Here is a 55711-nt window from a genome sequence, read left to right on the forward strand (position 1 = left end):
GGCCCATGTAGTAGCCGATCACCAGCGTCACGAAGGTGCCAAGCTCAGCGCAAACGGCAACCGTGATCGAGGCCCAGGGACGCGCCAAGATGAACGAAATATCCGCCATCGTGCCGATGCCCATGAACAGCATGCAGGCCACAAGCGAGTTCACGAAGGTGAAGTTGTAGATCGGCTGCAGGAAGTCGATCTGCATGATGTTCATCAGCGCGTCAGTGTCAGACACCAGCGGCGAAATGATCAAGGTGCCGATTTGGCCGCCTTCGAGGATCATGACACCGGCGTTGACGGCCATCATGCCCAGCCCCATCGGGACCATGATCAGCGGTTCAAGCGTGCGCTTGAAACCAAGGTAGGCGAGCAGGAAGCCAAGCCCGATAAAGGCAAGCCGCGCAAAAGCGATCAGCGGCTCCTGTACAAAGAGCGTCCCGATCCCCGGGAACACGTTGAAGAGGGTTTCTAGCATTGGGAGATCCTCAGGCGTTGGAGTCGGACAAGAGCTTGGAAATGCCCACGATGACGCCGATCACGGCGAAAGAGATGACCGCGGTGATCAGGTAGCTGGTCGCGGCATAGACGATGATGTTCATCTTGATCCTCAGAGTTGGGGAGCCGCGGCGGGGGAGGCGCCGTGCTCAGAAGTTGCAGGGGGAAGCTGGCCACCAAGCAGCGCATCGACGCCAATGGTCACGGCCAGCAAATCGGCGGAACCGCCGGGCGAAAGATGGCGGGCAATACAGGCGGCGTCGAAGGCATGGATGGCCTCCATCCCCGCCTCGGTCAGCGCCCCGCCAAGGGCACGGATCCGCCGCGCTTCGGCCTGTACGAAAGCCAGAGCCTCCGGGCCACCGCGCCACAAAAGCGTGGTGTCTTCGGTCTCTGTCATTAGCGCGAGCAGCGTATCGAGCAGCACCGCCGAAAGCGGCGCACCGATATCACGGGCCGCCCGCAGCGCCGGCAGGCCGGTGCTGCGGACGGTCGGGAAACCGGCCTCGGCCTCGCCGCGAATGCCCAACACACCGTATTCTTTGTAGAGTTTTTCTCCGGCAGTGCGGGGCGCCCGGTTTCCTAGGCTGCGCAATTCCCGGTCGCAGATCCCACGCACCATATCGGTCGCGGTTGCGAACAGGTCTTGCTCGGTGCAGGTCGGCTGAAGGCGCATCACACTGCCGGCGGCAGCGCTCAAAATCCCAGCCGAGAACAGCAGGCCACGTTGCGTGTTGACTCCCTGCGTCGCGGCGAGCAGTCGCGACTCGTAACGGGCACCGATTTCGCGCACAGGCGCAAGCAGTGTCCAGGCAGGGCCGTTATGGCCCAAACCGAGCTCGGCACATTGGTAAAGGCAGGGTGCAATTACCGCCGAGGAGACCATAAAGGTCTGGATGTTCATGTCTTCATGCGACCCGTTGGAACGGGGCGTCACAAGACCGGGTTTCGGATGTGTGGAGATTTCCAGAAGCGCGCCAGTCAGAAAGGCCGAACCAATCGACCAGGCGTTTGACTGCGGCCACAGCGACATGTCGCTGTACCAGTCAAGTGTCCGCCGCAGGGCGTATTTCATGGGTTTCATCCCGCATAACCGACGGGGAGCGGCGCGCCCACGGGCGTCACAGCTTGCTATCCATGGCCAGATGAAGGGATTACATCCGGTCCGGAGAACCGTCGGGAATGCACCACACGAATGTCACTTGCGCACGCGGTGCTTTGGGCTTGTCAGCTCTACCGCACAGCTGGCGGCAAGGCTCATCACAGTCGTCACGGCCCGGCCTTCAGAGGGCTCGGGCGGCCTCGGTCAACTTTGCGTGAAAGCGTGTCGCCCCGGGGTTGACGTGATCGATACGCCTAGTTTTTCAGCTTGTCCAGTCTTCGTTTTGACCGCCCGATAAATGCGACATCATGTGCATATTGACAGGATAATACCCAAATTATTCATGCGGATAGGAAATTATGCAGGTAAGATTCACTGCAAGAAAAAGCCCAGCCCCAAATTGGGGCCGGGCACTCGACAGGATGTCGCATATGGGTGTTTTTAAGGGGAAAACAAGGCCCCGAAGCGGGGCCATGCAAATTTTGCCACTCAGATATGCATTACGCCGAATCCGATGCGTTCATGGTTGGTAATCGGGTGAAAAGCCGATTCGCCATGCGCCGCAACGGCAACCCAATGCCCATCCGAGACCAGCGCCACCTTCAGTTTCAGGTTCGACTCGGCCACGACCGAAGAACTCACCCCATGCAAGCACTCTAGCCCGGCATGGATCACGCCGTGAATCTCGTCTGGCCGATGCCGCACCACCTGCGCGTTAAGTGCACAAGCGACGATCGATTTGACAAAGCCACGCTCAATTTCGGTGCGCTTACCAGTCACGAAAGTGATCCCTACACGCCAATTCGGATGCGCAGCGATTTGCTCCTTGATCCGTTCTTCTTCCTCGCGGCTGCTGATGGCGGCCATGATGGCGGCCTTACCGATCCTGTCAGCGGTGATTTCCATAACGCGATTCCATTCCGACCCGATTTGCGCTTCCATATCGTCGCAGGGCGGCGCGCTCAACGCATTTGATGCCTCAAACGCATATCAAGCGTGCCCCGCCGCTGCAGAAAGGGTTCGCGGGTCGATCCCCATCGTGCCAAGCGCGCGCGACCATTTGGTGGCATAGGCCGCATCCAAGGCAAGCTCTGGATTTGGTTCGGCAATCAGCCAGCCGTTGTTCAAGATTTCCTGCTCAAGCTGGCCCGGCCCCCAACCGGCATAGCCCAGCATCAGCATGGCCCGCGCCGGCCCACGCCCCGCGCCCCACTCTTCCAAAATATCGCGCGTTGCCGTCATTGCCAGCCCTTCGCCAACGGGCATCGTTGCGGCAAACCAATCCGCCGAATGCAGCACAAAACCGCGCCCGGTTTCGACAGGCCCCCCAAACAAAATCGCGTCTTCACGACGGCCACCTGCGGTCAGCGGAATGCCGATTTGCTCAAAAAGCCCGCCCACATCGGGTTCCGGCACGGGTTTATTGACGATCAACCCCATCGCGCCTTCGGGCGAATGGGCGCACATCACCACCACCGAATGCTCGAATCGCGGGTCTTCCATGCCCGGCATGGCAATCAGCAGTTTTCCGGTGAGATCCATCGCGGCCCCCTTTCGCGCAACAAGCGCCCCCCTTCAAGGTGGCGCGACGCGGCCCTGCAATCAACCCCCGCGCAGCGAAATCCGCCCCGCATCCAACGGTTGGCGCTTTTGTGACTTGGAACGCCCCCCTTGCTACGGCTATCGGAAAGTATGCGGATGATCTTTGCCACCCTGCCCTGTATTCTTGCCCTGGCGGTGCCCGTGGGCGCACAGCCCCCCCTGCCCGAGGGGCTTTTGGGGGCAGAAATTCGCTCTGGCTGGGAGGCCCAAAACGGCACCCGCATCGCGGCACTACATTTGCAATTGGCACCGGGCTGGAAAACCTATTGGCGGGTCCCTGGCGAAGCCGGTGTGCCGCCCGTGCTGCATTTTGCCCGCTCCCGCAATCTCGCGCATATGCAGGTGATTTGGCCGACCCCGAGCGTTTTTGAACAAAATGGAATGCGCACCGTGGGCTACCACGACGAACTGATTTTGCCGCTGGAACTAACACCGCGCGAAGCAGGCGTTCCGATTGATCTGGAAGCTCGGCTCGATTTTGGCATCTGCCACGAGATTTGTGTGCCAGTGCAGCTTGACCTGACCGCTTGGCTCGCTGGCCCCGGCGCCCCCGACCCGGCCATTGCCGCCGCGCTTGAGGCGCAACCGGTGCCCCGGCCCGGTCTTGCGCGGTGCGCGGTGGAACCGATCCGCGACGGGATGCGGGTCGAAGCGCGGATTGATACCCCGCCTGCGCCGGGCGAGGTTGCACTTTTTGAACTGCGCGCGCGCCCGATGTGGGTCTCTGATCCGATGATCGCACGCGAGGGAGGCACACTTCTTGCCAGCGCAGAGTTCGTGCCCGAAACCGGCGCACCCTTCGATCTTGATCAAGATGATCTGCGCATCACGGTGGTGAGTGCGGCAGGCGCCATCGAGATTGATGGCTGCCCACCGAACTAAGCCTATTCCGCGGGCGGCAAGGCGCGCGCGCGGGCAAGCCGCGGCGCGACAAAAGCGGTGGCCACCGTCACAAGGAAGGCGAGCGCGATAAACACCCCCAACGCGCCACCCACCCCTTGGCCAGCCCAAAGTGCGCGCCCCAAGGTGGCAGCAAAGCCAACCACCAGCGCAGCCGTCGCGGCGCCCAAGGCGATCTGCAACCCACGCCCAGCGCCATGCCCACCCCGCAATCCACGCTTAAACGCCCGGATCGCGCGGCCAAAATCTTGCCCCACGGCCAAGGCTGCAGGCACCACAACCAGAACAATCACCATCCCAAAGCCAAGCCCATAGACCAGCGTGATGATCGTGGGCTTGAGGAACAGCGCCGAGGAGGAACGCTCGTAAAGCAGCGGGCCAAGCCCCAGCACGGTGGTGAGTGTCGTCAGCAACACCGGACGCAGACGGTCTGCCACCGCATCCACAATCGCCGGACGCATACCCCGTTTGGCGGCATATTCATCAACAGTTGAAATCAGCACGATGGCGTCGTTGATAATGATCCCCGTCATCCCAATCAGCCCCACGACCGAGAACATGGAAAGCGGCACGCCCCAATGCCAATGGCCCCAAAAGGCACCAATCAGCCCAAAGGGAATGACCGACATCACCACCGCCGGGCGGCTCCAAGACGAGAAAATCCACGCGAGACACAGGTAAATCCCGGTCAGCACCAGAACGAGTCCAAGGATCGCGTCGCCCATAAATTCGCGCTCGCGTTCTGCCGCGCCGCCAAGGCTCCATGTCACGCCCCGTTCCTCGGAAATACGGGGCAAGATCACCTCTGTCATCTGCCGCTCAATCTCATTGGCGCGCTCGGCATTGTCTTCGGAGATATTGCCCGTCACCTCGATAGACCGGATGCCATCTTCGCGCCGGATCGTCGAAAACCCCACCTGCGTGCGCGCCGAGACAATATCGGACAGCGGCACCCAATTGCCCGCAGGCGTGCGCATCTGCATCCGATCCAAGAAATCGGCGGTCAGTTCGCTTTCCGGCATTTCCACCTGAATAGAAGCTTCGCGCGTACCATCGGGGAAGGTCGCGGCCTCAATCCCATTGAGTCGGGCACGCAATTCACGGCTGAGCATATCAATATCAAACCCGAGCGCCGCCCCCTGTGGGGTCAGGTTCAAAATCAGTTCTTGCTTGTCATAAGCAAGGTTATCCTCAAGCGCCGAGACCTCCGGGAAGGTCGCCAAAGCGGTTTTCAGATCTTCTGCAGCTTCTTTCAAAACGCGGCTTTCGGCACCCGCGAATTTGACCGAAATGCCATCAGAGGACGGACCCGCAAAGAAGGACCGGAAGCTGAGTTCCTCAATCAACGGGTGACGCGCGGCAGCCGCCTGAAACCGCTCAAGGAAATCGGCCGAAGAATAGGACCGGTAGTCTTGGTCGATCAGCTCGATGGTGATGGCGCCCAACAGATCAGCGTCTTTGCTATCCGCCGAAGCCAGCGAGCGGCCCACCGCCCCGCCAATTTGCGCCACCACATAGGTCACCGGATTGGTGCCAAATTCCTTTTCATATTGCGCGCCGACCTCATTCGCAGCCTCTTGCAACGCCTTCATCTGCGCCATCGTATCTTCGCGCCGCGCGCCTGCCAGCATCGAATAAGCGGCAGAGACCATTGCGTTTTCGGGCGGGCTAAAGAAGCGCCATTGCACTGCGCCGCCCACCACCAAAGCAACGGAGGCCAGCATCAGCGAGAAAGCCCCCGCAAGCACCGCGTAGCGCGCCGTGAGCACGATCCGCATGAAGGGCCGCATGATGTTCAGCCGGAACCAATCAAGCCCCTCATTCACTTTGCGCGAGGGCCAATCATACCAACGCTCCTTCGCGGTATGGGCAAGCGCATGCGCCATGTGGTTGGGCAGGATCAGGAAGCACTCGAGAAGCGAAGCCGCCAGAACCGCAATCACCGTCCAAGGGATATCAGAGATCATCCGCCCCATCGGCCCGCCCATCATCGTGAGGCCGCCAAAGGCAATGATCGAGGTCATCGAGGAGGCCATCACGGGCGACAGCATCCGCCGCGCGCCCTGCTCCGCCGCCAAAACCGGGTGCTCACCCAAATCGCGCGATCGAAAATCGGCGTGTTCGCCCACCACAATCGCATCATCAACGACGATCCCCAACGTCAAGATGAGCGCAAAGATCGAGATCATGTTGAGCGTCATGCCCGCCATATACATGGCGAACAAAGCCGCCGCGATGGCGGTGGGAATGCCCATCGCGACCCAAAAGGCCGTGCGCGCGTTCAAAAACAGGAACAGCAGCACCACAACCAGCACAAGCCCCTGAATCCCGTTATCTTTCAAAAGATCGAGCCGCGCTTGAATGGCTTCCGAGCGGGAGCGGATCAGGTCAATCGAGGTGCCTTCGGGCACGGTGGGCTGCATTTGCGCCACCACCTCTTGCACCTTGCGCTGCAAAGCGATGGCATCGCCCTCGGCAGAGCGGGACACGTTGATCGAAATGGCCGGGTTGTCGCCCACGTAATAGGCGCGCTCGCGGTTACCACCTTCTACACGAATGGCGGCCACATCCCCCACCCGCAGCAGCGACCCGTCGCTTTCTTCGCGAATGACGATATCAGCGATAGACAGCGCATCACGCCGTTCTTCGCCGGTGCGCACCCGCTGCGCGCCACCCGATACATCGCCAGCGGGCGAGGTCGCGGCCTCTGCCGAGATCACGGTGGCGATTTCAGAAAGCGTCACATTGTGGCGCATCATCTGCACGGTGGGCAGTTCTACCACCGTTTCGGGCGCCAAGAAGCCTTGGATCGTGGTGCGCGTTACGCCCTCGGCATAAAGGCGGGTGACCAATTCATCTGCCAAACGACCGATCTGTTCGGCGGACAGCGGACCGGTAATCACCACATCGGTCACCGTATCCCGCCAAGCGCCGCGCTTGATTTCGGGATCATCGGCCCCTTCGGGCAAAGTGCCCGCCGTCGTCACCGCCTGCTCCACCTCAGAGACCGCGCGGCTCATATCCCAACCATCTTCGAAGGTGAGCGAAATGCGCGCCGCCCCCTCGGTCGAGCGGCTTTCAGACTCGCTCACCCCTTCCACAGCGATCAGCGAAGGTTCCAACACCTGCACGATGGCCCGGTCGACCTCCTCTGCGCCGGCACCATCCCATGTGACGGAAACGGTGACCGATTCCTCGATTGAATCGGGGAAGAATTGCGCGCGCATTTTCGGCAGCGTCACCGCACCTGCGAGCAGCAAAATTACCAAAAGCAGGTTTGCCAGCGTTTTGTGGCGGGTAAAAAGCGCAATAATCCCATGCGCTTTCGGAAGCTCTTCACCCGGGCGGGCAAATTCCCCCTCGGCCATCACAACAGCCGCGGCCGCGGCATTGAGCTGGTCGCGTTCGCTTGGCGTGGTCATGGCTTAGCCCCCCATCCGCGATTCGATCCGCTCCACCAGATCGGCGGGCACTTGGTCTTGCTGCAAAGTGGCGAGCATCCGCGCCTTGGCTTCGGCTGGCATCCGGGTATTGCCCTCGACCGCTGCAATCAGCCGGGCGCGGTGACCGGCATCAAGCGTCACCTGCGCAGGTTTTTGCGGCACGAGGCCCGCACCATCGGCCCCCGGCCGCAATGGGCGCAGTTTTAGCCCCTCGCCCAAAAGCGGCGAACGCTCGGCCACCACCTCGACCCCGCTTTGCAACGCGGCAGCGCGGATCAGCACATCATCGCCTTGGCGGTGCACCACCTCGACCCGCTCCGCGCGCAGACGTTCATCGGCATCAAGCCGCAGCACCGTGCCATCCGGCCCAACAGCGGCGGCAGGCAAAAGCGCGACATTTTCCAATTCGGGCATCGACAGCGTCACCGTTACGAAATCGCCCGCCTTCAGCCCGCGCACAGCTTCAAGACGCGCAAAGAGCAACCGCCCCGCTTGCCCCTCTTCCACCGCCGCCCCGGCACGCTCCAGCGTGGCAGGCACGGCAATATGGTCGGCGCCGAGGTCCAGCGTCACCTTCGCTTGCAGCGGCAAAAGCTGGCCTTTTTCGTCGGTCAGCCGCGCGAATTGCGCTGTAGGCACCCGAAACGAGACTTCCAGCGTCGCCGGGTCAATCAGCGTGCCCAGAATTTCATTGTTGGAAACAAGCCGCCCGGCAACCGTATCAATCCCCGAAAGCTGGCCCGCAAAATCCGCCCGGATCTCGGTTTCCGCCAACTTGCGTTCCGCCTCAGACAGCGCAATCTCGGCGCGGCGCAGCGCATTGCGCGCCTGATCAAGCCCCGCCTCTGCCGACGAAAGCGCCGAGCGTTTCGTCAACACCGCTTGCTCCGCCGATGAAACCGCCAATTCGGCGGTTTCAATATCGACGGTCGCCCCAAAGCCCCGCTCGCCAATCGACCGCGCCCGTTCAAGCGCCTTTTGCCGCAAGGCAACCTGCCGTTCCGCAGCCACCAAATCATCGCGCGCAATCACCAGCGTGCGTTCCGCCAAGGCCAATTGCGTCGCGGCCTCTGCCGTTGAAGCGGCAGCGGAATCCCGTGCCGCCTGCGTTTCTGCCGGATCCAGCCGCGCCAAAAGCTCGCCCGCCACAACCTGCCCACCTTCCACGAAATTCGGAGATAGTTCCAAAAGCGTGCCCGCCGCAGGCGCGCGCAATTCCAATTCCCGCAGGGTGCGCACCTCGCCATAGGCGGTCAGTTCCGGTTGCCGCGCGCCAAATTCCAGGGCGATCACATTGGCCGCAAAGACACGTTCCTGCTGTGCGCGCATCCGCCCCGGCGCTTCTTTACGCGCATCAATCGCCGATTTCATCGTGAAGCCACCAGCAGCCAAAAGCGCGATGGTCAAAGCGGCGAGGAAAAGCCCCGTCAGGGAACGAAAAAGAAAGCGCATATCAGGGTCCTACAGTCGAGGGCCAAGGCCGGTCGTGGATCATCCGAAAGTATGAAGGCGGGCGGGTTTCACAAGGGTTTGCAGCAAGGATACGTGCTTGCCACGTGATCCCGTCGCATATCACGAAGATTTCATGGAACTGTTATCAATCAAATGCGCCTTACGGGGCATTCAGTCGCGCCCGAAGCTCTAACAGGTCTTCCCAGACAAGGCGTTTGTTGGCAGGCGCCCGGAAGAGATTCGCGGGATGCAGCATCGGTAATGCGGGGCGGCCAAAGGCTTCCGTCCAATTGCCCCGCAACCGGGTGATGCCACGCTTGCCCAAGGCGGCAGAACAGGCGGTATTGCCCATCAGCACGATCAGATCGGGGTCGATCAACTCGACATGCCGCGCCAAAAACGGAAGCATCTGCGCAATTTCTGCAGGCTCCGGTTCCCGGTTTGCGGGCGGGCGCCACGGCACCACGTTTGTGATGTAAACGGAGGCCAACGGGTCAGGCGACGCTCGGTCAAGCCCAATGGCGGCCAACATCTTATCCAGCAACTGCCCAGCGCGCCCCACAAAGGGCTTGCCTTGCTGATCTTCATCGCGGCCCGGCGCTTCACCAATCAACATGACCCGTGCCTTGGGGTTGCCATCGGCAAAGACCGTGTTGCGCGCGCCCTGTTTAAGCGCGCAATGCCCGTAGCCCATGATCGCCTCGCGCAGGTCTTCCAGCGTTTTCGCTTTGGTGGCTGCCGCGCGCGCCACGGCCACCACATCCACACTGTCTTCGACCCGCGCCACCGGCACGGGCCGAGCCGGGCGCTCGGGCGCCGCTTCTGGTGCAGGTGCACGCTCTGGCATCGCCAAACGGTCGGGCAATTCATAGGCGTTGATCGGCGCATCGCCCACCGGCGCGGTCACCCCAAGCTCGAACATCCATTCAAGCGCGGCAAGCGCGGCATCATAGCTCAGATCGGCGGGCGGGTGAGTCTGCATGATTTCTCTATGACATGCGCCCCGGGGCGGGTCAAAGCCGCTAGACGCACGCCCCCCCTTTTGCCATAAGCAGGCCCGACAACATCGGAGGAAGTCATGGCTTTCCGCGCCCGCCATCTTCTGGGGATCGAGCACCTCTCCCCCGAGGATATTCGCACCGTCCTCGACCTTGCCGACCGCTATGTCGATTTGAACCGCCGCACGGTCAAACGCACCGATGCCTTGGCGGGGCTTACGCAGATCAACATGTTCTTTGAAAACTCCACCCGCACCCAGTCCAGTTTTGAACTGGCGGGCAAGCGGCTTGGGGCCGATGTGATGAACATGTCGATGCAGACCTCAAGCGTGAAAAAGGGCGAAACGCTGATTGACACGGCGATGACGCTCAACGCGATGCACCCCGACCTGCTGGTGGTGCGGCATGGTTCCTCGGGCGCGGTTGATCTGCTGGCGCAAAAGGTCAATTGCGCGGTGGTGAACGCGGGCGACGGCAAGCACGAACACCCGACGCAGGCGCTATTGGATGCGCTGACGATCCGCCGCGCCAAGGGCCGCATTCAGCGGCTCACCGTGGCGATTTGCGGCGATGTCGCGCATAGCCGGGTGGCCCGCTCCAACCTGCTGCTTCTCGGCAAAATGGAAAACCGCGTGCGCCTGATTGGCCCGCCAACGCTGATGCCCTCTGGCTTCGACAATATCGGGGCAGAGGTCTACCAAGACATGCGCGAAGGGCTGCGCGACGCCGATGTGGTGATGATGCTGCGACTGCAACGCGAGCGGATGGATGGCGGGTTCATTCCGTCTGAGCGCGAATATTTCCACCGCTATGGGCTGGACGCGGAAAAGCTCGCCTATGCGAAAGATGACGCCATCGTCATGCACCCCGGCCCGATGAACCGCGGCGTGGAGATTGATGGCACGATTGCCGATGACATCAACCGCTCTGTGATCCAGGAACAGGTGGAAATGGGCGTCGCCGTGCGGATGGCGGTGATGGACCTTCTGGCGCAAAATCTGCGCGCCGAACGGGGCCGCGCCGCGCTGGAGGCGGGCACCGATGTCTAAAATGCAGCGCGACGAGGTTTTAAACTATCGCCCCGGCAAAGACAGCGAATTGCCGCTGGAGCCGGGCGAGCGTGTCGCGCAGATCTTCTTGGCGGATCAGCGGCGGTATTATTACGACCACCTTGTTCTGGGCGGTATTGGCGCGGTGCTGGTCTCGGCGGTGCTGATATGGCTCGAAAAATACGATCAGGTGCTGGTTGCGGTGATTGCGATCATCGTCGGCATGGCGCTGCGCGCGATCTACTTTCGGTCCGAAGCGTTTGCGCGGCGCTGGCAACTCACCGACCGGCGGTTGATTGGCCCGCAAGGGCGGCAGGTGATGCTTTTGGAAATTGAGACGGTGCGCTCGCTGATGGGCGATGTGCAGATCGTCACCAAAACCGGGGCCAAGCATCTGATCCGCCATTTGGCAGATGCCGCCCCCGTGGTCACCGCGATCGAAGCGGCCAAGACCCGCCGCGCGAAGGTGGTGAAATGAGACCGCCGCGCCCGCTCCCACGCGCTGAGCGCGACAAAGAGCCCGTGGTTTTACACGAGCCCCCGCCGCCGCTTCCGCAAGTGGAGCCTGAAACGCCCTCGAATGCCGTGCCCGAAGGCTGGGAAGGGATCATGCAGCCGGGGGAGCGCATCTTGTGGCGCGGCAAGCCGGTGCGCCGGATCAAATGGATCAAGCTGATCTTCACCTCGCTTTTCGGCACCTTCTTTGCGGGCTTTGCGCTTTTTTGGATGATCATGGCCGCGCAAGATGGCGGCTTTGCTTGGATGTTCGGGCTGATCCATTTCTCGGTGGGCGCGGGTTTCGTCACGGTGGCCATTCTGGATGAGCGGATGCGGCTGCGCGACACGTGGTTCACGCTCTCCGACCGCGCGGCCTATATCGCGCGGCGGCATTGGTGGAAGGGCAAGATCCTCGACACCTATCCGATCACGGCGGATATGCCGATCCGGCTTGGCGGCGGTGACAAGGCGGGCGATGTGATTTTTGCCACGAAACGGGTAAAAACGAAAAACGGCTACTCCACCAAGAATATCGGCTTTCTTGATATCGCACAGGCCCCCGAGGTCTTTGCGCTGATGAAACACGCCCGGGAGGCGCTTCAATGACCCTGTTTTTGCAAAACGCCCGTGTGATCGACCCTGAGGCGCAAACGGAAACCGAGGCCAACCTTGTTATTGATGGTGGGATCATCGCGGCCATCGGCCAGATGCAGGCCCCTGCGGGCGCTGAGGTGATTGACTGCGGTGGCAAATGTCTTGCCCCCGGCATTGTCGATATTGGTGTGAAGATCGGCGAACCGGGCGAACGGCACCGCGAAAGCTTTCGTACCGCAGGCCAAGCAGCGGCGCGAGGCGGTGTGACCACGGTGATCGCCCGGCCCGACACCTCCCCCGCGATTGACACGCCCGAGGTGCTGGAATTCGTCACGCGCCGCGCTGCAGAGGCCCCGGTGCGTATCCGCCATATGGCGGCGCTCACCAAAGGCCGCGAAGGCCGCGAAATGACAGAGATCGGCTTTTTGATGGATGTCGGTGCGGTGGCTTTCACCGATTTTGACCATGTCACCACCGATACAAAGGTGCTGTCGCGCGCCTTTACCTACGCAAAAAGCCTTGGTGCGCTGGTGATTTGCCATCCGCAAGAGCCGGGGCTTTCCAAAGGCGCTGCCGCGACCTCGGGCAAATTCGCCAGCCTGCGCGGCCTACCGGGCGTTTCGGCCATGGCCGAGCGGATGGGCTTTGACCGCGATATGGCCTTGGTCGAGATGACGGGCGTGCGCTACCACGCCGATCAAATCACCACCGCCCGCGCCCTGCCCGCGCTGGCCCGCGCCAAGGCCAATGGGCTGAAGGTGACCGCCGGGGTTTCCGTCCATCACCTGACGCTGAATGAATTCGACGTGGGCGATTACCGCACCTTCTTCAAAATGACCCCGCCTTTGCGGTCTGAAGATGACCGGCTTGCCGTGGTGCAGGCGGTAGCGGAAGGGGTGATTGATATCATCTGCTCCATGCACACGCCCGCCGATGAAGAAAGCAAGCGGCTCCCGTTTGAAGAGGCTGCTGCGGGTGCAGTCGGGCTTGAAACGCTCCTGCCCGCCGCGCTGCGGCTTTATCACGCGGGCAGCCTCAGCCTGCCGCAACTTTTCCGCGCGCTCTCGCTGAACCCGGCCAAGCTGATGGGTCTGCCGCAAGGCCGTATTTGCGAGGGTGCACCGGCCGATTTGGTACTTTTTGATGCGGATGCACCCTTTGTGCTGGACCGCTTCGCCCTTGCCTCGAAATCCAAGAACACCCCGTTTGACGGGGCGCGCCTCAGCGGGAAGGTGCTTGCCACTTTCGTCGGTGGGGTGCAGGTTTTCGGGCAGGTGGAGCAATAAAGACTCATAAGAGACGAGCGAGGGGTGATGGCAGATCTTCATGCGGGGGCGGCGCTGCTGCTGGCAGTGGCAGGCTTGGGCTACCTGCTGGGCTCCGTGCCCTTTGGGGTGGTGATCACCAAGCTGATGGGGCTCGGTGATCTTCGCCAGATCGGCTCGGGCAATATTGGTGCCACCAATGTGCTGCGCACCGGCAACAAAGCTGCCGCGGCCGCAACGCTGGTGCTGGATGGCGCCAAAGGGGCTGTGGCCGTGCTGCTGGCGCGGCTCATCTTGGGCAATGAAACCGCGGCCATCGTGGCGGGCGGCGCGGCCTTTTTGGGCCACCTTTACCCGGTTTGGCTCAAGTTTCGTGGTGGCAAAGGGGTCGCCACCTTCCTTGGCACCTTGATCGCGCTGCATTGGGTTCTCGGCCTTGCGGCTTGCGGCGTTTGGCTGATCACCGCCGCCGTGGGGCGGATTTCGTCGCTATCGGCTTTGGTCGCTGCGGCGGCTTCGGTCCCGCTTGCTTGGGCGATGTCCGATCAGATGTTGATGCCGATTTGCGCGCTGATGGCGGTGCTGATCTTCTGGCGTCACCGCGCCAATATCGCCCGCATCTTCGCAGGCACGGAGCCAAAAATCGGCAAGAAGGGTTGATTTCTACAGCCTACCGGCGCCTGATAAGGGTGTTTTTGCTGGGAGGCCGAAATGAATTTGATCAGTGCCGTCAAAACCTGTCTTCGAAATTACGCCACTTTCAGAGGCCGCGCGCCGCGCTCGGAATTTTGGTGGTTTATCCTGTTCTTCTTCCTTGTTTCTGTGGTGCTGGCCACCATTGAAACCGCTGTTTTTGGGATTGGTGAAGTCAGCCATGTGGATGGCGGATATGAGTGGCAGTCGAACGGCGGCCCGCTAACGGTGCTTTTTAGCTTGGCAATGGTCCTGCCGATGCTCGCCGTCACCGTGCGCCGTTTGCACGATGTCGGCAAATCGGGCTGGTTCATCTTGATTGGGCTGATCCCGCTGATTGGCGGGTTGGTGCTTTTGTTCTTCTACGTTCAGCCCTCGCAACAAGGGCCGAACCAATTTGGCGCCTCGCCCAATGGTGGCCCGCCGCCGCTGCCGTAATCAGAAAAACAAAGGGGGCCCAGCGGCCCCCTTTTTCTTAGTAGCTGTATTCGCCGTAAATCCGGCTCAGATCACCCTGCCAATGGCCGTGGTATTTCTCCAACAGCTTGTCGGCAGGGACCATGCCGGTGTCTATGCTCTCTTCCAGCGCGTTGAGGAAATAGGTCTCATCCGGGATCAGACCACCCGCCCCTGCAATACCGCGCGCGGCCAAGCCCGATTTGGAGATCGCCACCACTTCGCGGGCAAGGTCATGCATCTTGATGCCATTCACCTCACCTTGCAGCGCATCTTTCGCGGCCACACGGCGCAGCCCCTCGCGGGTCTCTTCATCCCAGCCTTTGACCAGATCCCAAGCCGCATCGAGCGCGCTTTGATCATACATCAGCCCCACCCAAAGCGCGGGCAGCGCACAAAGCCGCCGCCACGGGCCGCCATCGGCCCCACGCATTTCGATGTATTTCTTCACCCGCGCTTCGGGGAAAACGGTGGTCAGATGGTCCGCCCAATCCGACAGCGTGGGCTTTTCGCCCGGCAGCGCGGGCAACTCGCCCTTCAAGAAGTCGCGGAAGCTTTGGCCCAGCGCATTGATGTATTTGCCGTCGCGGTAGACGAAATACATCGGCACATCGAGCACGTAATCCACATAGCGTTCATAGCTCATGCCATCTTCAAAGAAGAACGGCAGCATCCCCGTGCGCGCGGCATCCAAGTTTTGCCAGATGTGGCTGCGCCACGATTTCATCCCATTGGGCTTGCCATCAAGGAAGGGCGAGTTCGCAAACAGCGCCGTCGCAACCGGTTGCAGCGCCAAAGCCACGCGCATTTTTTGCACCATGTCAGCCTCGGACGCGAAGTCGAGGTTCACCTGAACCGTGCAGGTCCGATACATCATGGTTTTGCCCATGGTGCCGACGCTGTCCATGTAGCTCGTCATCAACCGATAGCGGCCCTTGGGCATCATCGGCATTTCTTCATGGGACCATTCGGGCGCCGCCCCAAGGCCAATGAACCGCGCGCCAATCCGGTCGGCGATGCGGTGCACCTCGGTCAGGTGTTCATTCACCTCTTGGCAGGTCTGGTGCAGGTTTTCGAGCGGCGCGCCCGAAAGCTCCAACTGCCCGCCCGGCTCAAGGCTGACATTGGCGCCATTGCGCACAAGCCCGATGATATGGCCGTCTTCAAGCACCGGCTCCCAGTCAAAGACCTGCGCCAGCCCTTCAAGCATCGCTCGGATCGAGCGCGGGCCTTCATAGGGCAAGGGCTTCAGCGCATCTTTGCAATAGCCGAATTTCTCGTGCTCGGTGCCGATGCGCCAGTCTTTTTTGGGTTTCTCGCCCGAAGCCAAGTATTCCGCCAGTTGCGCGAAATCCTCGATCGGGCCGCCGCCCTGCTGGGGAATAGACATGGGGAGGCACCTCTTGTTGTGTCGGTGTCACAGGTGGCCTTTGACCTGACCTAAGTCAAGGCAGATCAGACGCGCCGCCGCCACAGGCTTTGTGCGGTGGCGCTCGAAGAAAGCGCCGCAGTGAGCGCGCCCATCTCGATGCCCGGCAGCGTTGCGAAAGCATCATAGAGCTTTTCCGAGCCAGATGCAGCCACCGGCACCAAAAGCGCCTGCCCATCTGCGGCCTTGAGCCGCCAGAATTTTTGCCCGCGCAACGAAAGGAGCCGAATCTCTGCCAAATCCTCAAGCGCGATATAGCCCCCCAGCACCGCACCTCCGGCCCCATAATAGCCAATACGCCCCTCATCGAGATCGACCAGACCGGGTTCAGAGACCGGGCGGGCAAAACGGGTGCGCCGCCACGCGAGCAACATCCAGACCGCGCAGACCACACCAAGGGCGAGGCCGATTGCCGCAAGGAACCAACCGCCGCGCGTTCCCACCCATGCTGACCCCGCCACGCATAGCCCTGCGATATAGGTCTCACGATGATGGGTTAGGTGATCGCGCAGCTCTGGGCGGATCACATCCAATCCCCCAAGGCCGATTGCCACAAGGTGATCGCGGCGCAAGCGGCGGTATCGGCCCGCAAAATACGCGGCCCCAAAGAGACCGGGGTAACATAATCAAGCCCGCGCAATTGCGCCCGCTCTGCCTCAGAAAATCCGCCTTCCGGCCCCACCAAAATCGCCCAAGGGCCGGGGGTCAGCCCCGCCAAAGTTTGCGCCGGGCCAACCAAAGATTCATCGCCCCATAGGATGCGGCGCGCCGGATCCCAACCTTTCAGAAGGGCCTGCAATGCCTGCAAGTCACTGACTTCGGGCACATAAGTCCCCAAGCATTGCTCCGCCGCTTCCAAAGCATGGGCCTGCAAACGGTCTTGCCGGATGCGTGATGCATTGGTGAATTCTGTCTGCACGGGCAAGATTTTCGCACAGCCCAACTCGGCGGCTTTCTCGACAATGAAATCGGTCCGCTCTTTCTTGATCGGCGCAAAGATCAGCCACAGATCAGGTGGGTTCAACTGCGGCGCGGCTTGTCCAAGGCAGCGCAAAGAACCCGCCTTTTTTGCCGCCTCAACCACCTCAGCCGTCCATTCGCCATCGCGGCCATTAAAGAGCGCCACCCGCGCGCCAACAGCAAGCCGCATCACCGAAAACAGGTAATGCGCCTGATCGGCGTTCAGGGGCACGGCTTGCCCCTCCCCCAGCGGGTGCTCTACACAGAGTCGTATCTTGGCACGTTCCATGGGGCGAATTTATGACCGGCAACAGCGAAACGCCAGAGGCGCAGATCACGGGCCAAGTGGCCGATGCCTATCGTGGCAATTGGGTGGACCACACGGCCCCCGCCTTTTCTCGGCCCTATCTGCGGCTGTCGCGCGCCGACCGCCCCATTGGCACATGGCTTCTGCTTCTGCCCTGCTGGTGGAGCATTTCGCTTGCTGCGGCGACCGATGGGCTGCGGCTCTTTGATCTGTGGCTGGCGATTGGTTGCGCGATTGGCGCATTCCTGATGCGTGGCGCAGGCTGCACCTGGAACGATATCACCGACCGCGATTTTGACGGCCAAGTGGCCCGCACTCGTTCTCGCCCGATTCCCTCGGGCCAAGTGACGGTGAAGCAAGCGCTCGGCTGGATGGTGCTGCAAACCGGCGTTGCCGCGCTCATCCTCTTCACCTTCAACTGGGCCGCCATTGGCATGGGCGTGCTCGCCCTCGCCCCGGTGGCGATTTACCCCTTCGCCAAGCGCTTCACATGGTGGCCACAGGTCTTTTTGGGCATTGCCTTCAACTGGGGCGCGCTTTTGGGTTGGGTGGCGCATACCGGCAGCCTGTCTTGGGCGGCGGTGCTGCTTTACCTATCGGGCCTTGTCTGGACGCTCTTTTACGACACGATCTATGCCCACCAAGACAAGGAAGACGATGCACTGATTGGCGTCAAATCCACCGCGCGGCTCTTTGGCACCAATACCCCGCGCTGGCTGGGCCTGTTCCTTGTGCTCACGGTGATTTTGATGACCGGTTCGGTGCTGCTGGCGCTCTTGCCGCTCGGCAACCCGCTGGTGCTGGTGATCGGCCTTGCCGCCCCTTGGGCGATGGGCTGGCACATGCTGGGTCAGTTGCGGCAGCTGGATATCGACAATGCCGATATCTGCCTCGATCTCTTCCGCAAAAGCCGCAACACGGGCCTTTTGGCTGCGCTGTTTCTTGCCGGTTCGGCAATCGTTTGATTGATCCTGCAATCTCATACCCTTAAGACGGTTCCACCCCAAGGGGAGGAGACCAAGGATCCATGCGCGCCCGCACCACAGCCTTGACCGCCACCGCTTTCGTGTCTGCACTGGTGCTTTGCGCATTCATTGCGGGTGGCTCGGCGACGATCATTGAGCAACGCTCGCGTAAAGCGGTGCGCCTTGTGCTGGAGGCCAATGGCCATTCTTGGGCGCAGGTGCATACCGACGGGTTGCAAGTGATCTTGCTCGGCACCGCCCCCTCTGAAGCGGAGCGGTTTCGCACGGTGACGCTCGTCTCGACCGTGGTCGACAGCTCACGCATCGTCGACAACACAGATGCCGTGGTGGCCAAGGCGATCGCGCCGCCCGATTTTTCGTTGCAATTGCTGCGCAATGACGAGGGCATTTCGCTGATCGGCCTCGTGCCCAAAGGGACCGACCGCGAAGCTCTGATGAAGCGGCTCACCGCCTTGGCGGGTGAGGGCAATGTCACCGACATGCTCGAAAGCGCTGAATATCCCGTGCCAAAGGGCTGGAGCCCGGCTTTTGAATTCGGCATTGCCACGCTGGAAAAGCTGCCCCGCGCCAAAGTGTCGATCGACCCCGGCGCTGTGGGCGTAGAGGCCATCACGGACAGCGCCGAGGAAAAGGCCGCGGTTGAGGCGCAATTGAACCGCAGCCGCCCTTCTGGCGTGCGGCTGGATGCGAAGATTTCTGCCCCCCGCCCGGTGATTACCCCGTTCACCCTGCGCTTCTTGATTGATGACGAGGGCGCGCGGTTTGATGCCTGCTCGGCCGATACTGTCCGCAGCCGGGCCACGATCTTGACCGCCGCGCGCAAAGCGGGCGCGATGGGGGATCTCGATTGCACCGTGGGCATGGGCGCGCCTTCGCCGCAATGGGGCGAGGCTGTGGGCATGGCTTTGGGCGCGCTTGGCGAACTTGGCGCCGGAACGGTGACGATTTCCGATGCCGATATCTCGCTCGTTGCCGCCGATACTGTCGCCCAAGCCAGCTACGACAAGATCGTGGGCGAATTGGAATCGAACCTGCCCCCGGTTTTCTCGCTCAAGGCGGAACTGACGAAAAAGGCGGAGGCTGCCGGGTCTGTGCCGGAATTTACCGCGCTTTTGGGCGAAGATGGGCGGGTCGAACTGCGCGGTCGGGTCAGTTCAGAACGCTCGCGCGAGGCGCTTGAGAGTTTCGCCCGCGCCCAGTTCGGGGCCGATGCGATTTATGCAGCAACCTTGGTCGATGCCGATCTGCCGCAAGGCTGGCCGCTGCGCACCATGACCGCGCTGGAAGCGCTTGATATGCTCAACAGCGGCTCGGTCACCGTCACCCCGCAACTGATCCGCCTGAGCGGTCTGACGGGCGACAAGCAAGCCACCGACAAGGCCGCGCGCATCCTTTCCCAACGCTTAGGGGAGGACGCGCGGATTGAGCTGTCGGTAAAATATGACCAACGGCTGGATGAAACGCTCGCGCTGCCCGATGGGCCCGAATGTGTGGCCAAGCTCAACGCGATCCTGACCGCCAGCAAAGTGACCTTTGAGCCCGCCTCCGCAAAGATCCCGGAAGATAACGCACCGCAACTGGATGCGCTGGCCCGGATCATGAAGCAATGCCAAGACTTCCGCATGGAAGTGGCGGGCCATACCGACAGCCAAGGCGGCGAAGAGGGCAATCTGCGGCTGAGCCAAAACCGCGCCGAGGCGGTGCTGGACGCCTTGCGCGCGCGCCGTGTGTTGGTGGGTAATCTGACCGCCAAAGGCTATGGCGAAACCCGGCCCATTGCCGACAATGAGACCGAAGAGGGGCGTGAAGCGAACCGCCGAATCGAATTTGTGCTCCTAGATGCGGAACCTGTGAATGTCCCTGAGCCGGTCATCCTGCCTTTGTCGGAAGGCGCGCTTGATGCCGAAGAACCCACCGAAGACCCGCCCCAAGAGATGCTTGATGAGAGCGCGATTGAGGACGCAGCGCCGATGGAAGACGCGCATGGCGAGCCGATGCCAGAGGCGGACGAAGAGGGTCTTGCCCCTGAAGCTGAGACCTCTATTGCCGATGACAGCGCCCCCGTGACCGAGCAAGCCGCCGAGGCAACCGAAGAGGCCGCACCTGCAGAAGATGCGCAGGTTGTGGAAGAGGTCGCGCCCGCCGAAAGCCCGGAAGACACCGCCCCCGAAGACGTTGTGACCGAGGTGGAAGAGACGACAGAGGCCGCCGAACCGGCCACCGAGACCGCCCCCGCAGAAGCGGCCCCTGAAGAAACCGCCGAACCGGAAATTGAAATTCCCGTCCGTCCCGCGGCCGAGTCGCCCGGGCGCCCGAAACCGCGCCCCGCAGGCCTTGGCCCGGCTGGAAACTGAGGAGAGCCGCGCATGAACAGAACCGAATTCGTCATCGCCACGGCGATCATCCTTTTCCTCTCTTTCTGCCTTGGCTGGTTTGCCTCTTGGCTGATCCATCGCCTGACCCGCGTCACCGCGGCGGACATGGGCGAATTGGAGCAAATGGCCCAAGCGCTGCATGAGGCAGAGGATGTGCGCGATCAGGCAATTGCCTATGTCGAGGCGCGCGAATCTGAGTTGGTGAACCAGATCAACCAGACCGAGGCAGAATTGCGCGCGGCAATGGACGGGCTGCGCGATGCCCGCCATGAGGCCGAAGAACTGCGCGCCTATATCGAGCGGATACAGGGGCGCTAAGGGAACTGTCAGCCCGCCGGGCGAATGTGCGGCGCGGCATCAACAACCAGCGCATCGAGCCCAGCACCGCCCGCCGCAATATGCGCCAGCAGCGCCGCCCGCATCGGCGCGGCCCAATTGTCCGAAATATGCGCGGCCACGCCCTCGGCCCGGTCGGCGGGTTGCACCGCGAAAAAGGCGGCGATCTGGTTGGCCATGCGGATCAGTTTTTCATCGCTCATGCCGGTTCCTCAAAACGTGTAAACAGGGTCGGGCCATCGGGGCCGCGGGCAATAAGGGCAAGCCCCGCCGCTTGCGCCTCGGCCACCGCCAAAGCGGTTGGGGCAGAAGGCGCAATCAGCGCGCCTGCGCCAATCATCGCGGCCTTTTGCACCAAATCAACAGAGAGGCGCGAGGTCATCACGATAGCGCCCTGTGCGGGGTCCATCGCGCCAAACGCCAAAGCGCCCGCAAGCTTATCAAGCGCATTGTGTCGCCCCACATCTTCGCGCGCGCAAATCAACTGACCCTCGGCCCAAAAGCCCGCCGCATGGCTGGCGCGCACCGCATCTTGCAAGGGCTGGGCCGCACGCAAAGCAGCAAGCGCGGCCTCTGCCACTGCAGCAGGGGCTTGCAGCGATAAGCCTGACCGCCCAGCTGGCGCAACCTTCGGCAACGGACGCAGCGCTTCTTCAAGGCTTTCAATCCCGCAAAGCCCGCAGCCCACCGGCCCCGCCATCGCGCGCCGCCGCGCCCGAAAACGCTCTGCCGCCGGGGCCGAAAGCCAGCCCCGCACCTCAAGCCCCCGTGGATGCTCCACAACCTCATGGCGCTGAAGGTCCGCAGCGGCTGTGATCAGCCCCTCAGTCAGCGCAAAGCCCAGCAGAAAATCGTCCAAATCGGCGGGCGTTGCCATCATCACCGCCTGCGTCACGCCCTCGAACACAAGCGCAACCGGCACCTCTTCGGCCAACACAGCCGCCCCGCCCGAGGGCAGAGCAATTTCAACCGCGCCGGGCGGCAGGCTCATTCCGCCGCCTCAATCCGCCGCGCAGCCGTGGCTTGGGCAGTGTAGTCTTCCTGCCATGCCGAGGGCCCGTTGGAGGGCGCCACCTGCACCGCCGTCACCTTATATTCGGGGCAGTTCGTCGCCCAATCCGAATTGTCGGTGGTGACCACATTGGCTTGCGTATCGGGGTGGTGGAAGGTGGTATAAACAACACCGGGGCTCACCCGATCCGTCACCGTCGCGCGCAGGGTCGTTTCCCCGGCGCGGGACGCCACCCGCACCCAATCGCCTTCGCGAATGCCACGGTTTTCGGCATCTGTCGGGTGAATCTCCAACCGATCCTCCGCATGCCACGCCACGTTTTCGGTGCGCCGGGTTTGCGCGCCCACGTTATACTGGCTGAGAATCCGCCCGGTGGTGAGCAAAAGCGGGAAGCGCGGGCCGGTGCGCTCATCCGTGGGCAAATAGGCCGTGCGAATGAACCGCCCCTTACCGCGCACAAAACCATCGACATGCATGATGGGCGAGCCTTCGGGCGCTGCCTCATTGCAGGGCCATTGCACCGAACCGCGCGCATCCAGCATCTCATAGGTGACATTGGCAAAGCCAGGCGTCGTCGCGGCAATCTCGGCCATGATCTCGCGCGGATGGGTGTAAGCCCAGCCCGCCCCCAGCGCATTGGCCAAAAGCTGCGTCACCTCCCAATCGGCATAGCCATTCTTAGGCCGCATCACACGCCGCACCCGGTTGATGCGCCGCTCGGCATTGGTGAAAGTGCCGTCTTTTTCCAAGAAACTAGAGCCGGGCAAAAAGACATGGGCGTAATTGGCGGTCTCGTTCAGGAACAGGTCATGCACGATCACCAGATCCATCGCCGCCAGCCCTGCCGCCACATGGCGGGTATCGGGGTCTGATTGCAGGATGTCTTCGCCCTGCACGTAAAGCGCCTTGAACTGCCCCGCCACGGCGGCATCGAGCATGTTCGGGATGCGCAGACCGGGCTCAGAAGAAAGCGCCACCCCCCAAGCCTTTTCAAAAAGGCTGCGCGCGGCGTCATCGGCCACGTGGCGATAACCCGGCAATTCATGCGGGAAAGAGCCCATATCGCACGAGCCCTGCACGTTGTTTTGCCCGCGCAGCGGGTTCACCCCCACGCCGGGGCGGCCAATATTGCCCGTCATCATCGCAAGGTTGGCAATCGCAATAACGGTGGTCGAACCTTGGGAATGTTCGGTCACGCCAAGGCCATAGTAGATCGCCGCATTGGGGGCCGCCGCATAGGCCCGGGCGGCTTCTCGCAACGTATCCGCCGGAACGCCAGTCAGGCTTTCGACCGCTTCGGGTGCATATTCGGGGTTGGAGACAAACTCAGCATAATCGGCCCATTCATCACCGTCGCAGCGCTCCGAGATAAAAGCGGCGTCATAAAGCTTTTCGGTGACGATCACATGCGCAAGCGCGACCAGAACGGCCACATTGGTGCCGGGGCGCAGTGGCAGGTGCCAGCTATCGCCAATATGCGGCGTTTCCAAAAGGTCGATCCGGCGCGGGTCAACGACAATCAGCTTCGCGCCAGCCCGCAACCGCTTGCGCAGCCGCGAGGCAAAGACCGGGTGGCCATCGGTCGGGTTCGCGCCAATCACCAGTGCCAGATCGGTATCTTCGACGCTGTCAAAATCTTGCGTGCCCGCCGAGGTGCCAAAGGTCTGCTTCAGCCCGTAGCCGGTGGGCGAATGGCACACCCGCGCGCAGGTATCGGTGTTGTTGGTGCCAAAAACAGCGCGCGCCAGCTTTTGCACCAGATAGGTTTCTTCGTTGGTGCAGCGCGACGAGGTGATCACGCCCAGCGCATCGGCCCCATGCGTTGCGCGCGCTGCGTTGAGCCGCGCAGCAGTAAAGCCAAGCGCCTCTTCCCAGCTGACTTCCCGCCAAGGATCGGAGACCTTTTCGCGGATCATCGGTTTCAAAATCCGGTCGCGGTGCGTGGCATAGCCATAGGCGAAGCGGCCCTTCACGCAGCTATGGCCCCGGTTTGCCGCGCCGCCCTTCCACGGCACCATGCGCACCAATTCCTCGCCGCGCATATGGGCCTCAAAGCTACAGCCCACGCCGCAATAGGCGCAGGTGGTGACCACTTTGCGCTCCGGCGTGCCGATTTCCTCAACCGATTTTTCGACCAAGGTCGCGGTGGGGCAAGCCTGAACACAGGCACCACACGAAACACAATCAGACGCCAAGAAGTTATCGGCTGCGGGCGAGATGCGGGCCTCAAACCCCCGGCCATCCACCGTCAGCGCGAAAGTCCCCTGAACCTCTTCACAAGCCCGCACACAGCGCATGCAGACAATGCATTTCGCGGGATCGTAGCTGAAATAGGGGTTTGAGGTGTCTTTCGGGATGTAGCAGGGGTTTGCCTCGCCGCCTTGGCGCACCTCAAAGTGGTTCTCGCCCTTGGTGTAGCGCACCTCGCGCAGGCCCACCGCCCCCGCCATATCTTGCAATTCGCAATCGCCGTTCGCCGCGCAGGTCAAACAATCGAGCGGGTGATCTGAGATATAAAGCTCCATCACACCACGCCGCAGCTTTTGCAACTGCGGGGTTTGCGTATGCACCTGCATCCCCGCCGCCACCGGCGTGGTGCAAGACGAGGGCATCCCGCGCATCCCCTCAATTTCCACCATACACAGGCGGCACGAGCCGACTGGCTCCACACTATCTGTGGCGCAAAGCTTCGGGATCGAAATCCCGGCTTGAGCCGCCGCGCGCAGGACCGAGGTGCCCGCCGGAACGGTGACCTCAACACCATCGACCGTCAGCGTCACCGGCGCGCCGTGGCGGGCGGGCGTGCCCATGTCTTGGGTCCAATCAAGCGGGGGAATGATCAGGTCTTTCATTCGGCGGCCTCCCTCAGCACGGGGAAATCTTGCGGGAAATGGCGGATCGCGCTTTGCACCGGATAGGGGGTGAAGCCGCCCAAAGCGCAAAGCGATCCGTATTTCATCGTATCACAAAGGTCATCGAGCAGGGGCAGCGCGGCGGCATCGCCTGCCGCGATCCGGTCAAGCGTTTCCACGCCACGCACCGCGCCAATGCGGCACGGCGTGCAGGTGCCGCAGCTTTCCACCGCGCAAAACTCCATCGCAAACCGCGCGAGTTTAAGCATATCGGCGCGATCATCATGCACCACGAGCCCCGCATGCCCCACAAGCCCGCCTTGCCCGGCGAAAAGTTCATAGCAGAACGGCAGGTCGAAATCGGCTTGCGGGTGATAGGCGCCCAAAGGCCCGCCCACCTGCACCGCTTTGACCGGACGGCCCGAGGCGGTACCGCCGCAGACATCCATCACCAACTCGCCCAAGGTGATGCCAAAGCCGGTTTCGAAAAGTCCGCCATATTTGACATTGCCGCCCACTTGCAGCGGGATCGTGCCGCGCGACCGATCAATGCCGTAGCTTTGATATGCCGCGCCGCCATGCGCCAAAATCCATGGCACAGCGGCGAGCGAAAGGAGGTTGTTCACCACCGTCGGCTTGCCAAAAAGCCCTTCGAGCGCGGGCAGCGGCGGTTTCGGGCGCACCGTGCCGCGTTTGCCCTCGATCGAGTTCAGCATCGCGGTTTCTTCGCCGCAGACATAGGCCCCCGCACCGACGCGCACCTCCAGCGAAAAGCCCGCCTCCGCCAGAATGCCTGATTGCTCGGCCAAAATGATCGCCGCGCGCATCACAGAAATGCAATCGGGGTATTCGGAGCGAATGTAGACATAGCCGCGCGTTGCGCCGACCGCGTGCCCGGCAACCGCCATCCCCTCGATCAGGCAGAAGGGGTCGCCTTCAATCAACATCCGGTCGGCGAAAGAGCCGCTATCGCCCTCGTCCACGTTGCAGACGATGTATTTCTGATCCGCCGCGGCGCCCAAAACCGTGCGCCATTTGATCCCGGTGGGAAAACCCGCACCACCGCGCCCGCGCAGCCCAGAGGAGATGATCTCTTCCACCACCTCGGCGGGCGTCATGGCGAGCGCTTTGCGCAGCCCATCCCAGCCGCCGGTCGTCTCATATTGATCAAGGCACAACGGCTCATTGCGGCCACAACGCGCGAAGGTAAGCCGCGTCTGGCGCTTGAAGAAGGGAATCTCTTCGACCAGCCCCAGCGCTTTGGGATGAGCCGCCAGATCCTCAAAGAGGGCAGGCACATCGGCTGGCGTCATCGGGCCAAAGCCCACCCGCCCGGCCTCGGTTTCGACCTCAACCAGCGGCTCAAGCCACACCATGCCGCGCGTGCCGTTGCGGCGAATGTCGACCGACACGCCGCGCGCGGCCGCTTGCGCGGTGATTTCAGCCACCACACGTTCGGCGCCGCAGGCTTTGGCTGCGGCATCGCAAGGCACCCAGATTTTCATGCCCGAACCTCCGCCGCTATCGTATCCACCGCTGCATCATCGAGCCGCCCGACGAGCGCGTCATTCACCATCGCCGCGGGCGCGCAGGCGCACAGGCCTAGGCAATAAGCCGCTTCCAAAGTGATGTCGTGCTTGGTTTCCCCAAGCTTGAGCCCCAGCGCTGCTTCAAGCCGCGCTTGCACGCCGTCCCCGCCCATCGCCTGACAGGCCTCGGCGCGGCAAAGTTTGATCACATGCTTGCCCGCCGGGCTGCGCCGAAAATCGTGATAAAAGCCCACAACCCCCGCCACTTCTGCCCGGCTCAACCGCAGTGCTTTCGCAATCGGCTCCAGCGCGGCATCGGGGATATGTCCGTAGTCTGCCTGCACGTCATGCAGGATCGGCAAAAGCGCCCCCTCGCGGCCTTCGTGGGCCGTCAGGATGGCGCGCAGGCGCGCTAAATCGGTCATGTGGTCCTCCCGGCGCCAAGACTGAGACGAAGCGTCGCATCTGGCAAGACGATTTCCGACACCCCATCGCCGGGAAACGAAATCCGATACACAGAAACGCCGCGCCTAATTCGCCCTTGCCCGCTTGCCCCTGTGCCGACCAGCGCCTACATCGAGCGCATGGATATGCCTCGCCTTCCCAAGCTTCCCTTCCTGTCGCGCCCGCCGAAAGTGGCGGTGATCCGGCTGCATGGTGCCATTGGCGCGGTGCGCCCCGGTGCCTCAGGCCTGTCCGACGCCGGGCTTGCGCCGCTGATTGAGCGCGCCTTCACCAAAGGCAAGCCTGCGGCGGTGGCGCTGATCATCAATTCGCCGGGTGGCTCGCCCGTGCAATCTTCGCTGATTGGGCGGCGCATTCGCCATTTTGCCGAAGAAACGGGCCTGCCTGTTCACGCCTTTGTGGAAGATGTGGCGGCTTCGGGCGGCTACTGGCTCGCCTGCGCAGCAGATGACATTTGGGCCGATGAAGCCTCGATCATCGGTTCCATCGGCGTGATCTCGGCCGGGTTTGGCTTTGCCGATCTGATCGCGCGCTATGGGATTGAGCGGCGCGTGCATACTGCAGGCACGTCAAAAAGCACACTCGACCCGTTCAAACCCGAAAAGCCCGAAGATGTTGCGCGGCTCGAAGGGCTTCTTGAAGACATTCACCGCGGCTTCAAAGCATGGGTGACCGAGCGGCGCGGCGACAAGCTCGCGCAAGACCAAGACCTGTTCACAGGCGAGTTTTGGACCGGCACGCGCGCGCTTCAAAGCGGGCTGATCGACGGGGTCGCCCATCCGCTGCAAAAACTGCGCGAGCTTTACGGGGAAGACGTCAAGCTCGTGCCCTATGGCCAGCGCCGCTCGCTTTTGCGGCGCTTTCGCGCCAGCCTCTCGGCAGAAGCCGCGCAAGCGCTTGTAAGTGCTGCTGAGGAACGTGCCTTGTGGGCACGGTTTGGGCTTTAGGCGCATGCTGATCAAAATCATGTCGCTCTTTTTGGTTGCCATGGTGGCGCTGGCGCTGTTTGGCCGCCTCCGCCTGCCGGGGCCAAAGCGCCCGCGCCTGAACCAAAGCTGCCCTCGCTGCGGGCGCCCCAAAATTGGACCGGGCCCCTGCCCCTGCACCCGAAACGGAGATGCCTGAGTGCTGATCGACATCGTGAAGATTCTGGCGGGCCTTTTGTTGCTGCTCGGCGCGGGGGAGTTTTTGGTCAAAGGCTCTGTCGCCTTGGCTTTGCGGCTCGGCATCCCATCGCTGATTGTCGGGCTGACGGTCGTTGCCTTTGGCACCTCCGCGCCAGAACTTCTGGTCTCGGTCAATGCCGCGCTTGGCGGCCAGCCGGGCCTTGCGCTTGGCAATGTGGTCGGCTCCAACGTCGTCAACATGCTGGTGATTTTGGGCCTGCCCGCGCTGATTGCAGTCATCCACTCCAGCCAAATCGACACGCGGCGCAGCTATGCGATGATGCTGGCCGCATCGGTTTTGGTGATTGGGCTCGCCTTCATGGGCACGATTGGGCGCTGGCAGGGGCTCGTGCTTTTGGGCGGGTTGATCTTGATCTTGTGGGACAATGTTCGCTCTGCCCGCGCGCATCGCAACGCCCGACCGCCTGAAGATGATCTGGGCGATCCACATATGGCGTGGTGGAAGATCATCGGCTTCATCTGCGTGGGCTTTATTGGCTTGGCGATTGGCGCGGACCTTTTGGTGGATGGCGCCGTGGCTGTGGCCCGCATCGCCGGGCTTAGCGAAACGGTGATCGGGCTGACGCTCGTCGCCATTGGCACCTCGCTCCCGGAACTGGTGACCTCGGTCGTCGCCGCCATGCGCAAACAGGCCGATGTGGCTTTGGGCAATGTGATCGGCTCGAACATTTTCAACCTGATGGCCATTTTGGGCACCACGGCAGTCATTGCCCCGATGCCGGTGCCCGATGAAATGCTGCGCTTCGATCTATGGGTGATGCTGGCAGCCACGCTGGCGCTTGCGCCCTTTGTCTTTTGGCGGCGCGATATTGGGCGCGGCTCCGGCATCGTGCTGCTTTTGGGCTATGTGCTCTACACGGTCGTTTTGCTGTGGTTCGGTCTGTCTGGGGGCGTGGCATGAAAGCCGTTCTTGCCAATCTTCCCGACGAGCTTTCTGGCACCGTGACCGAAGCGCTTGCGCAAATCGGGGTCGAGGGGGTGTCGGCAGAGACCGCGCCTGCCGCGCCGCTCTGGATTTTTTACGCCCCCGATGCAGAAACCGCCAAAGCAGAACTCGCCCGGATCGCCCCGCCCCCCGCAGCCAAAGTTGGGCAAGATCTGCGCGCGCAGGTGCTGGCGATTTGGCTGATGCCCGCGGGCAGCGCCACAACCCTAGCGGGTGTTCTTCAGGCTGAAGCCCTCGCCCATGCGCCAGATCTGCGGCTCAATGCGCTGCATATGGGCTCCCGCCGCCCCGAACCCGCGCCATGGCAATCTGCATGGGAACCATCACAGCCCCATCCTGCACAATTGGAGCGCGCAGAATCGCTCGCGCAGGCGCTGTCTTTCCTCTCAGTGGCGACTAGCGTCATGGGGCAGATCCTTCACCTGAACTCGCCTTAAAGATGAGTTGCGCATGGGGCATTTTTTGCGACGGGGCCGGAGTTGTCCACCTGAGCGCAAAGCGTCAGGAAAAAGTTACAAAAGTCCTAATTTTTTCAGTCACTTGCCTTAGCCGAAATTTTTTATCTTTATTTTTCAATGCCCTGCAAAATCGCTCAAAAAACAGGCAGGACGTGAAAATGGGCCGGATTCAACGGAAAATCGCGCATCCCCAAAGTTTTCCAACAAGGTTATCCACAGATTCCGTGGACAGCTTTTCTCTTGAACTCCCCCCTGTAAGATTGCAGCCGCAGGCAGAATCACACTCTCGACATGAGCAACGCTGATCTCCCCCCGAATGACGCTGCATCGCCGCAAGAACCGCGGCTCAAAGGGCATGCGCTGATCGCCGATTATGTGACCCGGCTGGATGGCTCGCCGGGGGTCTATCGGATGCTGAACGCCGCCCAAGAGGTTCTTTACGTCGGCAAGGCGCGCAATCTGAAAGCGCGGGTTTCAAATTATGCGCGCACCACCGGGCATTCGGCCCGGATCGCGCGGATGATCTCTGAAACCACCTATATGATGTTCCTGACCACGCGCACCGAAACGGAAGCGCTGCTGTTGGAACAGAACCTGATCAAGCAGCTCAAGCCGCGCTACAACGTGCTTTTGCGCGACGACAAAAGCTTCCCCTATATCCTGATCGCGCAAGATCACCCGTTCCCGATGATCCGCAAGCATCGCGGCGCCCGTAGCGTAAAGGGCGCCTATTTTGGCCCCTTTGCGAGCGCGGCCGCGGTAAACCGAACGCTGAGTCATTTGGAACGCGCCTTTTTGCTGCGCAATTGCTCGGATTCGATGTTTGCCTCCCGCACCCGGCCCTGCTTGCAGTTTCAAATCAAGCGCTGTTCCGGCCCCTGCGTCGGCAAAATCTCGGAAGAAGATTACGGGCGCACCGTCGCCGATGCGCAAAGGTTCTTGGAGGGGAAGACCTCCAGCATCCAAAAAGAACTCGCCGCCGAAATGATGGCGGCGTCAGAAGCGCTGGAATTTGAACGCGCGGCAGCGTTGCGCGACCGGATTGGCGCGCTGACCACAGTGCAGCAAAGCCAAGGCATCAACCCGCGCGGTGTGGCCGAGGCGGATGTGATCGCCGTGCATATGGAAGGCGGCCAAGCCTGCGTGCAGGTGTTCTTCATTCGGGCGCATCAAAGCTGGGGCAACCACGATTTCTACCCCCGCGCGGGGGTAGATGTGGAAGAGGCTGAGGTTTTGGAAGCCTTCTTGGCGCAGTTCTATGATGCCAAAGAACCGCCCAAAACGATCTTGCTGAGCCATGCCATCGAAGACGACGATCTGATGATCGATCTTCTCTCCACCCGCGCGGGCCGCAAAGTGGAGATGATCGTTCCGAAGCGTGGCGAAAAGGCGGAACTGGTCGAAAACGCCTTGCGCAATGCGCGCGAAAGCCTTGGGCGGAAAATGTCCGAATCCGCCGCACAGGCGAAGCTTCTGGCCGGGGTCGCCAAGGCGTTTGATCTGCCAAGCCCGCCCAAGCGAATCGAGATTTATGACAACTCCCACATCCAAGGCGCCCATGCGGTGGGCGGCATGGTGGTAGCGGGGCCTGATGGGTTGATGAAATCGGCCTATCGCAAGTTCAACATCAAGAACTCCGAACTCACCCCGGGCGACGATTTCGGGATGATGAAAGAGGTGCTGACGCGTCGGTTTGAACGGCTCTTGCGCGAAGACCCGGAGCGCAAAAGCGATGCATGGCCCGATCTTCTGCTGATTGACGGCGGCGCGGGGCAAGTTTCTGCGGTGCATGAAATTATGCTCGAATTGGGCGTCGAAGACGTGCCGATGGTGGGGGTGGCCAAAGGCATCGACCGCGATCTGGGCAAGGAAGAATTCCACCGCATTGGCAAGCGGCCAATGGCGCTGCCGCGCCAAGACCCGGTGCTTTACTACATCCAACGCCTGCGCGACGAGGCGCACCGCTGGGCAATTGGCGCGCACCGGGCAAAACGCGCCAAAGCAACGCTTGCCAACCCGCTGGATGAAATCCCCGGCATCGGCGCCACGCGCAAGCGCGCGCTTCTGGCGCATTTTGGTTCGGCCAAAGCGGTGAGCCGCGCGGGGCAGAATGACCTGATGGAAGTGCCCGGCATTTCCGCCGCAATGGCCGAGACGATCTGGAACTTCTTCAATGATCGGGGTTGACCGAAAGCGCGCGCCCAAGTAGCGCCGCGCCATGACCGCCCTGCCGCCCAAACCTGCGCTCACGCACCCCGATGCGCTTTTGCACGAAGGCCTTGTGCAAAAGGCCGAACTGTCCGCGCTTGCCCGCGTGGAGGAAAGCTTCCGCATCCGCATCACCCCGGCGATGCGCGCCGCGATCGCGCGCCCGGGCGATGCGGTGGCCGCGCAATTCGTCCCCACGGCGGCAGAGCTGCACACACGGCCCGAGGAACTGGTCGACCCGATCGGCGATAGCACCCACGCCCCGGTGCCGGGGCTCACGCATCGCTACCCCGACCGGGCGATTTTGCACATCACCAAAACCTGCGATGTCTATTGCCGCTTTTGCTTTCGGCGCGAAACAGTGGGCGAAACGGGCCCCCTGCCCGAGGCAGATCTGGCGCAAGCGCTGGACTACATCGCCACCACGCCTGCGCTGCGTGAAATTATCCTCACAGGCGGCGACCCGTTGACGCTGTCGCCCCGGCGACTTGAAGCGGTGCTGGTGCGGCTTTCCGCCATTCCACACATCACCACGATACGCCTTCACACCCGTGTGCCCGCGGTCGCACCGGAGCGGATCACCACAGAGCTTGCCCAACTTCTGCGCACCCAGCGCCCGGCGGTGTGGATTGTGGTGCATACCAACCACGCGCAAGAACTTACCGCGCCTGCCCGCGCGGCGCTTGCGCGGCTCGTCGATGCGGGCGTGCCGCTGCTGTCACAATCCGTACTGCTGCGGGGCGTGAATGACACGCGCGAGGCGCTGATTGACCTCTTCCGCGCCCTGCAAGATCTGCGGGTAAAGCCCTATTACCTGCACCATTGCGATTTGGCCCCCGGCACCAGCCATTTCCGCACCACGATTGCCGAGGGGCGCGCGCTGATCGCAAGCCTGCGCGGGCATCTGAGTGGGGCAGCGCTGCCCAGCTATGTGCTCGACATCCCCGGCGGCTTTGGCAAGGTGCCGATCACCGCCGATCACTTTACCCCCGGCGCAGAGCCCGGCCTGTGGCATGTGACCGATTGGCAAGGCCGCACACACGATTACGTGGACCCAACACACTGAGGCGATTCCCCCTCTTTTCCTTCTGCGCGGCGGCGGATACTGTGCGCGCATGCAATGGAACCTACCGAATATTCTTACGGTGCTTCGTCTTCTCGCCGCGCCCGGCGTGGCGGTGATGTTTTTGTATTTCCACCGTCCTTGGGCGGATTGGCTTGCGCTGACTTTGTTCATTGGCGCTGCTGTCACCGATTGGTTTGATGGCTATCTGGCCCGCGCTTGGGGGCAAGAAAGCAAATTCGGTGCGATGCTCGACCCAATCGCTGACAAGGCGATGGTGGTGATCGCTTTGGTCGTGCTGACGGGCTATTCCGGCATGAACCCGTGGCTCATTTTGCCCGCCACCGTAATCTTGTTCCGCGAGGTCTTTGTGTCGGGCCTGCGCGAATTTATGGGCGCCGATGCGGGCAAGCTGAAGGTCACCAAACTTGCGAAATGGAAGACCACGGCACAGATGGTCGCGATTGCCACGCTGTTCCTTGGCACCGGGCTTGATTACCTTGCCAAAGGCCGTGCGCCACGTGCGGGCGAAGGCGATCTGCCCACCGGGCTTGGCTTGGCCGATCTGGCGAACCATTTGGGCATTGCCCTGATCTGGATTGCTGCAATTCTGACGGCCATTACCGGATGGGATTATTTCAGCAAATCGCTCCCCTTCTTGCGCGAGAACAAAGATGGTTGAGGTGCTTTATTTCGCTTGGCTGCGCGAACGCATTGGCGTGCCGCGCGAACAGGTGGAAACCACAGCCGCGACCGTTTCAGACCTAATCGCAGAACTCAAAACCCGCGAACCGCGCTATGAGGCCGCTTTTGCCGACCTCTCCGCCGTGCGGGTGGCGCTGGATCAAGAGCTTTCCGACTTTTCCGTCCCCCTCGCTGGCGTGCGCGAAGTTGCCTTTTTCCCGCCAATGACGGGCGGCTGATGCGGATTGCTGTTCAAGACGCCGCCTTTGACCCCAGCGCCGAACTGGCGGGCTTTGGACAAGGGCGTGCCGATGTGGGCGCGGTGGTCAGCTTTACCGGGCTTGTGCGCGACGACACCGGGCAGATGCAAGCTCTTGAGATTGAGCATTACCCCGGCATGACCGAACGCGCGATTGGCGCGATTGTCGAGGAAGCTTGCACCCGCTGGACCTTGGCCGATGCTTTGGTGATCCACCGTTATGGGCGGCTAGAGATCGGCGCGCCGATCATGATGGTTGCCACCGCCGCGCGGCATCGCCAAGCGGCCTTTGAAGCCGCGGAATTCTTGATGGATTACCTCAAATCCCGCGCGCCGTTTTGGAAGAAAGAAATCACCGCCACCGGCGCAGCTTGGGTCGAAGCGAAAGAAAGCGACGAGACCGCGCTGACCCGTTGGTAAGCGCGGCTCGCCGACGTTTTAAAGGTTGTCTTCGACCCGGAACCCTTCGGGGATCGTATCCACACCCTCAAGCACCAGATCGGCCATCACCACGGCGATCTTGGGGGCCATACCAAAGCCGATTTTAAAGCCGCCATTGACGATGAAGTGCCCCTCGCGGCCCGGCCACGCGCCCAGCATCGGCGCGCGGGTCACTGAACGCGGGCGCACATTGGCCCAGCGCTCCACCACTTCAGCCCCCTCCAGCGCGGGCACCAAAGCGCGGGCACGGGTCAGAACGTCTTCGAGCTGATCATCGGTGCTTTCCGGGTCGTCGTAATAGCGCTCCGCCGTGGAGCCCACACCCACCGTGCCATCAGCATGGGGCACCACCAGCACCCCATCGGCAAAGATTTGCGGCACCGGACCGGCATCATGAGCAAGGATCGCGGATTGCCCCTTCACCCCATTGCCGACGCTTTTGCCAAAGGCGGCGGTCAGTTCCTCAAGCCCGGCAAGCCCCGTGGCGTGCAGCACCGGGCCGCGTTCTTCCGCCTCACCGATGATTACCTCTCCGCCCAAAGCCTCGATCGCTGCGGCAAGCGCAGCGCCCGCGCGGCGGGGCGAAGCACGGCCTGAGAGCGTGTCATGGATCACCAGCCCCGTCGGCGTCACCGGAACAAAATCCCCAAAGTCTTCCACCGGGGCGACGCGCCAAATGAAATCGCCCCCCCAATGTTCGGCGGCACCAGCGGCACGGGCTTGCGCCAGTTCTACGCCCGCTTCATTCGCGATGGGTTGCAGCCGCCCCACACGGCCAAAGCCGGCATCCTGCCCGCCCACGGCTTTGACATCGTCCCAATACGCCTGCGCCATCACGAGGCTTTCAAATTGGAACTGTTTTTTCGCGTTCCACTGCTCGGGCACATGCGGCGAAAGCATCCCCACCGTGCCGCCAGACGATCCTGCCCCGATCCGCGCGCGCTCGATCAACCGCACCTTCACGCCGCGCTTGGCGATTTCATAGGCGCAGGCCAAACCGAACACCCCGCCACCGCGCACCGTTACCCAGTCTGTGCTTGCCATCGCGCGCCCCTTTCGTCAGTGTTACCGCGAACTTACTTGGCACTACCCCCTATGACATCTTCAGACCAGAGCCCAGCCGCGCTGATTTGGCGCGACGGATCGACGCCCGTTTCCACGCGCTTCGATGACCCCTATTTCAGCCTTGCAGGCGGCTTGGCCGAAACGCGCCATGTGTTTTTGGCGGGCAATGACCTGCCCGCGCGGTTTTGCCCGGGCTTTCATGTGGCAGAACTGGGCTTTGGCACCGGGCTGAACCTGATCGCCACCGCCCTTGCGACCGAGCTGCCCATTCGCTTCACCACTTTTGAGGCTTTTCCGATGTCTGGGGATGAAATGGCGCGCGCGCTTCAAGCCTTCCCGGAAGCCGCTCCGCTCGCTGCGCCGTTGGTCGATGCGATGACACGCGGCGAGACCCGCTTCACCTTGGGCAGTGTTTCGGTCGAACTCATCTTGGGCGATGTGCGCGAAACCCTGCCACAATGGGGTGAAGAGGCCAATGCGTGGTTTCTGGATGGGTTTTCGCCCGCCAAAAACCCCGAAATGTGGGGCGAGGATTTGATGGCCGCGGTGGGGCGCCACACAGCCCCCGGCGGCAGCTTTGCCACCTACACGGCCGCGGGCTTTGTGCGCCGGGGCCTCTCGGCAGCGGGCTTTACGGTTGAGCGCGTGCCGGGCCATGCGGGCAAACGCCATATGAGCCGAGGCCAGAAGCCATGAGTGTGGAGCAAAACATCGGCAAGGGCATTTGGCTGATGGTGGTCACCACCTTCATCTTTGCCATGCAAGACGGGATCTCGCGCCACCTCGCGGGGACGTACAACGTCTATATGGTGATCACGATCCGCTATTGGTTCTTTGCGCTTTTCACGCTTAGCGTCGCGGCGCGGTCCGAAGGGGGCTTGGTGCGCGCGCTTTATAGCCGCCAGCCCTTGATGCAAATTTTCCGCTCGCTGGTGTTGGTGGCAGAGATCGTCATCATGATCCAAGCCTTCGTGATCTTGGGGCTGGTCGAAAGCCATGCGGTCTTTGCCTCATACCCGCTTTTGGTCGCCGCGCTTTCCGGCCCGGTTTTGGGTGAAAAGGTTGGCTGGCGCCGCTGGATGGCCATTGGCATTGGTTTCACCGGGATTGTGATCATTTTGGAACCCGGCTTTGGGGTCTTTAAGCCCGAGGCGGTGATCCCCCTCGTCTGTGCACTGCTCTTTGCGCTTTATTCGCTGCTCACCCGCTTTGCCGCGCGCAAAGATGCCGCCGCAGTCTCGTTTTACTGGACCGGGCTTGTGGGTGCGGTGGTGATGACCCCGTTCGGGATTTGGTTTTGGGAACCGATGATCTTTGCCGATTGGCTTTGGATGGCGGCGCTGTGCATTACCGCAGTCACTGCGCATTTCCTGCTGATCCGCGCCTATGAGGTGGCAGAGGCTTCGGCGATCCAGCCCTTCGCCTATTTGCAACTGGTCTGGGCCTCGGCGCTGGGGATTTTGGTCTTTAATGACACGTTGCGCCCCAATGTGGCGCTTGGGGCGGGCGTGGTGGTTTGCGCCGGGCTCTTCACGCTTTGGCGCACACGGGCCCACGCCAAGGCAAAATTGGAAGCGCGCGCGGGTTAGCGCCCGCGCAACTCATCCGTGAACCGCAGCACCCCGGCATCGGGGCGGCCCAACCGCGCGCGATAAATGGGCAGGCTTTCCGCCACCCGCATCACATAGGTCCGCGTTTCGTCAAAAGGGATCATCTCGACCCAATCGACCACATCGACCGAAGGGTTGCGCGGATCGCCGCGTTCTTCGATCCAGCGGCGCGGGCGGCCCGGCCCGGCATTATAGCCAGAGGCCACCAACACAGGTGAGGCGCCAAATTCCTCCTCCAGCACCGCCAGATAGGCCGCACCGAGTTGCACATTATAGCTTGGGTCCGAGGTCAGGCGAGAAAGCTCATAGGGCACGCCCTCGCGCTCGGCCATCATCTTCGCGGTGCCCGGCATCAACTGCATCATCCCGCGCGCGCCGACATAGCTGACCACCACCGGGTCAAATTCGCTTTCGCGCCGCGCGATCGACAGCGCCAATTCCTCGCGCACCTCCAGCTTCTCGGGATGCAATTCCGGCACCGGATGATAGGCGCGCACCAAAACCTGCCCCGCATAGGCCGCGCGCTTACCAAGGCTCAGCATCAAATGCGGGTTGCCCCATTCCTCAGCCAGCTTGGCCAAGGGCGCGATCTGCGCCGTGGGCAGGCTTTCTTCCAGATGCAGAATGAACCGCTCGGCCAGCGCGGTATCTCCTGCCTGATGCAGCAAGAGCGCAGCCTGAAACACTGGTGACCCGGTAAAACTTTCGCCGCGCCAATCCGGCAAAGGGGGCGCTGCAGCAAAGCGGGCATCAAGCGGCACGCCCGCGCGTTCGGCACACAAAAGCCCGTAATAGGCGGTTTGATGGCGCGCGCCCTCAGCATAGGCGCGCTGCGCATCGCCCGTGCGCCCCAAAGCCTCGAGCGCACGACCACGCCAGTAATCGGCCCGCGATTGCGAGATCGGGCTCGAAACCCCAGCTTCGACCGTTTCAAAATGCGTAAGCGCAGTCGGCGCGTCGCCCAATTTCAGCGCGGCATAGCCCGCAAGCCATTCCAACTCGGCCCAATCGCCGCCGCCTTGCGGCAAACGATGTCGCGCAGCGAGTTTGTAAGCCAACCGTGCATCGCCTGCCCGCAGGAAAAACCGCGTAAGCCGCGACCGCAGATCGGCCCAAAGCGCCGGGTCACCCAGTTTGTCAGCATCGGTAGAAAACTCCAGCATCAGATCGGCGGCGGGCACCTCCAGATCATTGCGCCAGCGCCACCACGCCCGGTCGAGCGCGAGACCATAAGACCCGCTCATCCGCTCGGGTACCGCCGCAACCAGATCATCCACCCCCGCCTCGCGCGCTTGCAGCGCAATCCGAGCCGCCGCCACGGCGCGCGTGCCGGGGCTTACAAGGTCCAGCATTGCGCGGGCCTGATCGAGCTTACCAGCCTCCAAAAGCATCTGCATCCGCCCGCCATGATGCGGGGCGACGAGCTCCGGGTAACGCGCCAGAAAATCGGCCTGCTCTTGCGGGTTGAGATCAAGGCTGCGCCATGCGGCTTCCGCCACGCTGGCCGCTTTTGCAGAATTGCCCTGCGCCAGATGCGCCGCCACCAGCGCCAGCGCGCCCGTTCCCGTTTGCGGTGCCATCGTCGCGAAATAGGAAATCACCTGTGCAGGCGGCACACCCTCCAGCGTCGCCTCGCCCTTTTCGTGCAACAGCGGCATCCCCGGCCAAGCAGCGCGGCGGGTGGTGAAATCCGCGTAATCGGCAAAGCGCCCCGCGCCCGCGCGCAGCCGCTGCCATTCAATGATATCAAAAGCGAGCGGCCCAGATGCCCGCGCCTCTGCCGCCGCGCGGGGCCAATCTTGCGCCTGCGCGGCATCCAGCGCGCGGGCAAGGGCCTCGGGCACATCAGCCACCGCAACCGGCGGAGAAAGAGAGAGAAAAGCAGCCACGAGGGCCGCAACGGCACGTTGAAAGGTCATGGCTCTGCTCGCGTGTTTTTTATTACCTGCCTGCTCGTTGTAACGGATGCAATTCACAAGTTGGCAAGCTCGAAAGCCTCGCCTATGGTCCGCGCAATTTTCCAACCGGCGAATCCGCCAAAACACTCAGGAGCGTGTCATGTTCAAAGGGTCTTTCCCCGCACTCGTCACGCCGTTCACGAACGGCGCAGTCGATTGGGACATGCTCAAGAAGCTGGTGGAATGGCATATTGAACAGGGCAGCAACGGCCTTGTGCCGGTGGGCACCACGGGCGAAAGCCCGACGCTGAGCCATGACGAGCATAACGAAGTCGTCCGCGTGGTGGTGGAAACCGCTGCAGGCCGGGTGCCGGTGATTGCGGGCGCAGGCTCGAACGCCACGGCGGAAGGGATCGAACTGATCCGCCATGCCGCAGAGAATGGTGCCGATGCGGCGCTCGTCGTGACGCCTTACTACAACAAACCCACGCAGCGCGGCATGGTCGCCCATTTCACCGCGATGCATGATGCTTGCGAACTGCCGATCATCATCTACAACATTCCCGGCCGCTCGGTCGTGGATATGTCGCCCGAAACGATGGGCGAATTGGCCAAACTGCCGCGCATTGTGGGCGTGAAAGATGCCACCGGCGATTTGAGCCGGGTCGCGAAACAGCGCATGACCTGTGGCGCCGATTTCATCCAGCTTTCGGGCGAAGACGCGACCGCTGTGGGCTTTAACGCGATGGGTGGCGTGGGCTGCATTTCGGTCACCGCAAACGTTGCGCCGAAACTTTGTGCCGAGATGCAAGCGGCCACGCTGGCTGGGGATTACGCTAAGGCAATTGCCTATCAAGACCAGCTTCTGCCGCTCCATATCGCGATCTTCCTTGAACCGGGCGTGGCGGGCGCGAAATACGCGATGTCGAAACTGGGGCTGTGCAGCGCAGAGGTGCGCTTGCCGCTGACCGAACTGACCGATGGCACCAAAGCCGCGATTGACGCCGCGATGGCGCATGCCGGGCTGATCTGAGCCAGACAAGCCGTCCCGAAAGGGCTGAACGGGGGGCTTGGCCCCCCGTTTGCATTTCTGTCGCCTTCACAGCGCGGTTTTGGCAGCGCATGATCTGCGCCATGAGCGACACCGTTGCACAGCGCAATCCGGGGCTTGGCCATTCGACGAACCGCGTCGGGCGGTCGCCGGACCTGTTGGCGAGCGCGCGTTTCAACAGCGCCCCCGAACCGCTGCAAATCCACGGCGTGCGGGAAATGAACCCCGCGCTTTTCACCATGTTCGAGCAGGCCGAAAGCGGGGCCGAGGCGGGTGAAGCGCTGCTCAGCTATATGCAGGCGATGTTTTCCATTGACCCCGAGCAGCAAGAGGCGCCGGGCGGCAAGCGGCCCTTTCGCTCCTCATTCTTGCGGCTTTTGCAAGGGTGGAGTTTTAACAGCAATGGGCCGGAAGGCGCGGTGCTGAAGGGCTGGGTGGAAAGCCGCTTTGGCATTGCGCCCAGCTTTCATAAAGAGGTGCTGACCTGCATGACCTGCCCGGCGTGGCAGGTCTATACCAGCGAAAAGATGCAAAGCCGGTTTCATGGCAATGCGATCTGGACCCAGCTTGATTTGCTGTATGAGGCCGCGCAATGGGTCGCGCGGCGCTTCGCTTTTCCCGCCCAAAGCCATCTGACGCTGTATCGCGGCAGCAATGCGCTAGAAGAACATGCGATTTTGGAGCGGCCCAGCAAGCGTGAGGCGGTGATCAGGCTCAACAACCTCGTCTCGTTTTCCTCCGAGCGCGAGGTGGCGGATTGCTTTGGCGATAAAATCCTGACGGTTGAAGTTCCGGTTGTAAAAGTGCTCTCATATCCGGGCCTGCTGCCCACGCGGCTTTTGCAGGGCGAACGCGAATTCCTTGCCATCGGCGGGGCGTACCGGGTGAGGATCGACGATGTCTGATTGCCAAGACAGGGCCTTGGCCGCCTATTTGGGCTTTGCTTTGGGCGATGCCTTGGGGGCCACGACCGAATTCATGACCGCACGCGAGATTGCCACCCAGTTGGGCGTGCACCGCGACATCACCGGCGGCGGCTGGCTGCGGCTACGCCCCGGCGCAGTAACCGATGATACGCAAATGTCGCTTGCCCTTGGGCGCTCGCTCATTCGCTGCGGTGGGCTGGAGGCCCGTGATCTGTGCGAGGAATTTTCCGCTTGGCTCGCCACCAAGCCCGCCGATGTCGGCAATACGTGTCGGCGGGGCATCAAGCGGTTTCAACGCGATGGCTCAGTTGCCGGGCTCGAGATGGAAGATGATGCGGGCAATGGCGCGGCGATGCGGGTGTTGCCCGTGGCGCTCGCCACGCTCGGCGTGCCCGACAGGGCCGAAGAATGGGCGCGGGTGCAGGCGCATACCACGCACAACAACCCGCTCTCAGATGCCGCTTGCTTGGCGCTGGTGCGGATGGTGCAAGGTCTGATCGTCGGCGAGGGCAAGGCCGCGGTGGAACGCGCGGGCGCGGCGCTTGTGGAACAGCATCGGATCTTCCGCTTTGAGCCTTATCGCGGCCTGTGCTCGGCCTTTGTGGTCGAAACCATGCAGACCGTGCTGCATCACCTCTTGGCCGCCGACAGCTTTGAAGAAGCGGTTGTGGCCACGGTGAACCAAGGTGGCGATGCAGACACGACCGGCGCCTTGGTCGGCATGTTAGCCGGCGCGCTTTGGGGGCTTGAGTCGCTACCGATGCGCTGGCTTGCCGTTCTGGACACGCAAGTGCAGGACGAAATCACCGATCAGGTGCCAAAGCTTCTGGCGTTGTAAGGCGCTGCGCCAGATCGGCTTTGCGGGCGATCAACTTCGCGGTCAGCTTTTCGCTGCGTCCATATTCTGCGACCACACGCGCAATCGCCGCATCGGGCAAGCGGGTGACGACGCGAATAGCCGCTGCGACCGCTGCCGCATCCATATCCCCAAAAAGCTTTACCGCCTGTGAGTTGTCTGGGTCGGTGCGCAGCCGGTCGATCTCGCCCACCTCGGAGCCAAAGTCGCGGCCCTTCGGGTCGCCCGAGGCGCGAAAATCGAGCGCGCCGCCCACATCCAGCGTGGTCACAACCCCATGGATCAGGCCCTGATTGTCCCCCAAAGACCCCGCCGCATCCCAATTGGCCAGCCACGCATGCACGCCAAGCCAGTGCTGGGCGGCTTGGCGTTCCGCTTCGCTGAGTTGCGCGAGGCAGGTCTTTTCCAGCGGCATGAAAAGGGTGGCCACCTGTTCGGGCTGGGCTGCGGGCAGATAGGTCAGCACCGGCGCCCCCGCGAGCCGGTAAAGCGCAGCCGCCAGATTTTCATTGCGCGCATGGGCCGGGCTTTCGAGCTCTTTCACGTAATAGCGCCGCCCCGCGCCATCATCCCAAACTCCGGCAGGGTTGGTGCCCAACTGCCCACCGATGCGAGTCATTTTTGCGGTATCCACCATGGCGGGCTCATTCACGGCCACCGTCTCGCGCACCAATGCCAATTGCCTTGGCGTTTCAATCGCACCGGGGCGGGCCACCCGCACCGCGCGGATCGCCGCTTTGGGCTCTATTCCCAATTCCACCAAAAGCCGCGCGGCAATCGTGCCCGCGCGCCCGAGCCCGCCCTTGCAATGCACCAAAATATCTTGACCCGCACGCAAAGTATCACGCAAGGCGCGCCCTTCCGCAGCCCAGCGCGCCTCGAACGCTTCATCGGGGATCGAATAGTCGGCAATCGGCAAATGCCGCCAGATCATGCCATGCGCATGCACCGCATCGCCCAAATCCGGCACCTTAAGCGCAATAAGTTCGGCGGGTTCCACCAAAGTCACCACGACCCGCGCGCCCCAAGCGGCAATGGCAACCATATCTGTGGTCAGATCACGCGCCCAAGCGCCGGAATAAGCGGCCCGGTCATGCTTGCCGGGGCAGAAGGTCAGGCCAATCCGGCCAAACCCCGGCCCGGCGCAAACCTCGGCAATCTGCAATGGATGGGTCTCACTTGTGCGCATCTCGTCCCCCTTCGCGGCAAGGGGATCATAGTGGCCCCGTCGGGGCAACGCAGCGTGACGCTTGGCCCCGATCTTGCGAAATTACCGCGCCACGGCGGCTTCGCGCAGCTTGGGGGTGGCCAGATAGGTTTCGACGAACTTCTCCAGCGGCATCGGACGGCCAAAGTGATAGCCTTGCCCCACATCGCATCCATGCGCACGTAGCCATTCTTCTTGCGCGGGCGTATCAATCCCCTCGGCCACGCTGCGTAGCCCCAGCGCTTGCGCCATCGCCAAAGTGGCCAAAACGATCGCATCCGCAGCGCCGTCATCCAAGCCAAGACGCGACACAAAGCTCTGGTCGATCTTGAGTTCCTTGAGGTTCAGGCTTTGCAGATAGCTCATCGAAGAATAGCCGGTGCCGAAATCATCGGCAGAGAGTTCAAATCCGGCTTCCAGCAAAAGCGCAATCGCGCCGCGCGCGTCAGATTTGAGGTCAACCACCGCGCCTTCTGTCAGTTCAAACTGCACATCCTCTGACCCAAGGCCCGCCGCTGCCATATGCGCCAAAACTTCTGCCCCAAACCCCGCCTGACGCAGGCTTTCGGGCGATAGGTTGATCGAGAGATGCAGCGACAAACCACGCCCATGCAAATCGGCCATAAAGAGCCCCGCAAGGTCGATCACCAAAAGGTCGATCTGCCGGATCAGCCCGGTCTTTTCCGCCACCGGCATAAATTCCGCCGGGCCAATGCCCGCAAGGTCCGGGTCGGTGCAACGTATCAGCACTTCTGCCCCGGCGAGCGTATTGCCGCTTTGCAAGTTCACTTTCGGCTGCAAGACCAATTCAAAGGCCCGCTCACGAATGGCGCGCTGCAAAGATTGGCCAATCAGCGCTTCGCGTGCCATCCGATCGCGCAGCTTGGCGGTAAAGGCCACGCATTGGTTACCGCCAAGCGCCTTCGCCTCGTACATGGCAAGATCAGCATTGATCCACATTTCCTCGGCGCTCATCGCATCCATCGGATAAAGTGACACACCCATCGAGCTGTTGAGGTAGATCGTCTGACCATCAAGCTCAAACGGCGTCTCAAACGCGACAGCAATACTTGCCGTCAGCCGTGCCGCCTCTTCCATCGAATCCAGACGATCAAGGAAGGTGAATTCCGCCGCGCCCACCCGCGCCAGCACCTTGGCCCCGTCGCGCAGACCATCAAGCCGCTCCGCGATCTGGCAAATAAGCCGATCACCCAAAAGCGGACCGAACCGATCTTTCACCTGCTGGAACTGATCGACACAAAGGAACACCTGCGCCACAAGCCGCCCGTCCGTGCGCGCCTGCCGCACCATCGACTCGGCATGCGCGCCGAACAATTCGCGGTTTGGCAGCCCGGTCAGGGCATCGTGGCGCGCAGCAAAGCGCGCTTCTTCCGCCGCTTGCGCCAAGAGCCGTTCATCAATCAGACGCTGCGTGATATCCGACACCGAGCAAACCACCTGCAACCGCCCATCGGGCGATTCCATCGGCGCCGCATTGACCGAAATTTCGCGTTCGGTGCCATCGGACAGAGGCAAAGTGAGCCGTAAATCGCGCAGCACCGCGCGCTCTTTGCGCAATCGCCCCAGCGGAACCCCGGCCCCAGAAGGCCCTGCTCCGCGTTGCATCCAACCGATTTCATCTTGGCGTCGTCCAACCAGCCCGGCACCTGTCGTATCCAGAATTTGCTGGGCTTCGAAATTGGCAAAGACCACCACGCCAGCCTCATCCAGCGCCAAAATGCCGGAGACAGAGGTTTCGGTCAGCCGCTGCAAGAAATCACTTTGCTCGCGCAACTCGGCCTCAAGCGCCTTGCGCCGCGACACATCAATATGCACGCCCGACAAGATTTGAGCATTGCCTTTGTCGTCAATTTCCACGGCGCGCCCGCGCGACACGATCCAGACCCAGTGTCCGTTCTTGTGACGCATGCGGAATTCGAAACCGAAATAATGCTCCTGATTTTCGAACTGCCACGCATGAATCGGCGCAAGATGCGCCATATCATCCGGGTGAACCAAGGCCCGCCAATCGTCGATCACCTGAGGGTTCAATTCTTCCAGCGTATAGCCCAGCATTTCCGCCCATCGGGCGTTCACCTGCAACGACCCGCTGCGCAAATCATGCCGCCAAGTCCCCAATTCGGCCCCGGCGATCACATCTGTAAGCGCTTGGGTGGTCTGATTCAGGTCCGTGATGTCGAGCGACACCCCATAAACCGAGCCAGGCGCATTTCGGTCTAGGCTTTCTAGATCGGGAACAATTTTCGCCCATCGCCACTCGCCACCATCGGTGCGCACGCGCCAGATCACTGTCGGCAACTCCGCGTCACCATGGGAAATCGCCGAAGAAAAGGCATCATAGATCGGGCGATCTTCGGGGTGGATGCGGCTGCGCAGATGGACATCATCATATGTCACGCGTGTCGCGGCATTGACCCCACGCATCAAACTGCCGCGGGCAAAGACATTCAAACCGCCATCCGGCTTTTTCTCGGTCCGCCAAATAGAGCCGCCTGCCGCGATCAGCGCGCCCCGCAATCGGCTTTCCGCAAGATTTGCATCGGCCAGCGAGGTCTCAAGCCGGCCCAAGACATGGCGCAAGATCACCCAAAGCCCCAAAGCTGTCAGCGCGATGAAGGTCCAGCCTTTCACCGTTTGGAACATTTGGTACTTCGTCAGATCGGGGACGATGCGCCCCAAGATCCAATCACTCGTCAACACATAGAGCACGCCCATGACCGCATAAGCGACCGAGAGCCACAATGCCATTGAACGAGACCTCTTACACTCTGCCACTTTCACCCCCAGCGCTTCGGTCTTCGGTTCGGGAAACGAAGCGTAATCGTAATAACTCGTGTCAGGGCGCCTAACGCCAAGTTTGTGACGATTCGGCGAGGAAATAGTATTTCTGATTTTTATCGATTACGGAAAGCCCTACCACGGTACTCTCCAAGCCCTGCTCCTGAAACAGGACCTGACGCCACATGATAGCGGTTAGCGTGACACTGGCGTGTCACATTACAGTCGTGTTTGGGAAATGGCGGACCCGGAGCGATTCGAACGCCCGACCCTCAGATTCGTAGTCTGATGCTCTATCCAGCTGAGCTACGGGTCCGCTGTGGGGGGCGATTTAGCCCCGCGTTGCGGGCAATGCAAGGGGGAAAGCGAAGAAAAATCAAAGTTTCTTATCCACAGCCAAGAAACTGCGTTTTCCCACGCGAAAGCGCCTCACCCCGGGAGTTCGGCCTGAGTGAGTTCCAGCGCCCGCGGCAAGGTCAGGCGGAATTCAGTGCCTGTCGCATCGGTCCGCACCAGATCCAGCCGCCCCCCATGGCCGCGCACAAGTTCTGCCGAGATTGCCAGCCCCAGCCCCGTGCCGCCTTTTTTAACGCCCCCCGAGAACGGCTGAAATAGCCGCTCACGCGCCTTTTCGGGCAGGCCCGGTCCGGTGTCTTGCACCCTGATCCACCAGCCCTCAGCACTTTGACCGGCACCAAACTCAATCGTGCCGGGCTGGTTCGTGGCCTCAATCGCTTGACGGGCGTTGCGCGCGAGATTCGACAGCACGCGGTAAAGCTGTTCTTGATCCGCGCGGATCATCAGCCCCTCGGGCACATCGGTAACAAAATCCACCTGCGCGGCGCTGGCTGGCGCTTGCTCGCCCTCAATCACTTCGGCCACCAGCGCCCCAAGATCGACCGGCGCGAGCTTCGGCGGCGGCTCTTCGGCACGGCCAAAGGCAAGCGTCGTCTCGCAAAGGTTCACGGCGCGGCCAATAGAGTTCATCAGCTTCGGCGCTGCGCGCTGCACTGCGGGATCTTCCGAATCCTCCATACGGTCGGCAAAGAGCTGCGCCGTGGTCAGAATATTGCGCAGGTCATGACTGATCTTTGCCACCGCCTGACCAAGCTGGGCCAAACGTTCTTTTTGCCGCAAGGACGCGGTGAGTTGATGCTGCATAGAAGCCAAGGCCTCTTCCGCCACGCGCAACTCTTCGATTCGCGCCTGGGGGGCGATGATCGTGCGCGCATCTTCCGGCGCATCGGCATAAGCGGCCATATGCGCCACCACGCGCTTGATCGGCACCACCATCAACCGCCGCACCAGCAAGAACAGCAAAAGTGCCGTCACAACCGAGACAATGGCCGACAAAGCCAAAAGCCGCAGCCCGTATTCGATCATTTCAAGCCGCAAGGGCGCTGTGGACAGCGTGACCTCGATCACCAACCCGCCCTTTTGCACCGGATCACCGATCACCCGCACCACATGGTTTTCGGGATCAACCAAAACCACCAAGGCATCGCGCACCAAACGCCAAAACGGTTCTTCACGCAGGTCATAGGTTGCGGCAATCGGTTGCGGGATCGGCGAAGACAGCACCAACTGCCGCGCCGCATCGCGCCGCAACACCACGTTATAGACACCCGCATTATCGAGCAGTTCTTGCTCCAGATCGGGTTCGATCATCGTGTCGGTGGTCAAAAGCGCAAGCGAGGCGATCTGCGCACGCTCCAGTCGCGTCAGCAGATAGTCTTCACGGAAGTTCGCCAACCCCGGCAACAGGATGAGCATCTCCGCCAGCACGACGAAGACCGTCGTGAGCACCAGAAACCGCCCAGAAAGAGTGTTGATCTTCATCCTGTCCCGAATTGGCGGGCCGCCCGCCTGGGGGCCCTTTCGATCCCCTACCGAAAGCAATCGGCATTTCTATGAAATACCAAAGCATTCGCGCAATACATAGGGGCGCGAAGGCTTGGGCGGAAGGGCGCCGATGCAGGCTTTTCACCATGTCGCACAGGCCCTAGAAAAAACCGCAAGGAAGAATTGACTTGTGCAGGCGATGCCCCTAAAGGACGGGCTTCGAATGAAAGGGCAGCCGAATCCGGCCGGTTTCAGGATGCCCCCCCGACAGACAACCGGAGTAACCGCGATGAAACGCACCTACCAGCCGTCGAAACTCGTGCGCGCCCGCCGCCACGGCTTCCGCGCCCGCATGGCGACCAAAGGCGGCCGCAAGGTCCTCAACGCTCGCCGCGCCAAGGGCCGCAAGGTTCTGTCGGCGTAAGGCAGTACGGCCTGAAAGCATGACACCGCCGGAGGCTCCTGCGACTGACCTCACTGGTCGGAGTGCGGGAAGCGCCCCGGCGGTTTCCGTTTGTCCGCCAAGTGCTGGCATACTGCGAATCGCAGTCATGCAGCAACGGGCGGATTTTTTGCGTGCCGCCTCGGCCCAACGGCTCGCGGCGCCCGGCTTTTTGCTGCAAGCCCGCAAACGGAGCGACGGCGAGCCTGTTGCCGCCGATATTGTGCGCGTTGGCTTCACCTGTTCGAAAAAGCTCGGCAATGCGGTGGCGCGCAATCGCGCCAAGCGGCGGTTGCGCGAAGTCGCGCGGCTTGGCCTGCCAAGCCTGGGCCTGCCCGGTTGGGACTACGTGCTTGTAGGTCGGCCCGAGGTGACTGCCAGCCGGACATTCGCGGACCTGCAAGCCGATTTCGCCAGAGCGATCGCCGATATTCATGCCGGTCGCACGATGAAACCGCGCCCGCCCCAACCTGGCCAAAAGGGCCGCCGGAGGGGAAAATGAGCCCGGTGGCCTTTGTGCTGGCGCTGCCGGTGCGGTTTTACCGGCTCGTGCTCTCGCCGCTATTGGGCAGCAATTGCCGTTACCAACCCACCTGTTCCTCTTATGCGCTTGAGGCACTTGAGCGACATGGCGCGCTGAAAGGCGGCTGGCTCGCGGCCAAGCGCATTCTCAGTTGCAACCCGTGGGGCGGCAGTGGCTATGACCCGGTGCCGGGGTCCGACCCCGACCATGATGCGCGCTGCGGCTGCAAGGACCATTCAGATGTTTGACGAAGACGACGCCGCGCTGCCGCCGCTTTTGGCCGGCGTGCCCTCCACCACCGAATTCAAAAAGCTGCGCAAACGCCTTTTGCGCGAAACCCGCGAAGCGCTTGAAACTTATGGCATGATCGAGCCCGGCGCGCGCTGGCTTGTGTGCCTGTCGGGTGGCAAAGACAGTTTCACTCTGCTGGCCGTTCTGACCGAGTTGAAATGGCGCGGGCTGTTGCCGGTGGAGCTTCTGGCCTGCAACCTTGACCAAGGCCAACCGGGCTTTCCGGCAACCGTGCTGCCCGAGTTTTTGACCAAGATGGGGGTCGAACACCGGATCGAGTATCAAGACACCTATTCCGTGGTGAAAGAAAAGATCCCTGAGGGCCAAACCTATTGCAGCCTGTGTTCACGGCTGCGGCGCGGCAATCTTTATCGAATCGCCCGCGAAGAGGGCTGCTCGGCCGTCGTGCTTGGCCATCACCGCGACGATATTCTTGAAACCTTCTTCATGAACCTCTTTCACGGCGGGCGGCTTGCCACGATGCCGCCGAAGCTCTTGAATGAAGAGGGCGACTTGTTCGTCTATCGCCCGCTGGCCTTCGTGGCCGAGGCCGATTGCGAGAAATTCGCGCGCGGCATGAATTACCCGATCATCCCCTGCAATCTGTGCGGCAGCCAAGACGGGCTGCAACGTGTGCAGGTGAAGCAAATCCTTGATAGCTGGGAAGCGCGCAGCCCCGGACGGCGGCAGGTGATGTTCCGCGCATTGATGAACACGCGCCCCTCGCATTTGTGCGACCCGCGCGTGTTCGATTTCGCGGGATTGATGCGCGATATGACAAAGGTAGCGGGCGGCACAGATTCTGTTTCGGATTTGAGCGAAAACATCCCCAACTTGAAAGAGCCGTTTTAACCACTCGCTGACCAAACCGGCCTAGCTTGGGCGCGAAAGAAGGGGGGCTCCCTTCCCAGCATTCACCGAGGGCCGAAATGAAAAAATTCGGGAGGCAGGTTTCTGCCAAGCCGTCGAAATCCGCGAAGAAACAACGTCTCAAACACGCCGGACCGATTCTGCTGCGTCGCGAGATGGTCGCCTTTTTGCCTGCCGCGGCTTTGGCGGGGCTGTGGTTTAACCTTGAAGGCATGACGCTCGTGGGCATTACCGCCCTTATCGTCGCGTGGATGAGCCGCCCCGAAGTGCTGCCCGAAGAGCCTGACGAAACCTCAGACCGCCCGGTGCCGCAGCGCGCCGATGCGGTGGAAATGCTCGATTCGACCCTGCAAGAGGCGCTCGACTCTGGGCGCGGCACCGCCTGCCTTGTGATTGGGCTGGATGATAGCCAAGCGCTGATGCGGCAAATGAACCGCAGCGAATTCGATGAATTCCTGCAAGCCTTTGCCGAGCGAGTGCGGGGAGTGCTGCGCAATTCGGACCGAATCGCGTTGATCGAACGGGAGCGCTATGCCGTCATCTTAACGCCGACCCAGCGCCCTGATCTTGAAAGCATGATCCAGCTTTCTGCGCGCCTGCAAGCCGCTTGCGATGCGCCGTTTTCCATTTCCGCACGCTCGGTCAACACCACCTGTCATGTTGGCTTTTGCCTGATGAGCCGCGCCCCAGAACCGACGGGCACCGCGATTCTGGCGGCCGCCGAAGCCGCTGCGGATGAAGCCAAACGCAATGGCCCCGGCGCGATCCGCGCTTTCACCCCAGAGATCGGCAAATCCAGCTCGACCCAAAGCGCGCTTGCGGCCGATATCGGCCCCGCGCTGGAAGAGGGTCGGATCGTCGCTTATTTCCAGCCGCAAATCTGCACCGATACCGGGGCAATTTCCGGCATGCAGGCGCTGCCGCGCTGGCTTGACCGGGATCGCGGCGTGCTGACCGAGGCCGAGATCATTCCTGCCGCTGCGGCCGCAGGCATGCAGATGCGTCTTGCAGAAGTCATGATGTTTCAGTGTTTCAATGCGCTGCGCGACTGGGAACGCCTGCCCACCGACCCCGGGCCGGTCAGCTTGCCGCTCGGCATGGCACATGTCAGCGACCCGAAAATGTTCGACCGTCTGAAATGGGAGTTTGAGCGGTTCGACATTGATCCGGAGCGCACACGGCTCGTGCTGGCGCAAGAAGTGACCGGGCAGCTTGATGATGAGGTGATCCTGCGCAATATCTCGCGCTGCGCCAAAATCGGCTGCCAGATCGAACTCGCGGGCTTTGGCACTGGGCCGATCTCGGTCGCTGCGCTTCGTCGCACCGGGGCAGAGCGGATTCGCATCCATCGCTCTTTCGTGACCAATGTGGACCGCGACCCGGAACAGCAGCGCCTTGTCGCCGCCATCGTTTCCTTTGCCGAGGGGCTTGGTCTGCAAACCGTGGCGGATGGCGTTTCGACCATTGGCGAACATGCGATGCTGGCACAGTTGGGCTGCAACCATGTGCAAGGTAAAGCGATTTCCCAACCGCTGCCGCTCGAAGAAAGCGCCAACTGGATCAACCGCCATGACGCGCGGCTGTCTTCTCTCCCCAAGCCGGGTAAACGCCGGGGCGCCTAATCCCTCTTTGTCTTTATGATGCACGCGCGCGACACCTTCGCTTGCAAGGCCGCGCGCGAGGAACCACAGGCCCAAATCGGGCGCGAAAGCGCTTGACCTTTGGCCGCCCCTTCTGTTGAACCGCACCGAACCCGGATCGGCAGGGGAATCCAACGCCTATGGACAATCAGAACAAGAACCTCATGCTCGCGACCGTGCTGTCGGCATTGGTCATCGTCGTGTGGACGGTCTTCTTCCCGCCGCCGGCCCCGGTGGAGCCGGAAGGTGAGACCACCGCGACCACGGCGACGAGCGAAGCAACCGCAACGCCCCCGGTGGCCGCTGCGACGGCTGTCCCGGCATTGCCCGAAGCGGCAGCGCCTGCAGCCGCAGTAGAAACCGCCCCGCGGATCAGCATCGACACACCGGAACTCACCGGCTCGATCTCGCTGATGGGCGCGCGTTTCGATGATCTTTCGCTGAAAAGCTATCATGTCGAGTTGTCGGACGACTCGCCGATGGTGCGGCTGCTGTCGCCCGTGGGCGGCACCGAGCTAAACGCGAACCCCTATTACGTGCTTTACGGCTGGTCGCCCGTGGCCGGCCTGACGCCGTCGCAAGTGCCGGGGCCGAAAACGCTTTGGACCGCGCCCGAAGGGGCCAAACTGACCCCGGAAACGCCGCTCACCCTGACCTGGGACAACGGTGCGGGCCAAATCTTCACCCGCACCATCGCGGTTGACCCGGAATTCCTCTTCACCGTGACCGATACCGTTGCCAACAATGGTGCCGCCGCCGTGAGCCTTGCGCCGTGGGGCATCATCGCCCGTCACGGCATTCCCGAAACGCCGCGTGTCTATGTGTTGCACGAGGGCCTTGTGCGGATGACCGACGGCCAACTTCAGGAGATCAAATACAAAAAGATCCCGAAGCTGGATGATGTCGCGGGGGAAGGTCAGGCCGAGATTCTGCAAGCCACCGAGAACGGTTGGACCGGCTTCACCGACAAATACTGGATGACCACCCTCATCCCCGAAGCGAGCCGCTTCACCTCGGTGGTGAAATACGTCGCCTCGAACGATCTTTACCAGACCGAGACCCGCCTGCCCGCCACCGAAGTGGCCGCTGGCGCGACCACCTCGGTCACCACGCGGCTCTTTGCTGGAGCGAAAGAATGGGAAGCGATTGCCCATTATCAAAACAACCCCGGCTGGCTTGATAGCCTGCTTGGCGATGAAATCGACCAAGGCCGTCCGCAGATCACCCGCTTCGTCGATTCGATTGACTGGGGCTGGTATTACTTCCTGACGAAACCGATGTTTCGCCTGCTGCACTGGCTCCATGCCGTGCTCGGCAACATGGGCTTTGCGATCATCGCGCTCACCGTGATCATCAAACTGCTCGTCTTCCCGCTGGCGCGGACCTCCTACATCTCGATGGCGAAGATGAAAGAGGCGCAGCCGATGATGGAAGCCATCAAAGAGCGCGTCAAAGACGACAAGCAAGCGATGCAGCGCGAGATGATGGCGCTTTACAAGCGCGAGAAGATCAACCCCGCCGCGGGCTGCTTGCCGGTTCTGCTGCAAATCCCGATCTTCTTCTCGCTCTATAAGGTGATCTACGTCACGATCGAGCTTTACCACGCACCTTGGATCGGCTGGATCAAAGACCTCTCGGCCCCGGACCCGTCGTCGATCCTGAACCTGTTTGGTCTTCTGCCGATCGCAACGCCCGAACCCGGCTCGATGTTCTTCATCTTCAGCCTTGGCATCTTGCCGATCCTTCTCGGCATCTCGATGTGGTTCCAGCAAAAGCTGAACCCGGCCCCGACGGACCCGTCTCAGGCGATGATCTTTGCTTGGATGCCGTGGATCTTCATGTTCATGCTGGGCAGCTTCGCCTCGGGCCTCGTGCTCTACTGGATCGCGAACAACACGATCACCTTCATCCAGCAGTATTCGATCATGACCGTGCACGGCAAAAGGCCGGATCTGTTTGGCAATATCGTCGCGAGCTTCCGCAAAAAAGACGCGGGAACCGCGCCGAAGAAATGATCGGTCATCTGGCCCATATCGTTCGCCATCCGATCAAATCGATTGGCTACGAAGACATCCGCAGCGCGCCCCTGACACAGGGGCGCGTTCTGCCTTTTGATCGCACCTGGGCGATCTCGCATGAGGCCGCGAAGTTCGACAGCCCACTCACCGAATGGGCGAAGAAAATGAACTTCGTGCGCGGTGTGGCCGCACCGGGGTTAATGGCGGTGCAAGCGCAGATGCATGAAGATGGCACGGTGGAACTCACCCACCCTGATCTATGGCACCTGCGTATTGACCCCGACCGCCCCGCCGACCAAGCCAAGCTGATCGAATGGCTCAAGCCGCTTTGGCCCGCGACTCGCCCTGCCCCGCGCGCGGTGGAGCGGCTTGAGGGGCAATCCTTGGCCGACATGGCGCAGCCTTATATCTCTATTCTGTCGATGGCCTCGCTCGCCGCTTTGGGTGCGGCGGCCGGGGTGGAACTCTCGCGGCATCGTTTTCGCGGCAATCTTTGGGTCGAGGGCTGGGCCCCTTGGGCGGAACGGAACCTGATCGGCAAACGACTGCGCATTGGCGAGACTGTGCTAGAAGTAGACATGCCGATCACCCGCTGCCGGGCGACCTGTGCGAACCCGGTGAGCGGCACGGAAGATTTGGAGACACTGCAATGGCTCGAAAAACTCAACGGCGATTGGCACTTTGGGCTTTATGCCGTGGTGATTGAGGGTGGCGAAATCGCCCGAGGCGACGTAGTGGAGGTTCTATGATGCAGATGCAGTTTACCCTCGCCCCCGCCCCCGATGATGCCAGCCGCGAACGCGGGCGGCTTTTGTTTGCCGCCCCGGTCGAATTTCTCAAAGGTGTGGTCGCCATGTCGGGCCTGCCGCCTGCCGACCGGATTGAGGTCTGCTTTGCCGGGCGCTCGAATGTGGGGAAATCTTCGCTCATCAACGCGCTGACCAACCGCAAGAACCTTGCGCGCGCCTCCAACACGCCGGGCCGCACGCAAGAGATCAACTTCTTCACCACGCAAGACGGCCCCTATCTGGTCGACCTGCCCGGCTATGGTTTTGCCGAAGCGCCGGTGGCGGTAGTGAAAAAGTGGCAAGCGCTTTTGAAAAACTACCTCTCGGGCCGCGCCACGCTGCGCCGCGCCTTTGTGCTGATTGATGCGCGCCATGGTGTGAAACCCGTCGATGCCGAGATTTTGGAACTGCTCGACCGCTCTGCCGTCACCTTCCAAGTGGTGCTGACCAAGGTCGATAAAATCTCCAAGACCGAGCGAGAAAAGGTGATCGAACAGGTCAAAGGCGCGTTGCAAAAGCACCCTGCCGCCTATCCCGAAATCGTCGTCACCTCGTCCGAAAAGGGTGAAGGGGTCGAAACGCTCCGCGCCATCATTGCCACGCTGACCTAAGGCGCGGGGCGCGCGCAACGCGCCCCCTCCCCTACGGCTAAACGTGCTGGCCGCCGTTCACCTCGATCTCGGTGCCGGTGACGTAGCTCGACGCATCCGAACACAAAAACCAGATCACATCCGCCACTTCGCGCGGCTGACCCAAGCGGCGTTGCGGCAGCCCTTCGACAATCTTTTCGGTGCCCGGAGATAGGATCGAGGTTTCGATCTCACCCGGGGCAATCGCATTGACCCGCACCCCCATCGGCCCGAAATCATGCGCCATCTCGCGCGTGAGCGCCTTGAGCGCCGCTTTAGAGGTCGCATAGGCGGCCCCAGCGAAGGGGTGCACCCGTGAGCCCGCAATCGAGGTCACATTGACCACAGCCCCCTTGGCCGCGGAAAGTTCATCCTTCAGCCCGCGCGCCAGCACGATGGAGGCGAAAAAGTTCACATGGAACACCTGCCCCCACGAGCGCAAATCGGTGTCGATCGTGTTCAACCGCGATCCGCCCGGCCCCTTGGGCGAGATGCCCGCATTGTTCACCAGCGCATGGAGCCGCCCATCAAGGCGGGACTTGATTTCGGCAATCGCTTCAATCGTCGCTGCCGGATCGCCCAAATCGACCTGAATATGGTCTTCACGCCCGCCGCCCCAAGGGCATTGTTCGGGGAACGGGTGGCGCGAACAGGTGATAATGCGCCAGCCCTCACGCGCAAAACGCTTCACCGTGGCATGGCCGATCCCCCGGCTTGCACCCGTCAAAAGCATCACTTTGCGTCCGTCCATGCCGCCCTCCTGCGTTTCGCCTACCCTTAAACCCCGACACGGCAATGGCAATGCCCTTGGCATAGGACGCGATTGGTTCTAACAAAGTTGCGACTTTTCCCGAGGTTTGTGATGAGAAAACAGACGATGGACCGTGACTGGATCGCTACCGCGAAAACGCTCTCTGAAGCGCTGCCCTATCTGCAACGCTACACCGACGCCGTGGTGGTGGTGAAGTTTGGCGGCAATGCGATGGGCGACGATGACGCCATGGCAGAATTTGCCCGCGACATCGTCTTGATGAAGCAAGTCGGCATGAACCCGGTGGTGGTGCATGGCGGCGGGCCGATGATCAACGAGCTTTTGGGCAAGCTCGGCATCAAATCCGATTGGGTGCGCGGCAAGCGCGTCACCGACAAGGCCACCGTCGAGGTGGTGGAGATGGTGCTTTCGGGGCTGGTCAACAAACGCATCGTGCAAGCGATCAACGA

Annotated in this window: 53 protein-coding genes and 1 tRNA gene (2 of these 54 running past the window's edge); 32 read left to right on the plus strand and 22 right to left on the minus strand. The window is 61.8% G+C overall.

What is annotated here, in order from left to right; translation table 11 throughout:
• From madB to BW967_RS04820, 4 genes are all read right to left on the minus strand, one after another.
• A protein-coding gene (madB, locus tag BW967_RS04805; protein WP_076483902.1) for a Na+-transporting malonate decarboxylase, carboxybiotin decarboxylase subunit crosses the window boundary here: on the minus strand, positions 1-466 show its beginning. 743 nt of this gene lie to the left of the window's left edge; 466 of the gene's 1209 nt are visible here — the first part of the coding sequence; its start codon is at positions 464-466; its stop codon lies beyond the left edge, outside the window.
• 132 nt (positions 467-598) lie between these two features.
• On the minus strand, positions 599-1561 hold the full coding sequence (mdcB, locus tag BW967_RS04810) for a triphosphoribosyl-dephospho-CoA synthase MdcB (RefSeq protein WP_076483903.1): 963 nt from the start codon (positions 1559-1561) through the stop codon (positions 599-601).
• 516 nt (positions 1562-2077) lie between these two features.
• Positions 2078-2530: a HutP family protein gene (locus BW967_RS04815; RefSeq protein ID WP_342742907.1), complete on the minus strand. Its 453-nt coding sequence runs from the start codon at positions 2528-2530 to the stop codon at positions 2078-2080.
• 48 nt (positions 2531-2578) lie between these two features.
• Complete coding sequence (locus BW967_RS04820; RefSeq protein WP_076483904.1) at positions 2579-3130, minus strand: YqgE/AlgH family protein; 552 nt, start codon at positions 3128-3130, stop codon at positions 2579-2581.
• A gap of 156 nt (positions 3131-3286) precedes the next feature.
• Here BW967_RS04820 and BW967_RS04825 point away from each other — a divergent pair, with 156 nt between their 5' ends.
• Positions 3287-4072 carry a protein-disulfide reductase DsbD domain-containing protein gene (locus BW967_RS04825; protein ID WP_175610417.1) on the plus strand — a complete coding sequence of 262 codons (786 nt, stop codon included), beginning with the start codon at positions 3287-3289 and terminating at the stop codon, positions 4070-4072.
• A 2-nt stretch (positions 4073-4074) separates the two neighbouring features.
• Here the strand turns inward: BW967_RS04825 and BW967_RS04830 are convergent, their stop codons facing one another.
• From BW967_RS04830 to BW967_RS04840, 3 genes are all read right to left on the minus strand, one after another.
• The gene (locus tag BW967_RS04830) at positions 4075-7458 is read right to left on the minus strand and encodes an efflux RND transporter permease subunit (RefSeq protein WP_076484021.1); all 3384 of its coding nucleotides are present in this window, start codon (positions 7456-7458) and stop codon (positions 4075-4077) included.
• Between the two features lie 57 nt (positions 7459-7515).
• On the minus strand, positions 7516-8985 hold the full coding sequence (locus BW967_RS04835; protein WP_076483906.1) for an efflux RND transporter periplasmic adaptor subunit: 1470 nt from the start codon (positions 8983-8985) through the stop codon (positions 7516-7518).
• A gap of 160 nt (positions 8986-9145) precedes the next feature.
• Positions 9146-9967, minus strand: coding sequence for a uracil-DNA glycosylase (locus BW967_RS04840; protein ID WP_076483907.1), 822 nt, complete (start codon positions 9965-9967; stop codon positions 9146-9148).
• A 96-nt stretch (positions 9968-10063) separates the two neighbouring features.
• Between BW967_RS04840 and BW967_RS04845 the strand changes: the two genes are divergently transcribed.
• Genes BW967_RS04845 through BW967_RS04870 form a run of 6 tightly spaced genes read left to right on the plus strand, consistent with a single transcriptional unit; the run spans position 10064 to position 14520 of the window.
• Positions 10064-11032 carry an aspartate carbamoyltransferase catalytic subunit gene (locus tag BW967_RS04845; RefSeq protein ID WP_076483908.1) on the plus strand — a complete coding sequence of 323 codons (969 nt, stop codon included), beginning with the start codon at positions 10064-10066 and terminating at the stop codon, positions 11030-11032.
• Complete coding sequence (locus BW967_RS04850; protein ID WP_139327797.1) at positions 11025-11510, plus strand: hypothetical protein; 486 nt, start codon at positions 11025-11027, stop codon at positions 11508-11510. Before BW967_RS04845 ends, BW967_RS04850 begins: the two co-directional genes overlap by 8 nt.
• Positions 11507-12136 carry a hypothetical protein gene (locus BW967_RS04855; RefSeq protein ID WP_083951943.1) on the plus strand — a complete coding sequence of 210 codons (630 nt, stop codon included), beginning with the start codon at positions 11507-11509 and terminating at the stop codon, positions 12134-12136. Before BW967_RS04850 ends, BW967_RS04855 begins: the two co-directional genes overlap by 4 nt.
• Positions 12133-13410 carry a dihydroorotase gene (gene pyrC, locus BW967_RS04860; protein ID WP_076483910.1) on the plus strand — a complete coding sequence of 426 codons (1278 nt, stop codon included), beginning with the start codon at positions 12133-12135 and terminating at the stop codon, positions 13408-13410. The genes BW967_RS04855 and pyrC overlap by 4 nt, the downstream gene beginning before the upstream one ends.
• Positions 13411-13437: 27 nt before the next feature.
• Positions 13438-14049: a glycerol-3-phosphate 1-O-acyltransferase PlsY gene (gene plsY, locus BW967_RS04865; RefSeq protein WP_076483911.1), complete on the plus strand. Its 612-nt coding sequence runs from the start codon at positions 13438-13440 to the stop codon at positions 14047-14049.
• A gap of 51 nt (positions 14050-14100) precedes the next feature.
• Positions 14101-14520, plus strand: a complete 420-nt coding sequence (locus tag BW967_RS04870) for a DUF805 domain-containing protein (protein WP_076483912.1) — start codon at positions 14101-14103, stop codon at positions 14518-14520.
• A 37-nt stretch (positions 14521-14557) separates the two neighbouring features.
• On the opposite strand, the gene BW967_RS04875 is transcribed toward BW967_RS04870, so the two are convergent.
• The 3 genes from BW967_RS04875 to BW967_RS04885 all read right to left on the minus strand — a co-directional run bounded on the left by BW967_RS04875 (position 14558) and on the right by BW967_RS04885 (position 17216).
• The gene (locus tag BW967_RS04875) at positions 14558-15928 is read right to left on the minus strand and encodes a glutamate--cysteine ligase (RefSeq protein WP_076483913.1); all 1371 of its coding nucleotides are present in this window, start codon (positions 15926-15928) and stop codon (positions 14558-14560) included.
• A gap of 65 nt (positions 15929-15993) precedes the next feature.
• Positions 15994-16494 (minus strand): hypothetical protein, encoded by a 501-nt coding sequence (locus BW967_RS04880; RefSeq protein ID WP_076483914.1) that lies wholly within the window; start codon positions 16492-16494, stop codon positions 15994-15996.
• Entirely contained in the window at positions 16491-17216 is a 726-nt protein-coding gene (locus BW967_RS04885) for a 16S rRNA (uracil(1498)-N(3))-methyltransferase (RefSeq protein ID WP_076483915.1), read from the minus strand. The genes BW967_RS04880 and BW967_RS04885 overlap by 4 nt, the downstream gene beginning before the upstream one ends.
• Positions 17217-17227: 11 nt before the next feature.
• On the opposite strand from BW967_RS04885, the gene ubiA reads away from it, so the two are divergent.
• From ubiA to BW967_RS04900, 3 genes are all read left to right on the plus strand, one after another.
• Entirely contained in the window at positions 17228-18199 is a 972-nt protein-coding gene (ubiA, locus tag BW967_RS04890; protein WP_076483916.1) for a 4-hydroxybenzoate octaprenyltransferase, read from the plus strand.
• Between the two features lie 62 nt (positions 18200-18261).
• A complete protein-coding gene (locus BW967_RS04895; protein ID WP_076483917.1) occupies positions 18262-20574 on the plus strand; it encodes an OmpA family protein in 2313 nt (770 codons plus the stop codon).
• Positions 20575-20586: 12 nt separating this feature from the next.
• On the plus strand, positions 20587-20913 hold the full coding sequence (locus BW967_RS04900) for a hypothetical protein (protein WP_076483918.1): 327 nt from the start codon (positions 20587-20589) through the stop codon (positions 20911-20913).
• An 8-nt stretch (positions 20914-20921) separates the two neighbouring features.
• Here BW967_RS04900 and BW967_RS04905 read toward each other — a convergent pair whose 3' ends face one another.
• From BW967_RS04905 to BW967_RS04925, 5 genes are read right to left on the minus strand one after another with little or no spacing between them, the layout of a single operon-like run.
• Entirely contained in the window at positions 20922-21134 is a 213-nt protein-coding gene (locus tag BW967_RS04905; protein WP_076483919.1) for a formate dehydrogenase subunit delta, read from the minus strand.
• On the minus strand, positions 21131-21922 hold the full coding sequence (fdhD, locus tag BW967_RS04910) for a formate dehydrogenase accessory sulfurtransferase FdhD (protein ID WP_076483920.1): 792 nt from the start codon (positions 21920-21922) through the stop codon (positions 21131-21133). Before fdhD ends, BW967_RS04905 begins: the two co-directional genes overlap by 4 nt.
• Complete coding sequence (fdhF, locus tag BW967_RS04915) at positions 21919-24795, minus strand: formate dehydrogenase subunit alpha (RefSeq protein WP_076483921.1); 2877 nt, start codon at positions 24793-24795, stop codon at positions 21919-21921. Before fdhF ends, fdhD begins: the two co-directional genes overlap by 4 nt.
• Positions 24792-26300, minus strand: a complete 1509-nt coding sequence (locus BW967_RS04920) for a formate dehydrogenase beta subunit (protein ID WP_076483922.1) — start codon at positions 26298-26300, stop codon at positions 24792-24794. The genes fdhF and BW967_RS04920 overlap by 4 nt, the downstream gene beginning before the upstream one ends.
• Positions 26297-26749, minus strand: coding sequence for a formate dehydrogenase subunit gamma (locus tag BW967_RS04925; RefSeq protein WP_076483923.1), 453 nt, complete (start codon positions 26747-26749; stop codon positions 26297-26299). The genes BW967_RS04920 and BW967_RS04925 overlap by 4 nt, the downstream gene beginning before the upstream one ends.
• 165 nt (positions 26750-26914) lie before the next feature.
• Between BW967_RS04925 and BW967_RS04930 the strand changes: the two genes are divergently transcribed.
• The 8 genes from BW967_RS04930 to BW967_RS04965 all read left to right on the plus strand — a co-directional run bounded on the left by BW967_RS04930 (position 26915) and on the right by BW967_RS04965 (position 34014).
• The gene (locus BW967_RS04930) at positions 26915-27736 is read left to right on the plus strand and encodes a S49 family peptidase (RefSeq protein WP_394329251.1); all 822 of its coding nucleotides are present in this window, start codon (positions 26915-26917) and stop codon (positions 27734-27736) included.
• A gap of 184 nt (positions 27737-27920) precedes the next feature.
• A complete protein-coding gene (locus BW967_RS04935) occupies positions 27921-28877 on the plus strand; it encodes a calcium/sodium antiporter (RefSeq protein WP_108188608.1) in 957 nt (318 codons plus the stop codon).
• Positions 28874-29359, plus strand: a complete 486-nt coding sequence (locus tag BW967_RS04940) for a hypothetical protein (RefSeq protein ID WP_076483924.1) — start codon at positions 28874-28876, stop codon at positions 29357-29359. Before BW967_RS04935 ends, BW967_RS04940 begins: the two co-directional genes overlap by 4 nt.
• Positions 29360-29671: 312 nt before the next feature.
• Positions 29672-31567, plus strand: a complete 1896-nt coding sequence (uvrC, locus tag BW967_RS04945; RefSeq protein ID WP_076483925.1) for an excinuclease ABC subunit UvrC — start codon at positions 29672-29674, stop codon at positions 31565-31567.
• Positions 31568-31598: 31 nt separating this feature from the next.
• Positions 31599-32654 (plus strand): lysine-2,3-aminomutase-like protein, encoded by a 1056-nt coding sequence (locus tag BW967_RS04950; RefSeq protein WP_076483926.1) that lies wholly within the window; start codon positions 31599-31601, stop codon positions 32652-32654.
• A gap of 49 nt (positions 32655-32703) precedes the next feature.
• Entirely contained in the window at positions 32704-33333 is a 630-nt protein-coding gene (pgsA, locus tag BW967_RS04955) for a CDP-diacylglycerol--glycerol-3-phosphate 3-phosphatidyltransferase (protein ID WP_076483927.1), read from the plus strand.
• Complete coding sequence (gene moaD / locus BW967_RS04960; RefSeq protein ID WP_076483928.1) at positions 33326-33574, plus strand: molybdopterin converting factor subunit 1; 249 nt, start codon at positions 33326-33328, stop codon at positions 33572-33574. The genes pgsA and moaD overlap by 8 nt, the downstream gene beginning before the upstream one ends.
• Positions 33574-34014, plus strand: coding sequence for a molybdenum cofactor biosynthesis protein MoaE (locus BW967_RS04965; RefSeq protein ID WP_076483929.1), 441 nt, complete (start codon positions 33574-33576; stop codon positions 34012-34014). The genes moaD and BW967_RS04965 overlap by 1 nt, the downstream gene beginning before the upstream one ends.
• Positions 34015-34032: 18 nt before the next feature.
• On the opposite strand, the gene BW967_RS04970 is transcribed toward BW967_RS04965, so the two are convergent.
• Entirely contained in the window at positions 34033-35079 is a 1047-nt protein-coding gene (locus BW967_RS04970) for an NAD(P)/FAD-dependent oxidoreductase (protein ID WP_076483930.1), read from the minus strand.
• Positions 35080-35130: 51 nt separating this feature from the next.
• On the opposite strand from BW967_RS04970, the gene mnmD reads away from it, so the two are divergent.
• Together mnmD and BW967_RS04980 are read left to right on the plus strand one after the other, a co-directional pair.
• Positions 35131-35796: a tRNA (5-methylaminomethyl-2-thiouridine)(34)-methyltransferase MnmC2 gene (mnmD, locus tag BW967_RS04975; protein ID WP_076483931.1), complete on the plus strand. Its 666-nt coding sequence runs from the start codon at positions 35131-35133 to the stop codon at positions 35794-35796.
• Complete coding sequence (locus BW967_RS04980) at positions 35793-36689, plus strand: DMT family transporter (RefSeq protein WP_076483932.1); 897 nt, start codon at positions 35793-35795, stop codon at positions 36687-36689. Before mnmD ends, BW967_RS04980 begins: the two co-directional genes overlap by 4 nt.
• Here BW967_RS04980 and BW967_RS04985 read toward each other — a convergent pair.
• Positions 36686-38629, minus strand: coding sequence for a lytic transglycosylase domain-containing protein (locus BW967_RS04985; protein WP_076483933.1), 1944 nt, complete (start codon positions 38627-38629; stop codon positions 36686-36688). The two genes, BW967_RS04980 and BW967_RS04985, sit on opposite strands and share 4 nt — an antisense overlap.
• A gap of 139 nt (positions 38630-38768) precedes the next feature.
• Here BW967_RS04985 and dapA point away from each other — a divergent pair, with 139 nt between their 5' ends.
• The 3 genes from dapA (at position 38769) to draG (ending at position 41423) form a co-directional block, all read left to right on the plus strand.
• The gene (gene dapA, locus BW967_RS04990) at positions 38769-39641 is read left to right on the plus strand and encodes a 4-hydroxy-tetrahydrodipicolinate synthase (protein WP_076483934.1); all 873 of its coding nucleotides are present in this window, start codon (positions 38769-38771) and stop codon (positions 39639-39641) included.
• 101 nt (positions 39642-39742) lie between these two features.
• Positions 39743-40564, plus strand: a complete 822-nt coding sequence (locus BW967_RS04995; RefSeq protein WP_076483935.1) for an NAD(+)--dinitrogen-reductase ADP-D-ribosyltransferase — start codon at positions 39743-39745, stop codon at positions 40562-40564.
• On the plus strand, positions 40557-41423 hold the full coding sequence (gene draG / locus BW967_RS05000; RefSeq protein ID WP_076483936.1) for an ADP-ribosyl-[dinitrogen reductase] hydrolase: 867 nt from the start codon (positions 40557-40559) through the stop codon (positions 41421-41423). Before BW967_RS04995 ends, draG begins: the two co-directional genes overlap by 8 nt.
• Here draG and BW967_RS18905 read toward each other — a convergent pair.
• The 4 genes from BW967_RS18905 to BW967_RS05025 form a co-directional block, all read right to left on the minus strand.
• Entirely contained in the window at positions 41389-42630 is a 1242-nt protein-coding gene (locus BW967_RS18905; RefSeq protein ID WP_083951947.1) for a cyclin-dependent kinase inhibitor 3 family protein, read from the minus strand. The genes draG and BW967_RS18905 overlap by 35 nt on opposite strands.
• An 81-nt stretch (positions 42631-42711) precedes the next feature.
• Positions 42712-45417 carry a sensor domain-containing protein gene (locus BW967_RS05015; RefSeq protein WP_076483937.1) on the minus strand — a complete coding sequence of 902 codons (2706 nt, stop codon included), beginning with the start codon at positions 45415-45417 and terminating at the stop codon, positions 42712-42714.
• A gap of 269 nt (positions 45418-45686) precedes the next feature.
• Positions 45687-45763 (minus strand) — tRNA-Arg (locus BW967_RS05020).
• 113 nt (positions 45764-45876) lie between these two features.
• Positions 45877-47286: a sensor histidine kinase gene (locus tag BW967_RS05025; protein ID WP_076483938.1), complete on the minus strand. Its 1410-nt coding sequence runs from the start codon at positions 47284-47286 to the stop codon at positions 45877-45879.
• Positions 47287-47578: 292 nt separating this feature from the next.
• Here BW967_RS05025 and rpmH point away from each other — a divergent pair, with 292 nt between their 5' ends.
• The 8 genes from rpmH to yihA all read left to right on the plus strand — a co-directional run bounded on the left by rpmH (position 47579) and on the right by yihA (position 54472).
• On the plus strand, positions 47579-47713 hold the full coding sequence (rpmH, locus tag BW967_RS05030) for a 50S ribosomal protein L34 (protein WP_076483939.1): 135 nt from the start codon (positions 47579-47581) through the stop codon (positions 47711-47713).
• Positions 47714-47732: 19 nt separating this feature from the next.
• Positions 47733-48233, plus strand: a complete 501-nt coding sequence (rnpA, locus tag BW967_RS05035) for a ribonuclease P protein component (RefSeq protein ID WP_076483940.1) — start codon at positions 47733-47735, stop codon at positions 48231-48233.
• Positions 48230-48502, plus strand: coding sequence for a membrane protein insertion efficiency factor YidD (gene yidD / locus BW967_RS05040; RefSeq protein ID WP_076483941.1), 273 nt, complete (start codon positions 48230-48232; stop codon positions 48500-48502). Before rnpA ends, yidD begins: the two co-directional genes overlap by 4 nt.
• Positions 48495-49397 carry a tRNA 2-thiocytidine(32) synthetase TtcA gene (ttcA, locus tag BW967_RS05045; protein ID WP_076483942.1) on the plus strand — a complete coding sequence of 301 codons (903 nt, stop codon included), beginning with the start codon at positions 48495-48497 and terminating at the stop codon, positions 49395-49397. The genes yidD and ttcA overlap by 8 nt, the downstream gene beginning before the upstream one ends.
• Positions 49398-49474: 77 nt before the next feature.
• Entirely contained in the window at positions 49475-51037 is a 1563-nt protein-coding gene (locus tag BW967_RS05050; RefSeq protein WP_076483943.1) for a GGDEF domain-containing phosphodiesterase, read from the plus strand.
• A 158-nt stretch (positions 51038-51195) separates the two neighbouring features.
• Positions 51196-53070: a membrane protein insertase YidC gene (gene yidC, locus BW967_RS05055; protein ID WP_076483944.1), complete on the plus strand. Its 1875-nt coding sequence runs from the start codon at positions 51196-51198 to the stop codon at positions 53068-53070.
• On the plus strand, positions 53067-53822 hold the full coding sequence (locus BW967_RS05060; protein ID WP_076483945.1) for an MOSC domain-containing protein: 756 nt from the start codon (positions 53067-53069) through the stop codon (positions 53820-53822). Before yidC ends, BW967_RS05060 begins: the two co-directional genes overlap by 4 nt.
• Positions 53822-54472 carry a ribosome biogenesis GTP-binding protein YihA/YsxC gene (gene yihA / locus BW967_RS05065; RefSeq protein WP_076484026.1) on the plus strand — a complete coding sequence of 217 codons (651 nt, stop codon included), beginning with the start codon at positions 53822-53824 and terminating at the stop codon, positions 54470-54472. The genes BW967_RS05060 and yihA overlap by 1 nt, the downstream gene beginning before the upstream one ends.
• Positions 54473-54509: 37 nt before the next feature.
• On the opposite strand, the gene BW967_RS05070 is transcribed toward yihA, so the two are convergent.
• Positions 54510-55241, minus strand: coding sequence for an SDR family NAD(P)-dependent oxidoreductase (locus tag BW967_RS05070; RefSeq protein ID WP_076483946.1), 732 nt, complete (start codon positions 55239-55241; stop codon positions 54510-54512).
• A gap of 126 nt (positions 55242-55367) precedes the next feature.
• Between BW967_RS05070 and argB the strand changes: the two genes are divergently transcribed.
• Positions 55368-55711, plus strand: the 5' end (the start) of a protein-coding gene (gene argB / locus BW967_RS05075) for an acetylglutamate kinase (RefSeq protein ID WP_076483947.1). The gene runs 535 nt beyond the window's last position; the window shows 344 of its 879 coding nt (coding positions 1-344); the start codon lies at positions 55368-55370; the stop codon falls past the right edge of the window.

It is taken from the genome of Rhodobacter aestuarii (genome assembly GCF_900156655.1).
Taxonomy (GTDB): Bacteria; Pseudomonadota; Alphaproteobacteria; order Rhodobacterales; family Rhodobacteraceae; genus Rhodobacter; species Rhodobacter aestuarii.

What these genes read in the sequence shown, in the direction of transcription:
- BW967_RS04985 (WP_076483933.1), bottom strand. Translation starts at nt 38,629, where the DNA reads ATGACCTTTCAACGTGCCGTTGCGGCCCTCGTGGCTGCTTTTCTCTCT.
- BW967_RS04815 (WP_342742907.1), bottom strand. Translation starts at nt 2,530, where the DNA reads ATGGAAGCGCAAATCGGGTCGGAATGGAATCGCGTTATGGAAATCACC.
- BW967_RS04885 (WP_076483915.1), bottom strand. Translation starts at nt 17,216, where the DNA reads ATGGAACGTGCCAAGATACGACTCTGTGTAGAGCACCCGCTGGGGGAG.
- BW967_RS04965 (WP_076483929.1), top strand. Translation starts at nt 33,574, where the DNA reads ATGCGGATTGCTGTTCAAGACGCCGCCTTTGACCCCAGCGCCGAACTG.
- BW967_RS05025 (WP_076483938.1), bottom strand. Translation starts at nt 47,286, where the DNA reads ATGAAGATCAACACTCTTTCTGGGCGGTTTCTGGTGCTCACGACGGTC.
- pyrC (WP_076483910.1), top strand. Translation starts at nt 12,133, where the DNA reads ATGACCCTGTTTTTGCAAAACGCCCGTGTGATCGACCCTGAGGCGCAA.
- BW967_RS04895 (WP_076483917.1), top strand. Translation starts at nt 18,262, where the DNA reads ATGCGCGCCCGCACCACAGCCTTGACCGCCACCGCTTTCGTGTCTGCA.
- BW967_RS04980 (WP_076483932.1), top strand. Translation starts at nt 35,793, where the DNA reads ATGAGTGTGGAGCAAAACATCGGCAAGGGCATTTGGCTGATGGTGGTC.
- dapA (WP_076483934.1), top strand. Translation starts at nt 38,769, where the DNA reads ATGTTCAAAGGGTCTTTCCCCGCACTCGTCACGCCGTTCACGAACGGC.
- BW967_RS05070 (WP_076483946.1), bottom strand. Translation starts at nt 55,241, where the DNA reads ATGGACGGACGCAAAGTGATGCTTTTGACGGGTGCAAGCCGGGGGATC.
- ttcA (WP_076483942.1), top strand. Translation starts at nt 48,495, where the DNA reads ATGTTTGACGAAGACGACGCCGCGCTGCCGCCGCTTTTGGCCGGCGTG.
- BW967_RS04995 (WP_076483935.1), top strand. Translation starts at nt 39,743, where the DNA reads ATGAGCGACACCGTTGCACAGCGCAATCCGGGGCTTGGCCATTCGACG.
- BW967_RS04830 (WP_076484021.1), bottom strand. Translation starts at nt 7,458, where the DNA reads ATGGCCGAGGGGGAATTTGCCCGCCCGGGTGAAGAGCTTCCGAAAGCG.
- BW967_RS04840 (WP_076483907.1), bottom strand. Translation starts at nt 9,967, where the DNA reads ATGCAGACTCACCCGCCCGCCGATCTGAGCTATGATGCCGCGCTTGCC.
- yihA (WP_076484026.1), top strand. Translation starts at nt 53,822, where the DNA reads ATGCAGATGCAGTTTACCCTCGCCCCCGCCCCCGATGATGCCAGCCGC.
- BW967_RS04925 (WP_076483923.1), bottom strand. Translation starts at nt 26,749, where the DNA reads ATGACCGATTTAGCGCGCCTGCGCGCCATCCTGACGGCCCACGAAGGC.
- BW967_RS04875 (WP_076483913.1), bottom strand. Translation starts at nt 15,928, where the DNA reads ATGTCTATTCCCCAGCAGGGCGGCGGCCCGATCGAGGATTTCGCGCAA.
- BW967_RS05060 (WP_076483945.1), top strand. Translation starts at nt 53,067, where the DNA reads ATGATCGGTCATCTGGCCCATATCGTTCGCCATCCGATCAAATCGATT.
- moaD (WP_076483928.1), top strand. Translation starts at nt 33,326, where the DNA reads ATGGTTGAGGTGCTTTATTTCGCTTGGCTGCGCGAACGCATTGGCGTG.
- BW967_RS04950 (WP_076483926.1), top strand. Translation starts at nt 31,599, where the DNA reads ATGACCGCCCTGCCGCCCAAACCTGCGCTCACGCACCCCGATGCGCTT.
- BW967_RS04845 (WP_076483908.1), top strand. Translation starts at nt 10,064, where the DNA reads ATGGCTTTCCGCGCCCGCCATCTTCTGGGGATCGAGCACCTCTCCCCC.
- BW967_RS04970 (WP_076483930.1), bottom strand. Translation starts at nt 35,079, where the DNA reads ATGGCAAGCACAGACTGGGTAACGGTGCGCGGTGGCGGGGTGTTCGGT.
- rpmH (WP_076483939.1), top strand. Translation starts at nt 47,579, where the DNA reads ATGAAACGCACCTACCAGCCGTCGAAACTCGTGCGCGCCCGCCGCCAC.
- BW967_RS04900 (WP_076483918.1), top strand. Translation starts at nt 20,587, where the DNA reads ATGAACAGAACCGAATTCGTCATCGCCACGGCGATCATCCTTTTCCTC.
- pgsA (WP_076483927.1), top strand. Translation starts at nt 32,704, where the DNA reads ATGCAATGGAACCTACCGAATATTCTTACGGTGCTTCGTCTTCTCGCC.
- BW967_RS05050 (WP_076483943.1), top strand. Translation starts at nt 49,475, where the DNA reads ATGAAAAAATTCGGGAGGCAGGTTTCTGCCAAGCCGTCGAAATCCGCG.
- rnpA (WP_076483940.1), top strand. Translation starts at nt 47,733, where the DNA reads ATGACACCGCCGGAGGCTCCTGCGACTGACCTCACTGGTCGGAGTGCG.
- BW967_RS04850 (WP_139327797.1), top strand. Translation starts at nt 11,025, where the DNA reads ATGTCTAAAATGCAGCGCGACGAGGTTTTAAACTATCGCCCCGGCAAA.
- BW967_RS04920 (WP_076483922.1), bottom strand. Translation starts at nt 26,300, where the DNA reads ATGAAAATCTGGGTGCCTTGCGATGCCGCAGCCAAAGCCTGCGGCGCC.
- fdhD (WP_076483920.1), bottom strand. Translation starts at nt 21,922, where the DNA reads ATGAGCCTGCCGCCCGGCGCGGTTGAAATTGCTCTGCCCTCGGGCGGG.
- BW967_RS05015 (WP_076483937.1), bottom strand. Translation starts at nt 45,417, where the DNA reads ATGGCATTGTGGCTCTCGGTCGCTTATGCGGTCATGGGCGTGCTCTAT.
- uvrC (WP_076483925.1), top strand. Translation starts at nt 29,672, where the DNA reads ATGAGCAACGCTGATCTCCCCCCGAATGACGCTGCATCGCCGCAAGAA.
- plsY (WP_076483911.1), top strand. Translation starts at nt 13,438, where the DNA reads ATGGCAGATCTTCATGCGGGGGCGGCGCTGCTGCTGGCAGTGGCAGGC.
- BW967_RS04905 (WP_076483919.1), bottom strand. Translation starts at nt 21,134, where the DNA reads ATGAGCGATGAAAAACTGATCCGCATGGCCAACCAGATCGCCGCCTTT.
- BW967_RS04870 (WP_076483912.1), top strand. Translation starts at nt 14,101, where the DNA reads ATGAATTTGATCAGTGCCGTCAAAACCTGTCTTCGAAATTACGCCACT.
- BW967_RS04940 (WP_076483924.1), top strand. Translation starts at nt 28,874, where the DNA reads ATGAAAGCCGTTCTTGCCAATCTTCCCGACGAGCTTTCTGGCACCGTG.
- BW967_RS04835 (WP_076483906.1), bottom strand. Translation starts at nt 8,985, where the DNA reads ATGCGCTTTCTTTTTCGTTCCCTGACGGGGCTTTTCCTCGCCGCTTTG.
- BW967_RS04820 (WP_076483904.1), bottom strand. Translation starts at nt 3,130, where the DNA reads ATGGATCTCACCGGAAAACTGCTGATTGCCATGCCGGGCATGGAAGAC.
- mnmD (WP_076483931.1), top strand. Translation starts at nt 35,131, where the DNA reads ATGACATCTTCAGACCAGAGCCCAGCCGCGCTGATTTGGCGCGACGGA.
- BW967_RS04855 (WP_083951943.1), top strand. Translation starts at nt 11,507, where the DNA reads ATGAGACCGCCGCGCCCGCTCCCACGCGCTGAGCGCGACAAAGAGCCC.
- BW967_RS04930 (WP_394329251.1), top strand. Translation starts at nt 26,915, where the DNA reads ATGCCTCGCCTTCCCAAGCTTCCCTTCCTGTCGCGCCCGCCGAAAGTG.
- fdhF (WP_076483921.1), bottom strand. Translation starts at nt 24,795, where the DNA reads ATGAAAGACCTGATCATTCCCCCGCTTGATTGGACCCAAGACATGGGC.
- yidD (WP_076483941.1), top strand. Translation starts at nt 48,230, where the DNA reads ATGAGCCCGGTGGCCTTTGTGCTGGCGCTGCCGGTGCGGTTTTACCGG.
- BW967_RS04825 (WP_175610417.1), top strand. Translation starts at nt 3,287, where the DNA reads ATGATCTTTGCCACCCTGCCCTGTATTCTTGCCCTGGCGGTGCCCGTG.
- ubiA (WP_076483916.1), top strand. Translation starts at nt 17,228, where the DNA reads ATGACCGGCAACAGCGAAACGCCAGAGGCGCAGATCACGGGCCAAGTG.
- mdcB (WP_076483903.1), bottom strand. Translation starts at nt 1,561, where the DNA reads ATGAAATACGCCCTGCGGCGGACACTTGACTGGTACAGCGACATGTCG.
- draG (WP_076483936.1), top strand. Translation starts at nt 40,557, where the DNA reads ATGTCTGATTGCCAAGACAGGGCCTTGGCCGCCTATTTGGGCTTTGCT.
- BW967_RS18905 (WP_083951947.1), bottom strand. Translation starts at nt 42,630, where the DNA reads ATGCGCACAAGTGAGACCCATCCATTGCAGATTGCCGAGGTTTGCGCC.
- yidC (WP_076483944.1), top strand. Translation starts at nt 51,196, where the DNA reads ATGGACAATCAGAACAAGAACCTCATGCTCGCGACCGTGCTGTCGGCA.